Annotated in this window: 40 protein-coding genes and 1 pseudogene (1 of these 41 only partly in view); 14 read left to right on the top strand and 27 right to left on the bottom strand. The window is 54.5% G+C overall.

Annotated features, from left to right (window positions below):
* Positions 1 to 98: 98 nt before the first annotated feature.
* The 4 genes and pseudogenes from MWU64_RS12980 to MWU64_RS12965 all read right to left on the bottom strand — a co-directional run.
* Positions 99 to 2,936, bottom strand: a pseudogene (locus MWU64_RS12980) (DEAD/DEAH box helicase family protein); the annotation flags it as partial.
* A gap of 208 nt (positions 2,937 to 3,144) precedes the next feature.
* Positions 3,145 to 4,056, bottom strand: coding sequence for an ROK family protein (locus MWU64_RS12975; protein WP_247064814.1), 912 nt, complete (start codon positions 4,054 to 4,056; stop codon positions 3,145 to 3,147).
* 70 nt (positions 4,057 to 4,126) lie between these two features.
* Entirely contained in the window at positions 4,127 to 6,316 is a 2,190-nt protein-coding gene (locus MWU64_RS12970; protein ID WP_247064813.1) for an EAL domain-containing protein, read from the bottom strand.
* Between the two features lie 155 nt (positions 6,317 to 6,471).
* Positions 6,472 to 7,170, bottom strand: a complete 699-nt coding sequence (locus tag MWU64_RS12965; RefSeq protein WP_247064812.1) for a pirin family protein — start codon at positions 7,168 to 7,170, stop codon at positions 6,472 to 6,474.
* A 238-nt stretch (positions 7,171 to 7,408) separates the two neighbouring features.
* On the opposite strand from MWU64_RS12965, the gene MWU64_RS12960 reads away from it, so the two are divergent.
* The 5 genes from MWU64_RS12960 to MWU64_RS12940 all read left to right on the top strand — a co-directional run bounded on the left by MWU64_RS12960 (position 7,409) and on the right by MWU64_RS12940 (position 12,775).
* Positions 7,409 to 8,551 carry a cytochrome P450 gene (locus MWU64_RS12960; RefSeq protein WP_247064811.1) on the top strand — a complete coding sequence of 381 codons (1,143 nt, stop codon included), beginning with the start codon at positions 7,409 to 7,411 and terminating at the stop codon, positions 8,549 to 8,551.
* A 144-nt stretch (positions 8,552 to 8,695) separates the two neighbouring features.
* Entirely contained in the window at positions 8,696 to 9,739 is a 1,044-nt protein-coding gene (dusA, locus tag MWU64_RS12955; RefSeq protein WP_281496366.1) for a tRNA dihydrouridine(20/20a) synthase DusA, read from the top strand.
* Positions 9,740 to 9,856: 117 nt separating this feature from the next.
* Positions 9,857 to 10,822, top strand: coding sequence for a transaldolase (tal, locus tag MWU64_RS12950; protein ID WP_247064810.1), 966 nt, complete (start codon positions 9,857 to 9,859; stop codon positions 10,820 to 10,822).
* A gap of 55 nt (positions 10,823 to 10,877) precedes the next feature.
* Positions 10,878 to 12,005 (top strand): 3-deoxy-7-phosphoheptulonate synthase, encoded by a 1,128-nt coding sequence (locus MWU64_RS12945; protein WP_247064809.1) that lies wholly within the window; start codon positions 10,878 to 10,880, stop codon positions 12,003 to 12,005.
* Positions 12,002 to 12,775 carry a glycerophosphodiester phosphodiesterase gene (locus MWU64_RS12940; RefSeq protein ID WP_247064808.1) on the top strand — a complete coding sequence of 258 codons (774 nt, stop codon included), beginning with the start codon at positions 12,002 to 12,004 and terminating at the stop codon, positions 12,773 to 12,775. Before MWU64_RS12945 ends, MWU64_RS12940 begins: the two co-directional genes overlap by 4 nt.
* A gap of 25 nt (positions 12,776 to 12,800) precedes the next feature.
* On the opposite strand, the gene sthA is transcribed toward MWU64_RS12940, so the two are convergent.
* From sthA to MWU64_RS12890, 10 genes are all read right to left on the bottom strand, one after another.
* Positions 12,801 to 14,192: a Si-specific NAD(P)(+) transhydrogenase gene (sthA, locus tag MWU64_RS12935; protein ID WP_247064807.1), complete on the bottom strand. Its 1,392-nt coding sequence runs from the start codon at positions 14,190 to 14,192 to the stop codon at positions 12,801 to 12,803.
* Between the two features lie 71 nt (positions 14,193 to 14,263).
* Positions 14,264 to 14,503, bottom strand: coding sequence for a (Na+)-NQR maturation NqrM (nqrM, locus tag MWU64_RS12930; protein ID WP_247064806.1), 240 nt, complete (start codon positions 14,501 to 14,503; stop codon positions 14,264 to 14,266).
* A 12-nt stretch (positions 14,504 to 14,515) separates the two neighbouring features.
* Positions 14,516 to 15,529 (bottom strand): FAD:protein FMN transferase, encoded by a 1,014-nt coding sequence (locus MWU64_RS12925; protein ID WP_247064805.1) that lies wholly within the window; start codon positions 15,527 to 15,529, stop codon positions 14,516 to 14,518.
* A 45-nt stretch (positions 15,530 to 15,574) separates the two neighbouring features.
* On the bottom strand, positions 15,575 to 16,801 hold the full coding sequence (gene nqrF, locus MWU64_RS12920; protein ID WP_247064804.1) for an NADH:ubiquinone reductase (Na(+)-transporting) subunit F: 1,227 nt from the start codon (positions 16,799 to 16,801) through the stop codon (positions 15,575 to 15,577).
* 37 nt (positions 16,802 to 16,838) lie between these two features.
* Entirely contained in the window at positions 16,839 to 17,447 is a 609-nt protein-coding gene (gene nqrE / locus MWU64_RS12915) for an NADH:ubiquinone reductase (Na(+)-transporting) subunit E (protein WP_114333392.1), read from the bottom strand.
* Entirely contained in the window at positions 17,447 to 18,112 is a 666-nt protein-coding gene (locus MWU64_RS12910; RefSeq protein WP_247064803.1) for an NADH:ubiquinone reductase (Na(+)-transporting) subunit D, read from the bottom strand. Before MWU64_RS12910 ends, nqrE begins: the two co-directional genes overlap by 1 nt.
* A gap of 2 nt (positions 18,113 to 18,114) precedes the next feature.
* The gene (locus tag MWU64_RS12905) at positions 18,115 to 18,918 is read right to left on the bottom strand and encodes a Na(+)-translocating NADH-quinone reductase subunit C (RefSeq protein WP_247064802.1); all 804 of its coding nucleotides are present in this window, start codon (positions 18,916 to 18,918) and stop codon (positions 18,115 to 18,117) included.
* On the bottom strand, positions 18,911 to 20,119 hold the full coding sequence (locus MWU64_RS12900) for an NADH:ubiquinone reductase (Na(+)-transporting) subunit B (RefSeq protein WP_247064801.1): 1,209 nt from the start codon (positions 20,117 to 20,119) through the stop codon (positions 18,911 to 18,913). Before MWU64_RS12900 ends, MWU64_RS12905 begins: the two co-directional genes overlap by 8 nt.
* A gap of 4 nt (positions 20,120 to 20,123) precedes the next feature.
* Positions 20,124 to 21,470, bottom strand: coding sequence for a Na(+)-translocating NADH-quinone reductase subunit A (locus tag MWU64_RS12895; RefSeq protein ID WP_247064800.1), 1,347 nt, complete (start codon positions 21,468 to 21,470; stop codon positions 20,124 to 20,126).
* Between the two features lie 227 nt (positions 21,471 to 21,697).
* Positions 21,698 to 23,167, bottom strand: coding sequence for a glyceraldehyde-3-phosphate dehydrogenase (locus tag MWU64_RS12890; RefSeq protein ID WP_247064799.1), 1,470 nt, complete (start codon positions 23,165 to 23,167; stop codon positions 21,698 to 21,700).
* Positions 23,168 to 23,352: 185 nt separating this feature from the next.
* On the opposite strand from MWU64_RS12890, the gene mfd reads away from it, so the two are divergent.
* Together mfd and MWU64_RS12880 are read left to right on the top strand one after the other, a co-directional pair.
* Positions 23,353 to 26,886, top strand: coding sequence for a transcription-repair coupling factor (mfd, locus tag MWU64_RS12885; RefSeq protein WP_247064798.1), 3,534 nt, complete (start codon positions 23,353 to 23,355; stop codon positions 26,884 to 26,886).
* 29 nt (positions 26,887 to 26,915) lie between these two features.
* Positions 26,916 to 27,665: a CsiV family protein gene (locus tag MWU64_RS12880; RefSeq protein ID WP_247064797.1), complete on the top strand. Its 750-nt coding sequence runs from the start codon at positions 26,916 to 26,918 to the stop codon at positions 27,663 to 27,665.
* On the opposite strand, the gene MWU64_RS12875 is transcribed toward MWU64_RS12880, so the two are convergent.
* From MWU64_RS12875 to MWU64_RS12855, 5 genes are read right to left on the bottom strand one after another with little or no spacing between them, the layout of a single operon-like run.
* Positions 27,652 to 28,437, bottom strand: a complete 786-nt coding sequence (locus tag MWU64_RS12875; protein WP_247064817.1) for an S-methyl-5'-thioinosine phosphorylase — start codon at positions 28,435 to 28,437, stop codon at positions 27,652 to 27,654. The genes MWU64_RS12880 and MWU64_RS12875 overlap by 14 nt on opposite strands.
* Positions 28,421 to 29,668 (bottom strand): mechanosensitive ion channel family protein, encoded by a 1,248-nt coding sequence (locus tag MWU64_RS12870; RefSeq protein ID WP_247064796.1) that lies wholly within the window; start codon positions 29,666 to 29,668, stop codon positions 28,421 to 28,423. The genes MWU64_RS12875 and MWU64_RS12870 overlap by 17 nt, the downstream gene beginning before the upstream one ends.
* Positions 29,669 to 29,691: 23 nt before the next feature.
* Complete coding sequence (locus MWU64_RS12865) at positions 29,692 to 30,192, bottom strand: L,D-transpeptidase (protein ID WP_247064795.1); 501 nt, start codon at positions 30,190 to 30,192, stop codon at positions 29,692 to 29,694.
* A 55-nt stretch (positions 30,193 to 30,247) separates the two neighbouring features.
* Positions 30,248 to 30,925 carry a TetR/AcrR family transcriptional regulator gene (locus MWU64_RS12860; protein ID WP_247064794.1) on the bottom strand — a complete coding sequence of 226 codons (678 nt, stop codon included), beginning with the start codon at positions 30,923 to 30,925 and terminating at the stop codon, positions 30,248 to 30,250.
* Between the two features lie 60 nt (positions 30,926 to 30,985).
* Positions 30,986 to 31,849: a hypothetical protein gene (locus MWU64_RS12855; protein WP_247064793.1), complete on the bottom strand. Its 864-nt coding sequence runs from the start codon at positions 31,847 to 31,849 to the stop codon at positions 30,986 to 30,988.
* Positions 31,850 to 31,996: 147 nt separating this feature from the next.
* On the opposite strand from MWU64_RS12855, the gene MWU64_RS12850 reads away from it, so the two are divergent.
* On the top strand, positions 31,997 to 32,617 hold the full coding sequence (locus MWU64_RS12850; RefSeq protein ID WP_247064792.1) for a riboflavin synthase subunit alpha: 621 nt from the start codon (positions 31,997 to 31,999) through the stop codon (positions 32,615 to 32,617).
* Between the two features lie 9 nt (positions 32,618 to 32,626).
* Here MWU64_RS12850 and MWU64_RS12845 read toward each other — a convergent pair whose 3' ends face one another.
* The 3 genes from MWU64_RS12845 to MWU64_RS12835 all read right to left on the bottom strand — a co-directional run bounded on the left by MWU64_RS12845 (position 32,627) and on the right by MWU64_RS12835 (position 39,984).
* Positions 32,627 to 33,760 carry a methyltransferase gene (locus tag MWU64_RS12845; protein WP_247064791.1) on the bottom strand — a complete coding sequence of 378 codons (1,134 nt, stop codon included), beginning with the start codon at positions 33,758 to 33,760 and terminating at the stop codon, positions 32,627 to 32,629.
* Positions 33,761 to 33,950: 190 nt separating this feature from the next.
* Complete coding sequence (locus tag MWU64_RS12840) at positions 33,951 to 35,006, bottom strand: class I SAM-dependent methyltransferase (protein WP_247064790.1); 1,056 nt, start codon at positions 35,004 to 35,006, stop codon at positions 33,951 to 33,953.
* A 112-nt stretch (positions 35,007 to 35,118) separates the two neighbouring features.
* A complete protein-coding gene (locus MWU64_RS12835) occupies positions 35,119 to 39,984 on the bottom strand; it encodes an NAD-glutamate dehydrogenase (RefSeq protein ID WP_247064789.1) in 4,866 nt (1,621 codons plus the stop codon).
* A 166-nt stretch (positions 39,985 to 40,150) separates the two neighbouring features.
* Between MWU64_RS12835 and MWU64_RS12830 the strand changes: the two genes are divergently transcribed.
* The 6 genes from MWU64_RS12830 to MWU64_RS12805 are packed head-to-tail and all read left to right on the top strand — an operon-like array spanning position 40,151 to position 47,103.
* Positions 40,151 to 41,113: a MoxR family ATPase gene (locus MWU64_RS12830; protein ID WP_247064788.1), complete on the top strand. Its 963-nt coding sequence runs from the start codon at positions 40,151 to 40,153 to the stop codon at positions 41,111 to 41,113.
* 40 nt (positions 41,114 to 41,153) lie between these two features.
* Complete coding sequence (locus tag MWU64_RS12825; protein ID WP_247064787.1) at positions 41,154 to 42,086, top strand: DUF58 domain-containing protein; 933 nt, start codon at positions 41,154 to 41,156, stop codon at positions 42,084 to 42,086.
* Positions 42,086 to 42,553 carry a DUF4381 domain-containing protein gene (locus MWU64_RS12820; RefSeq protein WP_247064786.1) on the top strand — a complete coding sequence of 156 codons (468 nt, stop codon included), beginning with the start codon at positions 42,086 to 42,088 and terminating at the stop codon, positions 42,551 to 42,553. Before MWU64_RS12825 ends, MWU64_RS12820 begins: the two co-directional genes overlap by 1 nt.
* The gene (locus MWU64_RS12815) at positions 42,550 to 43,569 is read left to right on the top strand and encodes a VWA domain-containing protein (RefSeq protein ID WP_247064785.1); all 1,020 of its coding nucleotides are present in this window, start codon (positions 42,550 to 42,552) and stop codon (positions 43,567 to 43,569) included. The genes MWU64_RS12820 and MWU64_RS12815 overlap by 4 nt, the downstream gene beginning before the upstream one ends.
* A complete protein-coding gene (locus tag MWU64_RS12810) occupies positions 43,562 to 45,376 on the top strand; it encodes a VWA domain-containing protein (RefSeq protein WP_247064784.1) in 1,815 nt (604 codons plus the stop codon). The genes MWU64_RS12815 and MWU64_RS12810 overlap by 8 nt, the downstream gene beginning before the upstream one ends.
* Complete coding sequence (locus tag MWU64_RS12805; protein ID WP_247064783.1) at positions 45,370 to 47,103, top strand: BatD family protein; 1,734 nt, start codon at positions 45,370 to 45,372, stop codon at positions 47,101 to 47,103. Before MWU64_RS12810 ends, MWU64_RS12805 begins: the two co-directional genes overlap by 7 nt.
* Before the next feature lie 20 nt (positions 47,104 to 47,123).
* Here the strand turns inward: MWU64_RS12805 and ccmI are convergent, their stop codons facing one another.
* The 5 genes in view from ccmI to ccmE are tightly spaced (at most 45 nt apart) and all read right to left on the bottom strand, a layout consistent with a single transcriptional unit that may run on beyond the window.
* On the bottom strand, positions 47,124 to 48,398 hold the full coding sequence (ccmI, locus tag MWU64_RS12800) for a c-type cytochrome biogenesis protein CcmI (RefSeq protein ID WP_247064782.1): 1,275 nt from the start codon (positions 48,396 to 48,398) through the stop codon (positions 47,124 to 47,126).
* A gap of 45 nt (positions 48,399 to 48,443) precedes the next feature.
* Entirely contained in the window at positions 48,444 to 48,920 is a 477-nt protein-coding gene (locus MWU64_RS12795) for a cytochrome c-type biogenesis protein (RefSeq protein WP_247064781.1), read from the bottom strand.
* Entirely contained in the window at positions 48,920 to 49,456 is a 537-nt protein-coding gene (locus MWU64_RS12790) for a DsbE family thiol:disulfide interchange protein (protein ID WP_247064780.1), read from the bottom strand. Before MWU64_RS12790 ends, MWU64_RS12795 begins: the two co-directional genes overlap by 1 nt.
* Positions 49,453 to 51,453 (bottom strand): heme lyase CcmF/NrfE family subunit, encoded by a 2,001-nt coding sequence (locus tag MWU64_RS12785; RefSeq protein ID WP_247064779.1) that lies wholly within the window; start codon positions 51,451 to 51,453, stop codon positions 49,453 to 49,455. Before MWU64_RS12785 ends, MWU64_RS12790 begins: the two co-directional genes overlap by 4 nt.
* A gap of 33 nt (positions 51,454 to 51,486) precedes the next feature.
* On the bottom strand, positions 51,487 to 51,894 hold the 3' portion of the coding sequence (gene ccmE / locus MWU64_RS12780) for a cytochrome c maturation protein CcmE (RefSeq protein ID WP_247064778.1). It continues 72 nt past the right edge of the window; 408 of the gene's 480 nt are visible here — the last part of the coding sequence; its start codon lies off the right edge, out of view; the stop codon is at positions 51,487 to 51,489.

The following is a 51,894-nucleotide window of genomic DNA, read 5'->3' as shown; positions in this document are numbered from 1 at the left end:
CCAATATGGGGCTCGGAGGAATTACTCCTCAACAGAAGTTGGCCATGATGGCCTGAGGTCTACTTTTGAACCCCCTTAAAAATGGGGGGATTACCGCGATACATCGTGGTTGGCGAAAACTGTTTTTCGTTTTTATCCAAAGTAACGAAAAGCAGTATATAACCGTGCTCTTTCACGACATACACTCCCTCCTGAGAGTTGACCTGACGATTGAAGCTAGTCGCTCCAAACCCAACCAGAATCTGCTCTCGAGAATAACGCGCATGCAATCTGAGCGGTATTTCCTGCAACTCGGGCATCAACGGCTGTTCATGCTTGGTTTGCGCCAACTTCCAATCCAGCACTTCAGACAATTCCTTAGCTAACCCCATCTTACCGAGCTCCCTCAGGCTTTGCGTCAGCGACTCAAACTTCAGAGCTGGCCCAGACCTTTGCCAGAAATCATAGTGGCACATCAGCGCACGGCGCTGCTCGTTGTTTTCAAACTGAAAATCTGTGTTGCAGAGTTTCTTAAGAAACAATAAGTATTGGTGGTCGTCGCCTGTCAGAACCCGATTGTAGATACCTTTTTTCATTAGCTTGCAGGCGTCGTCATCGACTACTTCCTCTTCGGTGGCTTTGCTTACGAGCTCTAACCAACTGCCGCGTCTATATAGCTCGCTCAAATCGATATGAGGGTGATGGTTTATGAAATTGCCAAGCGTCAGCGGCTGCGTTGAATGCTGAGGGAACTGGCGAATCATAGACACAAGCCGTTGCAGCGTCAGAGTTGCTTGCCGTATGTTTCGCAGTACCATTTCCTGCGTTTTCTTGGACAACTCAATCCTGCAACCCAATGGTGCATGAGGAAATCCCTGCTTTAATTCTTCCGTGATCGAACGCTCAGATTTACCTACCAGTGCCCGGAATTTATTAGCAAAATCGTACTCTGGGCGGGAGTTACCCACGAAATCCAATACCGTGCAGCAATCCTTTCCCTCTGAAAGGCGAAGCCCGCGACCAAGCTGCTGCAAGAAAATGGTCAAACTCTCTGTTGGGCGCAGAAACAGCAAAGTATCTACTTCCGGAATGTCGACGCCTTCGTTGAATATATCGACAACGCACAACACATTGATTTGCCCGGACCGAATATCCTGCTGCTTTTGATAACGTTCAGCGCTGTTGTCACTGGTCAACACATCCGCCTTGATGCCATGTAGCAGAAATTGCTTGACCATATAGCTTGCATGGTCACGACTCACGCAGAAGGCCAAAGCTTTCATATCACCCAAATCCGTGACGATATCCTGCAAACTCCTCAAGATCTTCAGCATGCGGCTTTGGTTATGCGTGTACAGGTTTGTTAGCTGTGCGACGTCATACCGACCGCGACTCCATGGAATGCTGCGAAGGTCGGTATCGTCATCGATTCCAAAGTATTGAAACGGGCAAAGGTGACGACGGTTAATTGCTTCCGGTAAGCGAAGCTCGGCCGCAATGACGCCACCAAAATCACCGAGGATGTCTCCATCATCATGTCGTTCTGGTGTCGCGGTCAGCCCCAAAAGTATTGATGGAGAGAAACGTTCAAGCACAGTCCGGTAGCTTGAAGCAGCAATGTGGTGCACCTCATCAATCACGATGTAGTCATAAAAGTCTGGAGTTAATTGGAGCTGTCCGAGTTGATTGTTTAAAGTCTGAATGGACGCAAACAATTGTCGGAAGTGATCAGGCTCCTGTCCACCAACCCAGAGCTCACCAAAAGCACTATTCCGTAGCACGCCCCGGTATGCTTCACGAGCCTGCTTTAGAATTTCAGCCCTATGAGCTACAAACAAAAACTTGGCGTTCGGCTTTGCTTTTAAGAACCGCTGAAAATCGAATGCAGAAATCAGCGTCTTACCAGTGCCCGTAGCAGCCACGACTAGGTTTCGAAAACGCCCGTGCACGTTCCGTTCAACCGACAACTGCTCCAATATTTCTTTTTGATGAGGAAACGGCGTTATCTCGAAATAATGTAGGTTATTGGATTCATACGATCCTTGCTGCTGTTTTAAAGCTCGCTTCAATTTCTCAGCACTTTCAGCCTGACCATCAAATTGCTCAAACTCGTCCGATGCCCAATAGGTTTCGAAGGTACTGAGTGACTTAGTGATGATGTGTGGGATTTCTTGGGAAGTTATCTTTAAATTCCACTCAAGCCCATTGGTCAGTGCAGAACGAGAAAGGTTTGAAGACCCGATGTACCCCGTATGAAACCCTGAATCTCGCAGAAACAAATAGCTTTTCGCATGAAGTCTTTCACGCTCGGTGTTGTAGCTTAGTTTCACTTCCGTATTGGGCAAACTGGCCAGGTACTCAACGGCTTTCGCGTCTGTTGCGCCCATATAGGACGTGGTGATGATCTTAAGCTCCCGCCCACTGGCTGTGAACGCTTCCAGTTCTTTCCTAAAAATACGAATCCCAGCCCATTTAATGAATGACACCAACCAATAAATTCTGTCGGCAGAAAGAATCTCTCGCTTCAACTCCGACTCAAGTGATAGCCCTGCATTGCTGCCTGAGAAGAGCTCGCTTTGGGTAAGGCCTGTGAGCGGAAATATGTCTTCAACATACTGCTTGAGATTGGCCGCGACAGGATTTTCGAGTTGATAAAGCGCGGTCAGAATCTTCCCTTGGCTATCTAATAAGTTGTCTTCGAGGAAACCATTATCTTGTATTCGGTTTTTCAACCAGATTATCAACTGGTTGGATAGCTCAATCTGTTTGCCTAACCGATCTTCTCCTGCTGGAATTGACTCAACAGCAAATTCTAGAATCCCAGTAAGAAAGCGTGACAACCACACCGACGCTTCAGCACTATTTAGTTGGCGTTCACCGACATAGAAGCTATCTCGATCCAAACGACTTTCAATGAGCTGCGTAATTAGCTGCTCGTAGATTCCTGATTGCTGCATAGCCTCAAACCCGCGCAAAGGTGGTAAAGCCCGATCTTTTACCTATGAGTTGGACGACATGAGATGAGTTAGATGGAAACCTAGTACGAGGGTGGGTCCCGACATCCATTGTCGTTAACTTTTCATGATAAAGCTGTTTAGTGAAACATTAGCCTTCTATGTATAGGAATCCAAGTCTTTCGCTACAATACGATAAGTGTTAACCAGGTTAGCCGCTCCCCAACCAAGCCGCCCCACGCACCCCACTAGAATCCCCATGCACTGCCCGCACAACGGGCGTATTGCATTCGCCACCAAACACGTAGCTCGGCAGCCTTTTCGGCAGCTCTTGGTAGATTTGCTCGGCATTACTCATGCCGCCGCCCAGCACAATGATGTCGGGGTCTAGCACGTTAATAACCGCCGCGAGGCCACGAGCCAGGTGGTCAAGGTAACGGTTGAGGGTTTCAGTTGCGGCTTTGTCGCCGCTGCGGGCATTCTCGGTGACGTTTTTCGCCGGGAGGGTCTGGCCGTGCAGGAATTGGTGGGTCAGAGATAACCCGGTGCCAGACAGGAAGGTTTCGTTGCAGCCATGGCGGCCACAAAAACAGGGGCGCTGTTCCAGCTCGAATTGTGGGGTCCAGGCTAAGGGGTTGTGGCCCCACTCACCCGCTACTCCGTTAGGGCCGGTGAGTATTCTGCCGTTCACGCTGACACCGGCACCGCAGCCGGTGCCCAGTATGGCAGCGAATATCACATTGTGATGTTTGCCGGCTCCGTCTGTGGTTTCAGACAGTGCCAGGCAATTGGCATCGTTGGTGAGGGTTACCGGGCGTTGCAGCATTGCGCACAAATCTTCTTGCATCGGTCGGCCGTTAAGCCATACCGAGTTTCCGTTTTTTACGGTGCCGGTCACACCGGAAATACTGCCCGGTATGCCCACACCCACCGGTAAACCACGCACACCGGCTACCGACTCGGCTTTCAGCACCAGAGATTGAATCGTTTCCAGTGTGGCACGGTAATCTCCGGCGGGCGTGGCTACCCGCGTTCTGAAATGCTCGTTGCTTTGCCGGTCCATCAGAATGACTTCGGTTTTGGTACCGCCCAGGTCAATTCCGACCAACCAATCGCTGCGCATGCAATGTTCCTTTGAAAGCCCGCCCCTACAAAGCCGCGAGATGGCCTGCTGCCTCACGACTGTTCGGCTTTTAACCCTCTGTGACTGGCAGTTCAGTGGGCAACTTAAGAAGTTCGTTCAAAGGCACCGGCCGGGAGAAATAAAAGCCCTGCAGTATGTCGCAACGACGTTGCACAAGATCGTTGCGCTGCGCCGAGGTTTCAATCCCTTCAGCAACCACTTCCAACCCCAAGTGGTGGGCCATGGTAATAATGCCTTCTACAATTGCGGCATTTTCCCGACCGGTATCGATATCACGCACAAAGCTTCGGTCTATCTTTACTCTATTGATGGGCAACTGTCGTAAATAGCTTAGGCTCGAAAAGCCGGTTCCGAAATCGTCTATAGCCACTCTAACGCCAAGGTTTCGGATATTCTGAAGCAGCTCTATCGCCTTCTCAGAGCCCGCCATCATCAACCCTTCGGTGACTTCCAGTTCCAGTTTCTCGGGGCTTAGCCCACTTTCGTCGAGCGCTTGCTTTATTTCATCAAAAAACCCGTTGCGCCGGAAATGCACCGGCGAGATGTTGACCGCGACGGAGAGCGGTTCTTCACGGCCAGCGTTGATACTTTCCAGGTCCTGGCACGCTTTCCACAACACCCAACGGTCCAGATCAATAATCTGCCCAGTACGCTCGGCTAAAGGAATAAAATCACCGGGCGGCACCATACCCCGTTCAGGGTGCCTCCATCGCACAAGCGCTTCCAACGATGTCATTTTTCCGGTAGCGGCATCCACCAGCGGCTGGTAATACAGCACCAACTGGTCATGCTCTACCGCCTCAAGTAACTCACGCCTCAGTTCGATGTGTTCGCGTACTGTGGAATCAACATCACCAACGTACCATTCCCAGGTATTGCGTCCTTGGGCCTTGGCTTCGCGCACCGCTAAATGGGCATGCTGGATAAGTTCACCGGCGTTTTTGGAGGCAGCCCGGCCAAGCGCCACGCCGATGCTGGCGCTGACATGCAACACATGTTCATCAATAACAAAAGGCCGGGCCAGCAGGCTCAACAGGCCCTCCACCAAGGGCAGCGCTTGCTCTACGCGGTTTCGTTCCGTCAACAACACGCCAAATTCATCACCGGCAAACCGGGCAAGAAAATCTCCGGGATTTAACCCATCTACCAGCCTGTTTGCCACTGCCTGCAATAGTTCATCCCCAACAGAATGACCCAATCCGTCATTGATGGAAGCAAAGCCATCAAGATTGATTAACAAAACCGCAACATGGCCTTTGGCCAGAGGCAAATCTTCAGTCAGTCTCGCTTCGAAACCGGCTCGATTAGACAAACCGGTGAGCATGTCATGAGTGCGCTGGAAGTGTAATTTCAGCTCACTTTCCCTTTGTCTGGTTATGTCTTTTGCGATCCCATACACACCAACAACTTCGTCGTCGACGATAATTGGAAGGCTGGTCACGTCAATCAGATACTCTTCTCCGCTGATGTTGTAAGCGACCACTTCGTAATTCTGCGGAATGCCTTTTCGTGCCTGCTCGAAAGCTTGCTGCGCCGCATCGTGATGTTCAGCTTTTAAGTATTCCCGAAAGTGCGAACCCAAAATGTGTTCTTCTGCCAACCCGGCGATATTTTCCGAGCCTTGGTTGGCGGCAACGAAACAACCGTTCAAGTCTAATTCGAAGACTGCGTCCGGGTGGTAGTTGAACAAAGACTGATAACGCTGAGACTGAATACGCAAAGCCCGCTGATCTTGCTGCCGCGCCAAAGCGAACGCCAACAGCCCTGCAGCCCTCATGATCATCACCAGCTGTTCATTTGTGGGAATACCGGGGGTGGGATGATACGTCGAAAACGTGCCTAAAAGCGTCTCGTTGGTCATGGTAACGGGGATAGACCAACACGCTCTCAAGTTCTCTTTAAGAGCAGTGTCCCGATAGTCGGCCCAATTCGGGTCGTCGTCGATATCACGGGTGATCACAACTTTTTGTGTGGAGGCCGCTCGCCCGCATGTCGCTACTTGCGGACCAATCTTCACACGCTGCATGGCTTGGCGATAAGCGTCGGAAAGCCCGTCCCCTGCGACCAAGCTCAGCGTTTCATCGGCCGGGTCGTACAGCATAAAGGTAACAATAGCGCTTGGCATTTCCCGCGCTACCATTTTTGTCACCTCCGCCAATATAGCCATAAAAGGCTCATGACTGGCGATCATGTCTTGAATTTTTTGCTGATCCGCCAACTCGACCAGGATGCGATCCATTCGTATGCCTTAAAAGAGAATCATGATTACTTGAAGCTAATGTTGATCTTAGAAGATTAGCAGCCAAATAGCAGCCTACCCAAGATCGCGAAAAGTCTAAGCACATCATAGTTCAAACGTTTCAAAACTTAAGACACTGCGTGGACTCTCCTTGCTTACGCCACATCCACCAGCACAATTTCACTGTCTTCGCTGGCGCTGACCGTCAATACCTCTTCGTCGCGGACCGCGACACCATCACCGGCATTGGCCACAACGCCGTTTATCTTGATCTGCCCAGTGGCAGGCACAAGATAGACCTTTCGGCCGGAAGCGATCCGGTATTCCGTGCTCTGGCCGGCTTCCAGCGTTGCCGCAACCATACGCGCATCGGTGCGAATCGGTAGAGCGTCTGTATCTTCCGGCAATCCGCTGGCGAGCGTGACGAAGGAGCCGCTTCGATCACCCTTCGGAAACGGTTTCGCGCCCCACGCGGGTGGCAATCCGGTTTCGTTCGGCATGATCCAGATCTGGAAGATCTGAGTGGTTTCGTCTTCTTCGTTCATCTCGCTGTGCGCTATACCCGTGCCGGCGCTCATCACCTGCACATCACCTGCTTCGGTGCGGCCACGATTGCCCAAACTGTCCTGATGCATAATCGCACCCTTTCGCACATAGGTGATGATTTCCATGTCGCGGTGCGGATGGCGCGGGAAGCCGGAATGCGGCGCGATGGTGTCATCATTCCATACGCGCAGATTTCCCCAGTGCATACGGTTCGGGTCGTAGTACTCAGCAAATGAAAAATGGTGACGAGTATCGAGCCAACCGTGGTGTGCGCCACCCAATTCTTTATAAGGTCTGAGTTCAATCATTGCAGGACCTCCTCTCATTCGATTCAACTGCGCTGTTCGATGAAACCACTATAGTTAAGGGATCTGCGCAATGAAAACGGAACTTTTTGACCGTACGGTTCAATTAAGTTGAACAAATGACGAGAGGTCTGCGCAGTCGCCAGTTGAAACCTCGCTCAGCCTTGCGTTTGCGCAATTTAGAGTTGATCAATTCCCGCTATGCTCATCGGATCACCTCTTTGCTGAATAAGGAGCCAACATGCCAGACCATATGCCGGATGACTTGTCCGCAGCGGGGCGAGATCTGCGAGCCTACACCGACCAGTTGCGCCCGAAACATCCTGTCGTGCGGAATACAAACGGGGAGTGGGTACTGCTAAGACATGCCGATATCTTGGCCGCTGCCCTTGACCACAAGCGTTTCTCCAGCCAGGTCTCCCGCTTCCTTCAAATCCCTAATGGTCTCGACGGACAGGAGCACACCCTCTACCGAACGATTGTAGAACGCTACCTAAGCCCGGAAGCGGTGGAACCCTATCTGCCCACCTTCCAAAAGGTGGCGAACGAGTTAGCGGCAAACTTGCCGCGAGGTGAAGTGGTGGATGCCGTTAACGACATAGGCGCTGTCTTTGCTGTTCGAGCCCAGTGCGCCTGGCTGGGATGGCCCGCAAAGCTAGAACCTGACCTACTTGCCTGGATGCAGGACAATCATGCAGCTACCCGATCTGGCAATCATCGTCGAATGGCAGTCGTTGCCGAACAGTTTGATGACATTATTCGCTCGGTTATACAGCCACGGCGGGCTTCCGGAGATGCAGTACCAGACGATTTAACAACAAAACTATACCGGCAAACAGTGAATGGTCGCCTCCTGACCGAAGCAGAACTGGTGTCCATTCTGCGCAACTGGACTGGTGGCGATTTAGGCTCCATCGCCTTATGTGTTGGTGTAATCACTGCCCACCTTGCGACACATCCCGAGCTGGTAATGCGAATACGCGACGGTTCTGACGCCGAAACTGAAGCGATCATCAACGAAATTCTGCGCTTGGATAATCCTTTCGTTTCCAACCGCCGAATCACAACCTGCCCGGTGAAAATTGGAGACCAGACGATCCCCGAAGGCGAAAAAGTTAAATTGAACTGGACCTCCGCCAATCGAGATGAAGCGGTGTTCGATAACAACTCCTTTAACCCCGATGCTCACGCAACCAGCAACTTGCTTTACGGCGCAGGCAAACACGCGTGTCCCGGACAGCTGCTGGCCACTTGTGAATTGCGGATCGCTTTGCAAACGATCCTCGCAACAGTGCAGCAGATCAGGTTTGCGCCGGGCGAAATCCCGGAACGAGAGGTAGCCCCTGTCGGCGGATATCGCCGTGTGCCTATCGTGCTAAGCTGATTCGCGCTGCGCAAAGTACGTAATTTAATATCGGGTCGTCAACGCTTAGAGTCGCTTTCCTGATAGAATTCTCACCTGTGGGCAAGGGAGAAGCGCGCAATACCAGAATCCGAAAATGATGAAATAGAGCAACCCATGAGCAGAATGGCGACATCAGAGAGCACCAACCACTTGATCGAAGAATGCGCGAAAAGCCAAGCGCAGCCATCCCGGCGCTTTTCCATTGCACCAATGATGGACTGGACCACACCCCACTTCCGTTATCTGGCGCGTATTCTCAGTCGCCGCGTACTTTTGTATACCGAAATGGTGACCACGGGCGCGTTGATTCATGGCGATACTCAGCGTTTTCTTCGCCACGATCCGGCGGAATACCCGCTGGCGCTGCAACTGGGTGGCAGCAACCCGGACGAGTTGGCGAAATGCGCAACGCTTGCTGAAGAATATGGCTTCAGTGAAGTTAACCTGAACGTGGGCTGCCCCAGCGATCGAGTGCAGAACAACATGATCGGCGCGTGCCTGATGGGGCACCCGGATAAGGTCGCCGAAGGTGTGGCGGCGATGAAAGCAGCTACCAACCTACCTGTGACCGTTAAACACCGGATTGGCATTAACGGCCGGGAATCCTGGGAAGAGCTGTGCGAGTTCATTGAAGAAGTGTCTGCCGCTGGCTGTAACACGTTCATTGCTCACGCCCGCATTGCCATTCTCGAAGGGCTCAGCCCGAAAGAGAACCGCGACATTCCGCCACTGAAGTACGATTGGGTGTACCGCTTAAAGCAGACCTATCCGGAACTGGAAATCATCATTAACGGTGGCATCAAAACCATCGACGAATGCCACGAGCATCTGCGCCAGACCGATGGTGTCATGCTGGGCCGGGAGGCGTACCACAATCCTTGGCTGCTGACCCAAGTAGACCCTGAGTTTTTCGGCGAAGAAGCGCCAGTGGCCAGCCGCCACGAAGCCCTTCGCGCGATGTTCCCGTTCATCCAGAAAGAGCTGGACCGTGGCGTTTACCTTACTCACATTACCCGCCACATCATGGGTCTGTTTCTGGGCATGCCAGGCGGCCGGCAATTCCGGCGTCACTTAAGTGAAAACGCCAACAGGCCCGGCTCGGGGCTGGAAGTGGTTGAACAGGCGCTTGCGAAAGTGCGAGAGCCAGAACCGGTTTTGGAAAACTAACGGCCACAGCCTTTAGTTGTCTTGTTCCTGTTGTAAGCTGCCGTTATTGTAGAGGTTAAGAAGGCGTTCCGGAGCTGAACGCCTCGATAACAACTATCAATCTGGACGACAACACGAATGACCAACAAGTTAGAGCAATTAAAAGCCATGACAACGGTGGTTGCCGACACCGGTGACCTGGATGCCATTGCCCAGTGGCGGCCGCAAGACGCAACCACCAATCCGTCCCTACTTCTGAAAGCAGCAGCTTCGGATGCATACCGCCCTATGCTGGACAACGCCATTATGATGGCCAACCGCCAAGGCGGCTCTTCTGCCGAACAGCTCACTCTAGCCACCGACATGCTGGCCGTACTGGCTGGAAAGGAAATTCTGGAGCTTATACCCGGTGTTGTCTCTACGGAAGTAGATGCCCGCCTGTCGTTCGACACCGCGGCGACACTCAGGCGTGCACGCCGAATCATCGAGCTTTACGATCAGCAAGGAGTCGATACCAGCCGGGTTCTGATCAAGATTGCCTCAACTTGGGAAGGTATACTCGCCGCTGAGCAGCTTGAAAAAGAAGGCATTCGCTGCAATCTGACACTGCTGTTCTCGTTCGTTCAGGCGGTGGCCTGCGCCCAAGCCGGCGCGCACCTTATCTCCCCCTTTGTCGGGCGAATTCTGGACTGGCATTTAGCCAATTCCGGCCGCGATAGCTACCCGGCGGCGGAAGACCCCGGCGTACAATCCGTTACCCGAATCTACAATTACTACAAGGCCCACGGCTTCAACACCGTGGTCATGGGGGCAAGTTTCCGAAACACCGGAGAGATTGAAATGCTGGCCGGTTGCGACCGTCTGACCATCAGCCCTGCCCTGCTGCAAGAGCTTCAGGATGACAACGGGCAGCTAAACCAAAAACTCAACGCCGAGGCCGCTACCAGTAACGAAGTGATCGGTCATGTTGACGAAAAACTGTTCCGGTGGGAGTCAAACGAAGACGCCATGGCTACCGAAAAACTGGCCGATGGTATTCGCCGGTTCTCAGCCGACCAGATTGAACTGGAGAATCAGGTACGCCAGCAGGCCAGTGCAGCCTAAGTTGCATTTTTCGCCCGCAGCCCAAGTAATCGCTTGTTAATCCGAGGATTTCGTCATGTTAGCCATTCTTCATCCGAATACTGAACTGGATAGCGAAGCTTACCGCCAGACCATGCACTACCTGGAAAACCTGCCCGGTGTGAGTCTGCGGGTTCACGAGGTTCAAGGTGCCAGTCAGCGGCTGACCGAAATCTATCTGTTGGGCGACACTAAACCGCTGGACAAAGACGAAATTGAGGCGTTACCGGCGGTCGAGCGCGCCATCCGGATTTCCGAGGACTACCGTATTCTGGGGCGTCATAAAGACGATAATCGCCAAAGCGGGTTCAGGTACAACGGTGTCGATTTTAACCAGAACAACCTGAACGTTTTTGCCGGTTTGTGTGCGGTCGATGTGCCCGAGCATGTCGAAATCATGATGAAGGCGTTGGAGGAAAACGGCCAAGTGTGCACCCGCATGGGCGCATACAAGCCACGCACCAATCCCTATTCGTTTCAGGGACACGGCCAAGGCTGCTTACCTTGGGTGTTTGAAAAGGCCGGCAAGCACGGTATCAAGGTAGTGGCGATGGAGATTACCCACGAAAGCCACATCGAAGAGATTGATACCTGTCTGGAAAAACTGGGCCGCCCCACCGGGGTTATGCTGCAAGTCGGCACCCGCAACACCCAGAACTTTGAGCTGTTGAAAGCCATTGGCCGCCAGAGCACCTACCCGGTGTTACTGAAACGAGGCTTCGGCATCACGCTCAATGAATCGCTAAACGCCGCCGAGTATTTGGCCAGTGAAGGCAACGCCAACGTGATTTTCTGCCTGCGCGGCATGAAAACCGAAGCTGGCCAGCCGCATCGGAATATGGTCGATTTTGCCCACGTACCGGCAGTCAAACGGCTGACCCGCATGCCTGTTTGCGTGGACCCTTCCCATTCCGTTGGCACCCGGCAGCAATCACCGGACGGCATTCTCGATGTTATGCACGCCACCGCACAAGGCGTCATCGCGGGCGCAAACATGGTGCTGGTAGACTTCCACCCGAAACCTGAAAAAGCCTTGGTAGATGGCCCTCAGGCACTATTAATGAACGAACTGCCCGCCTACCTGGAAGACATTCAGCTATGCCACGATACCTGGAAGAAGCGCCAGGCTATTTACAAACGATTAAAGGATAACGCTACAGAATGATCATTTATGGTCACCGCGGGGCTAAAGGTGAAGCTCCTGAAAACACCCTTCCCGGGTTTCTGCATGCTTACCGGCAAGGTGTCCGGCACTTTGAACTCGACCTGGCATTATCAAAAGACGGTATACCGGTACTGGTACACGATTTGACGGTTGATCGAACCACCAGCCAGAAAGGCGGCATCAGCAAATATACCGCACAAGAACTGAGTGAAATGGATGCCCGGCGCAACACCAGTTCGTGGCCTCGGCCTACCGGTATCCCAGCGCTCGAAACCTTGCTGGATCAGCTGCCGGATCTGGAACACCTTCAGCTTGAGGTCAAAAAAGACAACCGGGATCGGCTCAACATTCTGTGCAACCGGCTGACCGAAATCATTCAGCGGCGGAACCTTTACCAGACCGCCGCGATTACCTCTACAGATCCTTGGTTTTTGCGGGAAATACGCCGTCGAGATCAGAACATTCGCTTAGGGCTGGTGGCTGAACGCAAATTTCCCAAGCCACTAAAAACCGCCAGTTCGCTGGGTTGTGAATTCTTTTGTGTGAATTGGCGCATTCTCAGCAAAGGAATGGTTGATATGGCTCACAAACGCAACATGCACGTCTCGGCGTGGACGGTAAACCGTATCCACGACATGCTCAGGCTCGAAGAAATGGGGGTGGACAGCATCATCACAGACTTTCCGACCAGCACGCGAATGTACTTCGACAATCGCGCTAAATCATTAGTGACGCTGCCTGTTCAAGAAACCGGGCAGCCAGAATTGTAACTGGCCGCCATGGAGTCGGCCTGAATCAGAAAATCCGGTTCAGGCCGTTCAGAGCAGCTACCCGATAGGCTTCCGCCATGGTGGGATAATTAAACGTGGTGTTAATGAAATAGTTCAGGGAATTGGCCTCCCCTTCCTGATTCATAATCGCCTGGCCGATGTGGACGATCTCTGCCGCTTGGTCACCGAAGCAGTGAATACCCAGAATCTCCCGGGTTTCTCTGTGGAACAACAGCTTCAACATACCCACGGCTTCGCCGGTAATCTGCGCCCGGGCCAAATCTTTGAAAAATGCCTGACCTACATCGTAAGGCACTTTCGCTTCCGTAAGCTCCCGCTCTGTTTTCCCGACTGAGCTGATCTCGGGAATGGTATAAATGCCAGTAGGCACATCATCCACAAAGCGGAAGTATTCGTCCTGAACCACATCGGAAGACGCTGAACGGCCCTGATCGTAGGCTGCACTGGCCAGGCTCGGCCAACCGATCACATCGCCCACAGCGTAGATGTGCTCTACTTCTGTACGGTAATGCTCATCCACCGCCAACTGGCCCCGGCCATTCGGCTCAAGGCCGACTTTGTCGAGCCCCAGGTTATCGGTGTTGCCACTGCGGCCGTTACACCACAAGAAGGCATCGGCCCGGATTTTCTTGCCCGACTGCAGTGTGAGCACAACGCCGTGATCATCCCCTTTGACGGTTTCGTACTGTTCGTTGTGACGAACCAGCACACCGTTATTTCTCAGGTGATAACTAAGCGCGTCTGAAATCTCGTCATCCAGGAACGACAGCAGGCGACTGCCGGGGTTGATCAGATCCACCTTTACGCCCAATCCCGCAAAGATCGACGCGTATTCAGAACCAATCACGCCAGCGCCATAGATAATCAGCGTCCGCGGCGTATGGGACAGGTTCAGAATGGAATCCGAGTTGTAGATCCGGTGGTGGCGAAAATCGACATCGGGCGGCAGGTACGGGCGCGACCCCGTGGCAACGATCGCCTGCTTGAAGTGGATGGTCTCAACGGATTTGTGACCGCGAATTTCCAGACGGTTCTTGTCCAGAAACGCCGCACGGCCGTTCAGCAGATCAACCCGGTTACGGGAGTAAAACTGCGTACGCAGTTTAACCTGCTTGCCAATGACCTTCTGGGCGCTTTGCAAAACCCGCGGAAAGGAGAACCAGCGGGGCTCCCCGATGTCCCGGAACATCTGGTTCGTGTTGAAGGTGATAATCTGCTTAACAGAATGACGCAATGCCTTGGAAGGAATGGTGCCCCAGTGGGTACAATTACCCCCTACGGTGGCCTTATCCTCAATGATCGCAACTCGCTTATTGTGCTTGGCCGCATTCATTGCCGCCCCTTCACCAGCGGGGCCGGCACCAATAACAACAACGTCGTAATGATGTTCTGCCATGCGCGCAGTATCTCCTTATCTACGTCTCGTGAGCGTAGCTTTAATTATTGAGTGTGTGTGATCAGTTGCCGCTACTTTTCGACTTTACTGGCGTCGTAGGCCAAATCTTCTGCGCTTACCGGCGCCGCATCCGCACGGCTCTCTTCGCATTTCTGGGTGTTTCCGCCACAAATGTCGCAAGACGAACTGATACCCAGTGCGCCAATGCCGCCACAAGTACCACTGATGGGCTTACGCCCGAAAATAACGCCAACAGACATGCCCACCATCAGCAAAACCACAATTGCCAAAACTAACAAAAAGGTACTCATACCCCGCCCCCTTTACTGGACAACGTAAGACGAAAAAGCCGGTGTGCTGTGCACTTCAAAGCCCGCCTCTCCTCTTACAATAAAATACGCCGGAATGTTTTCCCGCGTCGCCAGACTCATCGCCCGCTCAAACCCCATAACAGTAAACGCTGTCGCCAAGGCATCGGCTGTCATGCAGTCTTCCGAGATGACGGTCACCGATGCTAACCGATGATCAATCGGCTTACCGGTATCTGGATCAATTGTATGTGAATATCGCCGCCCGTCCGATTCGTAATAGTTACGATAGTCACCGGAAGTCGCCATGGATTTCCGGTCCAGCGCCACGATTACGTTGACTTGCCGGGCTTGCTCTGACGGGGTTTCCACCGCTAGCCGCCAAACGTCGTCATTCGGCTTTCTGCCTCGGGTGCGCACCTCCCCGCCTATCTCAACAAGGTAGGCTTGAACCCCTTGACTGTCGAGATACCGGGCCACCACATCCACGCCATAGCCTTTGGCAATACCCGACAGATCGATGTACTGGGGCTGCTTGGCACGAATCGCCGATGCGTCTGGATCAAGCTCAAGAAACTCCCAGCCGGTCACGCTCAGCGCACTCTCCAACTCCTGATCGGAGGGGGCATGTTCTGGCCTGGCATTCGGGCCGAACCCCCAAAGGTTCACCACCGGGCCGATGGTGGCATCGAAAGCCCCATCTGTCTGTGCGGATATTTCCTGAGCACGCTGGATAACTTCGAATAGCGGGGCGGATAGCGCTGTCCAGTCCGACTGATTCGGCTTTTGGTTAAACCTGGAAAGCTCGGAGTCCTGCTTCCAGGTAGACATCGCCTTATCCACCTGCTCCAACTCGGCCTGTATGCCCTGCGCCAGCGCTTTGAGCCTGGCATTGTCTTCCGGCAATACAACGTTGATGTGATAGGTTGTCCCGAAGATTCCGCCAGAAATCTCCCAGACTTTTTCTTCTTCCTGAAACGAGCAACCCGCCAGGGCGGCCGCAGCCAGCGTCATAATGACGCTGGCCATAACCACCCTGACGGGTCCAAACATGCGGGATGTCATTTGTGCTAATTAACCTCCAAAGTCATCCAGCATGATGTTTTCGTCTTCAACACCAAGGTCTTTCAACATCTTGATGACAGACGCGTTCATGATTGGGGGCCCACACATGTAGAACTCACAATCTTCAGGCGCCGGATGGTCCTTCAGATAGTTATCGTACAACACGTTATGGATAAAGCCGGTGGGGCCTTCCCAATTATCGGTGGGCAGTGCATCAGACAACGCCACGTGCCACTCGAAGTTTTCGTTTTCTTCCGCCAGGCCATCGAAATCTTCAACGTAGAACATTTCGCGGACACTACGGGCACCGTACCAGAAGCTGATCTTACGCTTAGACTTCAGGCGCTTGAGCTGGTCGAAGATGTGGGAGCGCATAGGCGCCATACCCGCACCACCACCAACAAACACCATTTCAGCATCTGTCTTCTTGGCGAAGAACTCACCGAACGGCCCCATAACGGTAACCTTGTCACCCGGCTTCAGGTTGAACACATAGCTCGACATGATGCCTGGTGGGTGGTCGCTGCCCGGAGGCGGTGTGGCGATACGGATGTTGAACTTCAGAAGGCCCTTTTCTTCCGGGTAGTTCGCCATGGAATAGGCCCGGATGGTTTCTTCTTTGTTGATCGCCTTGTAACGCCAGATGTCGTGCTTGTCCCAGTCTTCGTGGAACTCTTCTTCGATATCGAAATCCTTGAAGTCGATTTCGTACGGAGGGCACTCCAACTGCACGTAACCACCAGCGCGGAAGTCAACTTCCTCGCCTTCTGGCAGCTTCAATACCAGTTCTTTGATGAACGTAGCCACGTTGTGGTTGGAAATGACTTCGCATTCCCACTTCTTAACACCAAAGAATTCTTCCGGCACTTCAATCTTCATGTCCTGTTTCACAGGAACCTGACACGACAGACGCCAGCCTTCTTTCTCTTCGCGGTTGGTGAAGTGAGTCTTTTCAGTCGGTAGCATCGCACCGCCGCCGTCCAGAACTTTACACTTACACTGGGCGCAAGTACCGCCGCCGCCACAGGCAGACGACAGGAAAATGCCGCTGTTTGCCAAAGTGCCAAGAAGCTTTCCGCCGGCTTCCGTTTTCACGGTATGGTCCGGGTCGTCATTGATTTCGATGGTCACATCACCGGTGCTTACCAGTTTGGATCTTGCCGCGAGAATGACCGCGACAAGCGCCAGAACGATAACGGTGAACATGACCACGCCGAGTATTATTTCTGTATACATGGTCTCGCCTTTTCGTTAAACCGAATCACCGGGTGAATTACAGGGAAATCCCTGAAAAGGACATGAAGCCAAGGGACATCAAACCAACAGTAATGAAGGTAATCCCCAAGCCACGCAGGCCTTCCGGAACATCGCTGTACTTGAGCTTCTCGCGGATACCAGCCAGGGCAACGATTGCCAACGCCCAACCAACACCAGCACCAAAGCCGTAAACCACACTTTCACTGAAGGTGTAATCACGCTCTACCATGAACAGTGCCGCACCCATGATGGCGCAGTTCACCGTGATCAGTGGCAGGAACACGCCCAGAGCGGAGTAAAGCGCCGGAATGTATTTGTCCAGAATCATTTCCATGATCTGAACAATGGCAGCAATAACACCGATGTAAGTGATCAAGCCCAGGAAGCTCAGATCCACCTCAGGAAGACCGGCCCAAGCCAGCGCGCCTTCACGCAGAATGTTGTTGTAAATAAGGTTGTTAACCGGAACGGTCAACGTCAATACAACAATTACGGCGATACCCAAACCGGTCGCAGCTTCAACTTTCTTGGAGATGGCCAGGAACGTACACATACCCAAGAAGAACGCGAGTGCCATGTTCTCAATGAAAATTGCCTTGAGAAGCAGGCTGATATAATGCTCCATCAGAAGGCCTCCTTATGGGTGTGGCGGGACATCTTGTAGTCCGGCTCTTCCACCTGCTCAGGCATCCAGGTACGCAGTCCCCAGATCGCCAAACCGATGATGAAGAACGCACTCGGTGGCAACAGCAACAAGCCGTTAGTGATGTACCAGCCGCCTTCGTTCACCGGAGTCAGCAAGGTAAAGCCGAACAAAGAGCCAGCGCCCAGCAGTTCCCGGAAGAAGGCAACGAACAACAGCATGACGGAGTAGCCAAGACCGTTACCGATACCGTCCAGGAAGCTCAACCAAGGGCCATTCTTCATGGCGAAACCTTCGGCGCGGCCCATAACGATACAGTTGGTAATGATCAGACCAACGAAAACCGACAACTGCTTACTGATTTCGTAGGCATAGGCTTTCAGGATCTGGTCTACCACGATTACCAGCGAGGCAATGATGGTCATCTGTACGATGATCCGGATGCTTCCCGGAATCTGGGTACGAACCAGCGATACCGCCAGGTTTGAAAACGCGGTAACCGCGATCACCGACAAGCACATAACGATGGTTACGCTCATGCTCGTGGTTACCGCGAGCGCTGAACAAATACCAAGGATCTGCAGCCCGATCGGGTTGTTACTGAATATCGGCTCGAAAAGAACCTGTTTGGCGTTTACTTCAGCCATGATCAGACCTCCCCTTCACGAAGTTTCTTGAGGAACGGCGCGTAGCCACGGTCGCCCATCCAGTAGTTGACCAGCTGTTCGACACCGCGGCTGGTCAGTGTGGCGCCAGAAAGAGCATCAATCTTGTGCTCTTTATTCTTCGCATCCGCACCAACACCGCCCTTGACCAGTTGAATCTGAGGTTCGGTTGGGTCGTCGCCGTAAAGCTCCTTACCTACCCACTGCTGCTTCCAGCGAGGGTTATCGACTTCACCACCAAGACCTGGGGTTTCCGCATGAGCGTAGAAACCAAGCCCTTCGATGGTATTCAAATCTCCCTCAAGAGACACGAAGCCGTACAGAGTAGACCACAGGCCGTAACCGTGTACCGGCAGTACCACACGAACCAGATCTCCGTTTTCGCTCAGGGTGTATACCTTGGCGATGTTCGGACGGCGCTTAATACCGGCCTTGTCTTCGGATGACGGAATGTTGGTACTGAGTTTCGGGTCAGATGCTGCTTTATACATGTCGTACTTCATGGGGTCTTCTACATCAACAGCAGAAGGCTCTACGAAGTCGCCAGTTTCAAGATCAACCAGACGCACGTCGAACAGTTCAAAGGTTTCTTCGATCTGGTCGGCACTTGCGCCAGTTTCCAGCATGCCCGCTGCAGCCAGAATGTTGGACTTGATGTCCAGGTTCTGGTTTTTGATCTGAGCCGGACGAAGCGATACCGCTGCGGTGGAAACCACCACGGAGAACACAATACTCAGCACCAGCGCAACGATAAGGGTTCTGGAGACAGTTTCTTTAGCTTTAGCCACGAGCAAGCCTCCGTTTGATGTTAGCTTGAACCACGTAATGATCCATCAGCGGTGCAAACAGGTTAGCAAACAGAATCGCCAACATGATGCCTTCCGGGAACGCCGGGTTAATCACGCGGATCAGAACGGTCATTACGCCCACCAGGATACCGAAGCACCAGCGGCCGGTGTTGGTCATAGATGCAGAAACGGGGTCTGTCGCCATGAACATCATGCCGAACGCAAAACCACCCATCACCAGGTGCCAGTGCGGCGGAACAGCAAACATGTTGTTGGTTTCAGAACCGATCAGGTTCAGCAGCAGGGACATGGCGATCATACCGATCAGCACACCGCCAACAATGCGGTAGCTCGCGATGCGCATCGCGACCAGTGCCAAACCACCGATCAAAACAGCAATTGTGGAGGTTTCACCCATGGAACCTTGAATGGTACCAATGAACGCATTCATCCAGCCAATTTGCTGATTCAGTACTTCCATACCTTCGCTGGCCGCTACACTTAGAGCGGTTGCGCCACTGAATCCGTCAACAGCGGTCCATACCGTGTCGCCGGAAATCTGAGCCGGGTATGCGAAATACAGGAAAGCACGACCAGTCAGTGCCGGGTTCAGGAAGTTTTTGCCGGTACCGCCAAACACTTCTTTACCAATCACAACACCGAAGGTGATACCCAGAGCCACCTGCCACAATGGGATAGAGGGTGGGCAAATCAATGCGAACAGAATGGAGGTTACGAAGAAGCCTTCGTTTACTTCGTGACGACGCACGGTGGCAAACAACACTTCCCAGAAACCGCCCACAATGAAGGTCACCGCGTATACCGGGATGAAGTAAGCCATGCCGTATACGAAGTTGTCCCATAGGCCAGCCCCTGCGCCAGTAACAGCGAGAGCCTGGATAAATGCGGTACGCAGCCCACCGTCACCCACCAGGGCATCCGGGTTAGCGGCCAGGAAGTTATTGGCCTGATAGCCAATATTCCACATACCGAAGAACATCGCCGGGAACGCGCACAACCACACGGTGATCATGATGCGCTTGAGATCAACGCCGTCACGAACGTGGGAAGTGGTCTTGGTTACCGATCCGGGCGTGTAGAAAATCGTATCAGCGGCTTCGTAAAGCGCATACCAGCGCTCCCACTTGCCACCTTTTTCAAAGTGATGCTCGATACCATCGAGATACTGTCTGATAGACATCGTGTTAGCCCTCGATCTCGATTCGGGTCAGGTTCTCGCGGAGAATCGGACCGTATTCATATTTACCCGGGCACACAAAGGTGCACAGCGAGAGATCTTCTTCGTCCAGCTCCAGAGCGCCCAGTTTCTGAGCCACCTCGGTATCACCAACAATCAGCGCACGCAGCAGCTGGGTTGGCAGAATATCCAGTGGCATAATCTGCTCATAAGCACCGACAGGTACCATCGCTCGCTCACTACCATTGGTGGTGGTCGTGAAATCGAATCGTTTGCCACCCATTAGCTTGGACAAGTAAATGTTCAGTACAGAGAACTTGTTAGCACCCGGGGTCAACCAACCCATGAAGTGGCGCTTATAGCCTTCTTCCAGAACAGACACCTGATTGGCGAACCGGCCCAGATAGGCACAAGGGCCATCACCACGACGGCCGCCGAAGACAGAACCGGAAATCGCACGGATCTCGCAATCGGTTGCTACTTCACCATCTAACAGCTCAGGCAAGCTGGCACCCAAACGGGTACGAACCAAACGAGGCTTCAGAGCTTTCGGGCCACCAATCGCGACAATGCGCTCAACCGGCACTTCACCGGTTTCGAACAACTTGGCGATATCAATAACGTCTTGGTAGTTGATAGACCAGACGGTCTTGTTCGCGGAAACCGGATCCAGATGATGGATGTGGGTTCCTACGTTGCCGGCAGGATGCACACCATCAAACTGATGCACTTCGATGTTATCGGCTTTGGGCACAGACACGTTGGTGCCCGGCTTGCCAGTAACAAACACCTTGCCATTAGTGAGGCGAGAGATAATGGTCAGACCTTTTTCGAAAGCCTGGCTGTTCTCACCAATGATCACCGCAGGGTCCGCCGCTAGCGGATTGGTGTCCATCACTGACACAAAAATGGAGTTCGGAGCAGAATCGATAGCCGGAACCTTGCTGTAAGGGCGGGTGCGGAACGCTGTCCACAAGCCGGATTCAACGAGGTTATCGACTACTTGCTGGCGTTCCAGGCCGGCGAGATCCGAGTCGTTGTAGCGGGCATAAGTTTCAGCCTCGTCACCATCGATTTCGATGACAACAGACTGAAATACTCGACGCTCACCGCGATTAACTTCTTTCACCACACCGGCTGCCGGTGAAGTGTAACGAACGCCTTCGGTCTTCTTATCCGTGAACAGCAGCGTACCGCGCTTAACACGGTCCCCTTCTTTCACAGCCATGGTCGGCTTCATGCCGTGATAGTCAAAGCCAATAAGCGCCACGTGGCGAATCGGCTTGCCATCGGTAATGGTCTGTTCGGGAGCGCCGCTGATGGGAAGATCCAGGCCTTTTTTGATCTTGATCATTAGCCTCATCCAGTCATCAGAAACTATTCTGTGGATTCTTAAACGTCCAACTCCTGCGCAACGTACCGTGGAGCAAGACACACCCAAAATCGCGCCAATTATAGAGATTAAGGAAACCTATTTCCACCGGTAACCCAAATGCTTTTGGTGCCAAGAAACACGAAAAAGCCCCGGCAACTCTCGTTGCCGGGGCTTTTCATTCCAACCCCCTGGGGCGAACTACGACCTTAGTCGCGTGCGCGTTTCGGGAAGATCGGGTAATCAACGCCAGCCATCTGGTTAACACAGCGGATAACCTGAGCGCTGTAGCCGAATTCGTTGTCGTACCATACGTACAGAATCAGGCGCTTACCGTTCGCGATGGTGGCCTGAGCATCGACCACGCCCGCGTGACGGGAGCCAACGAAGTCCGTTGAAACCACTTCCGGCGAGTTCACAAAATCGATCTGCTTTTGCAGCTCAGAGTGCAGAGCCATCTCACGCAGGTATTCGTTCACCTTCTCCACATCAACGTCAGTCTTGAGGTTCAGGTTCAGAATCGCCATGGAAACGTTCGGTGTCGGCACACGGATCGCGTTGCCGCTCAGCTTGCCCTTCAACTCAGGCAGAGCCTTGGCAACAGCCTTTGCGGCACCGGTTTCGGTGATAACCATGTTCAGCGCCGCACTACGGCCGCGACGGCTACCTTTGTGGTAGTTGTCGATCAGGTTCTGGTCGTTGGTGTAAGAGTGGACGGTTTCAACGTGACCGTCTTCGATGCCGAACTCATCGTTGATCGCCTTCAGTACTGGAGTGATGGCGTTAGTAGTACACGATGCCGCGGACAGGATCTTGTCGTCTTCGGTGATCCAATCGTTGTTGATACCGTAAACGATGTTCTTGATATCACCTTTGCCCGGCGCAGTCAGGATAACCCGGCTAACACCCTTGGACTTCAGGTGCAGACCAAGACCCGCTTCATCACGCCAGATACCGGTGTTGTCTACAACGATGGCGTTATCAATACCGTACTCGGTGTAATCCACCTGGTCCGGACCGCCCGAGTAGATCACTTTGATGAAGTTGCCGTTTGCGACCAGAGCAGAATTTTCTTCATCAACGGTTATAGAACCGTTGAATGGCCCGTGCACAGAGTCACGACGCAGCAAGCTGGCACGTTTCTCGAGATCGTTCTCGGCTCCACCCTGGCGCACAACGATAGCACGCAGACGCAGGTTGTTACCGCCACCGGCTTTTTCAATCAGAATACGAGCCAGAAGACGACCAATGCGACCGAAACCATAAAGAACCACATCTTTGGTATCGCCGTTTGCATCTTGCTCGGATTGCGCTTCGTACTGACCCACAATCGGACCAATTTCACGCTTCAGAAACTCAACCAGGTCACCGCTCTCTTCCTTGAACTTGACCGCAAGCTTGCCGATATCCACGTGACCACGACCCAGGTTCAGCTTATCCATCTCTTCCAGGATCGGCATGGTGTCGTGCACAGACAGCTCGCTGTCTTCCACCTGACGAACAAAACGGTGAGCCCGGAGGATGTCGATCACTGACTGATTGATGATCGAACGACCGTAAATAGACGTAACTACATTGTTTTTACGGTACAGGCGGCCGATCAGCGGAATCATGGCTTCCGCGGTGGACTCTCGTTCAGTCCAGTTGGACAGATGCTGGTTGATCTTGTCGTGACTCACGGTTGAAACCTCGTTTAGCACTGGGGAGTAATTTTGAGGCGCACATTATCCAACTTAACGAGCCTCACGGCAAATGGCTTTGTGCATCCCCTTTCCAGTCAGCGACCATGACAGTGCAATCCCTGAGCGATAGAATGATGCGCTTTCGGTTCCCAGACGCTTCAAATCAGGAGACGGCCAAACCCATGGCTCAAGGTTCAACCAACACCTTTGCGAACATCACGCTGATTGCACCCTCAGCACCAGCTCAGGCTGCCGATCACAGGAAATGGGGGCAGCTGCAGGGCTGCAGCCAGGCTCTCGCAATCTGTGAAAGTGCAAGAAGCCACAAAGGCTTGACCCTGGTCGTCACCAGAAGCACCGATGAAGCCATTCGACTGGAACAAGCGGTTCGGTTTTTCCTTAGCCTGCCGCCCGAAGAAGACGGTGCAACCATCTCTGAAGACGGCCTGGAGCTGTTATCGCTGCCTGACTGGGAGACTCTGCCCTACGACCTTTTCTCACCCCACCAGGACATCACCTCCCGGCGCATTCGCACCCTGCACCGCCTGCCTTCTACTGATCACGGCATTTTGATCGTTCCGGCACGAACCCTGATGCACCGGTTGCCACCGCCTAGCTACCTGCAAGGCAACACCTTACTGCTGAAAACCGGCCAGACACTGAACATCGACAACTGGCGCCTGCAGCTTGAAGCAGCTGGCTACCACCACGCCGAAAACGTGTACGAGCACGGCGAATACGCCGTTCGAGGCGCCATACTCGATATTTACCCGATGGGCTCCAACCTGCCCTACCGAATCGATTTATTCGACGACGAAATCGAAACTCTGAGAACCTTTGACCCGGAAACTCAGCGCTCAATCGACCGCATCGACCAAATCGAGCTGTTACCCGCTCACGAATTTCCGTGGCATAAAGAAGCACGCTCCGGATTTCGCAACCGGTGGTTTGAACACTTTCCCCACTCGGACAAAGACTCGCCGGTCTATCAGGATGTGAGTAACGGCATCACCCCACCCGGCATCGAATATTATTTGCCACTGTTTTTTGAACAAACGGCGACACTCTTTGATTACCTGCCAGCGTCCACTTTGGTATTCACCGAGGATGGGTTGAACGATGCCGTTCAGGCATTTGACAGCGAAACCCGCGCTCGCCATGAAGATCGCCGACACGATCGCCTGCGCCCGATTTTGCCGCCAGCAGAGCTCTTTCTGTTACAAGACGAAGTGTTTGGCCAGCTAAAACGCTACCCTCGGGTCACCTGCAGCCCCGAGCCTACATCCGGCGCTGGCACCGCTAATTGCGCTGCCGAGGCACTACCCGACATCGCGATGGACGGCCGCGCTGCCGACCCGGCCGGACGACTCAAACGCTTTCTTAATGATTTTCCTGGCCGTGTCCTCATTTGCGCCGAGTCTTCAGGTCGCCGCGAAGCACTGATCGAAAACCTAGAGAGCCAGAAACTTAAACTGAGCACAGTGACCAGCTGGCAGGACTTTCTTGCTCAAAGCGACACCACCCTGGCCATCACCATTGCGCCAATGGAACAAGGCATGGTGCTGCCGCAGCAGAATCTGGCCCTGATCACCGAGACTGCTCTGTTTGGCGATCGGGTGCTGCAGCGCCGTCGCCGTGAAAAGCCTACAGAAATGGACGATGCCGGTTATCGCGATCTGTCGGAGCTTCGAATCGGGTCACCGGTGGTGCACATCGACCACGGCGTAGGCCGCTATAAAGGGCTCGAAACCATCAGTGCCGGTGGCGAGTCCAATGAATTTCTGACCCTGGAATACGCCGGCGGCTCAAAATTGTACGTTCCGGTTTCTAGTCTGCATCTGATTTCGCGCTACGCCGGCACCGACGAAGAACACGCGCCCCTGCACAAACTTGGCACCGACCGCTGGAGCAACGCCAAGCAAAAGGCATTGGAGAAGATCCGCGACACGGCCGCTGAGCTGCTGGATGTGTACGCGCGCCGGGAAGCCCGAAAAGGTTTCCAGTTCGAAGATCCGAAAGAAGCCTACCGCGCCTTTGCCGCGGGCTTCCCGTTCGAAGAAACACCGGATCAGCAAGTTGCCATTCAAGCAGTCTTCGAAGACATGACCAGCGAGCAGCCAATGGACCGCCTGGTGTGCGGCGACGTGGGTTTTGGTAAAACCGAAGTGGCCATGCGCGCGGCGTTTCTGGCCACCTGGTCTGGCAAACAAGTGGCCGTTCTGGTGCCCACTACACTGCTGGCCCAACAGCACTATGAGTCGTTCCGGGACCGATTTTCAGACACGCCGGTCTCCATTGAGCTGCTAAGCCGTTTCAGGAGCAGCACCCAAACCAGTAAAGCCATGAGCGCGATCGAAGAAGGCAAGGCGGACATCGTGATTGGCACCCACAAACTGCTGCAGGGTGATGTGAAATTCAAGAATCTGGGCCTGGTTATCATTGATGAAGAACACCGGTTCGGCGTGCAGCAAAAGGAAAAGCTGAAGGCACTGCGTGCTGAGGTAGACATGCTTAACCTCACCGCCACGCCCATCCCGAGAACCCTGAACATGGCCATGGGCCACTTGCGTGATCTCTCCATTATCGCGACCCCGCCCGCGCGCCGCCTGTCGGTCAAAACGTTCGTTCGGCAACGGGACGAAGCCATGGTGAAAGAAGCCATTCTTCGTGAAATCCTCCGTGGTGGTCAGGTGTACTTCCTGCACAACGACGTTTCCACCATTGAGAAAACCGCCGAAGATCTGCGCCGACTCATCCCGGAAGCCCGAGTGGGCGTTGGCCACGGCCAAATGCGGGAGCGCCAGCTGGAACAGGTGATGTCCGATTTCTACCACAAGCGCTTTAACGTGCTGGTGTGCACCACCATTGTAGAAACCGGCATCGACGTACCCAGCGCCAATACCATCATTATTGAACGGGCAGATAAATTTGGCCTCGCTCAGCTGCACCAACTACGTGGCCGGGTTGGTCGTTCACACCACCAGGCCTATGCCTATCTGCTGACACCGCCCCCCAAAAGCATCTCCGCCGATGCCAAAAAACGATTGGATGCCATTTCGGAAGCCCAGGATCTTGGCGCGGGATTCATGCTGGCCACCCACGATCTGGAGATTCGTGGCGCCGGTGAACTATTGGGTGAGGAACAAAGCGGCCAGATCGAAAGCATCGGTTTCACGCTGTATATGCAGCTATTAGATGAAGCCGTGAAGGCCATTCGCGAAGGGCGCACACCTAATGCGGAGCTGCCCCTGAGCCATGGTACGGAAATGAACCTGCGTATTCCGGCGATTATTCCGGAAGACTACCTGCCAGATGTTCACAACCGTCTAATGCTGTACAAGCGCATCGCCAGCGTAAAAGATGAAATCGAATTAAAAGAACTTCAGGTTGAAATGATTGATCGCTTTGGATTATTACCGGAACCCGCCAAAAACCTGGTACGCCAAACCAAGCTTCGCCTGATGGCCGAGGCTTTAGGCATTGATAAAGTGGACGCTGGCAAGGAATGGGTACGCTTGGAGTTTGGCGCCAGCACACCGGTTGACCCGCTGACTCTGGTTAAAAAAGTGCAATCCGCACCCGATTCGTTCAGGCTGGAAGGCGCGAACAGCTTCCGCTTCCGGCTGAATGATGACTCAACCAATGGTAAACTCGATGCCATCGCTGCCATGCTCACCGAGCTTGGCCCTCAAGACACAAGCGCCAAAGCTTCTTGAGACGACCCAATCTAGCCGGAGTGAGACACTTGCAAGTCACCAAACGCTTTTCCAATTCCTTTTTGACAGGAGCTGTACTGGCTCTTGGGTTCACGTTGTTGCCGGTGACGGGCGCTCAGGCTCAGGAAGATCGGAAAGACTTCTATCGAGCGGAAATTGTAATCCTTCAACGATTGGTTGATCCCGCCTCTATTGAAGAGCAGATGGCGGGCAAACAAATTGAGCCGACACGCACTGTGGCAAAATCACTTTGGGTAGAGGATGCCAGCGGGCGCCGCACCTCAGACCTGAAACTCGCAGCTCGAAATGAGCTGCACCTTGGCCGGGCGGCCAGCCGCCTTGAAAACAGTGGCAACTACCGCATCTTGGCCACAGCGGGCTGGTATGAGAGTTTTCCGCCCAACTACGACGGTTCACCCATGAAGGTTGCGGTGGGTGACTGGCTGAACGGTGCCCAGCAGAGGGCTGTGGAAGGGCATATTGAAATTGATCGAAAGCGCTATCTGCACGTGAGCGTTAACCTGAACCACTGGCAAGATGGCACGGCTCCGCAAGTCATCGAACCAAAGCGTGAAACAAACGAAACCGAACAATCACCTGCCCCGGAAGAGGCTGGCTCCGTTGCCGACATGGCGGAAAACGTTCAGCCCGCGATGTCAGAACCTGTGCCTGCGGAACTGGTGACCTGGATTAAAGAAACGCGCCGGATGCGCAGTGAGGAAATCCACTTCATCGATTCCCCCACTGTTGGCGTGCTGGTGTTTTTCAGGAAACTGTAGACAAAGGCTCCAGCTCACCCAACTTGGCCATTGAGTGCTCCAGAATACGCTTAACCCCAGTCATGCCCTGCTCGATGGCCGCTTCGATCTCATCCATTGTGATGATGTGATCTGTCTTACCCGCTGCCCAATTCACCACCAGGCCCAAACATACGTAACGCATGCCTAACTCGGCCGCTAAAGCGGCCTCTGGCATGCCTGTCATTCCCACCAGATCACAGCCATCTTGCTCGAGACGGCGGATTTCAGCGGCAGTTTCAAGCCGTGGGCCTTGGGTCGCGCCATAAACGCCAAAATCGGAAAACTCGACCTCAAGCGCTGTAGCTGACTCAATCAACAGAGCCCTGCCCTCGTGATCGTACGGATGGGTAAAGTCAATATGGGTTACCTGCTCAAGCCCGTCCTCATAAAAGGTGCTGGCGCGCCCCCAGGTGTAATCAATTAGCTGATGGGGAATCACTACATGAGCCGGCCCCATCGCCGGGTGAATTCCGCCGACGGCATTCACACCCACCACGGTCCGGACACCGGCATCGTAGAGCGCCTGCAAATTAGCCCGGTAATTCACCCTATGGGGTGGTATTCGATGCGGGTTGCCGTGGCGAGCCAGAAACACCACGGGTTGCTCACCCAGAACACCTTTAACCAACACATCGGAGGGATCGCCCCAGCGATTACTGTCCGCCTCTTTGCCTAAAATCTGAAGCTCACTCAGTTGTGTGAGCCCCGTTCCACCTATAACTCCTACCGGACGATTAATCGCCATCAGCATCTCCCCCTTCAGCGGAATCGGCACCGTCGTCACGGGCCTGTGCCTCTCCCTGATTTTCACGGTAATCAGGGTTTTTGCGGGCGGCCTTGTCGCCACGCTTCTCGTCCTTTTCCTTCGCATCCGGATTGCTGACGGTTACCCCGTCTGGCAAATGCAATGTACGGGTCGGGAAGGCTACTTCTGCACCGTGACTTTCGATGATGTCACTGATCTGCAGCAGTACGTTTTCTTTGATGCCATGGAAACGCACCCAGTCCGTTGTTTTGGTGAAGGTGTAAATCATGATGTCGAGCGTGGAGTCGTTGAATGCCAGAAAGTTCACAATCAACGTTTGATTCGCGTCGATCTCATCGTGATTTTTCAGCATCTCACGTATGTCATCGACAATCTTTTTCATCGACTGGACATCCGCATAGCGAATACCAATAGTTTCGGAAATCCGGCGATTGGTCATACGCGACGGGTTCTCTACCGCAATCACGGTGAAGGTAGCGTTCGGAACATACAGCGGACGCTTGTCGAAGGTGCGAATGGTGGTTAACCGCCAGCCGATGTGCTCCACCGTGCCTTCGATGTTGCGGTCAGGCGAGCGGATCCAATCACCCACTTTAAAGGGGCGATCCAGATGGATAATAAAACCGCCGAAAAAGTTCGCCAACAAATCTTTTGCGGCAAAACCAACAGCAATACCACCCACACCACCAAAGGCCAGCACACCCGAAATACTAAAGCCCAGAGTCTGTAGTGCCGTCAACACAGCGGTAATGACGATGACCGCACGAAGCAGCTTACTAATGGCATTCACCGTGGTGAAATCCATCGGTTTGCGCATTTTGACGGGCGACACCAAGACGCTCTCAACCTGCTTCACCAGCCCGAACAGCGCCCAAACAACTACCCACATGAAACCGATCTTCAGTACCGTTTCATTGGCTGTAAATACTTCAGCGTCGGAGAAGTGATGGGCAATTTCCGCTGCCCAGTACACCCCTTGCAACCAGATAAACGCGACCAACGGGCGCCGACAGGCATGGAGAACAGCATCATCCCAAAGGTTTCGTGTGTGGCTGAATTTGTTCTCGAGGTACAGAACAACACGACTCACAATAAAGGCCACAATGGCTGTGGCGAGCACCACCGCAAAAATCAGGATGCCTGCCCGCCAACCTTCGGTAAGCATTCCGAACCGTTCAATCCACTCGTTCATTATGCGCAAGATATTTCCGATCATCCTATTCCTCGGGGTTGGTAAACCTATTCAATAGTTACGTGCATACCCGCTGGCGCACGCTCGAACAATTCTAGCAAATCCCTGTTTCTCATCCGTACGCAGCCATGGGACATTGGTATACTCATCGGTTCGGTGTCGGGTGTTCCATGAATGTATATGAAACGTCGGAAGGTATCGACACCCGGCCCGCGATTACGCTGCCATTCCCGGCCGCACAGCCAAAGTATGCGAGTCAGGATCCAGTCGCGATCGGGGTAACGCTCCGCAAGCTCTGGCGTGTAGATTTCACCGGTTGGCCGCCGCCCGCGAAAAACCGCGTTCAAGGGCTGGCCCTCGCCAATACGCACACGGATGTAGTGCTTGCCCCTAGGGGTGCAACCGCTGCCATCGCGCTCACCCGCGCCATTGAGCGCAGTCGACACCGGGTACTCCGCTAACAGGGAACCGCCAGTGGTCAGCAGTCTAAGCGACTGATCGGAGAGAGAAATGTGAATATGCGCCCGTTGGGGCGATGGAGTATTCAAAGCGTAAGCTCCCTCGGGCAAAAACCAGAGGGAAGCCTACCTGAGGGCGGGGAGCTCAGGCAACTGTAGTGCCTGAGAGCATAGGGGGCACCTGGAGTTTATCGGGCGCTTTCATGCCTTCGGCCAGGAACGGCACCAAACGCGCGGCAATTTCCTGAACCGAGGCCTGCACACCGAGTTTGTTGTCGAGAATGTCAATCAAGGCATCACTGCTGGACATGGTGAACGCGGTTGCACCCAACATGAACTGTATACGCCAGTACCGATCAACTGCAGACAACTCCGGCGTGGCTTCCTTCAGCAAGCTCATAAAACGACTGAACGGTTGCCCGTATTCCTGCTCCAGAAACTTGCGCAAATGCCCTTGCGACTGGGTATAGGCAAGGCCCAGCAAACGCATGAAGATGGAAATACCCTTTTCATTACGCTGAGGCATGCGTATCGCGCTTTCGGTCAATACCCATAGTGTCTGGTTCAGAGTCGGGGGCTGGCCCTGACACTTTTGTTCCAACTCATCGAACGCGACTTCCAGTGTTGATGAGAAAGGCGTCAGGAAACGCGCAAACACCGCGTGGATAAGCGCATTCTTTGAGCCAAAATGGTAATTGACCGCAGCCAGATTTACGTTAGCCTTACTGGTAATCATGCGCAGTGAGGTTTCTGCGAAACCACGCTCCGCGAACAGCTCTTCAGCTGCATCGAGAATCCGATCTACGGTATCTGACTGTGCCATTTTATTATCAGCGCCTCTAGCAAACGTCTGTTTGAAACATACGTTTGAGAACTGATAATGTCAAGTACGGGCCTCTGGGGCTGCCGCGACGTCTTGCCAGCCTTTATCGATAGCGGCCTGGTTGCCATCAAAAAACGCTTGCTGAATTTTGTTGTAGGCTCGCTCTGCTTCCAGCATGTAAATCAGATACAGCCGGAAATGCTCCCGCTTGGTGAGGTAACGCGGCAAAACCCGCTGCTCCGAAAGCCGGATCATGTCACTGAAGCGAGCGTGCCTCAAACTGGCGTTATAGCGGGCCATTCGCGCGCATTGCCACACCAACCCGTCGTTTCCCTCCAAATGTGCCACATGCTTGCGGGCATCGCTCAACAGTCGCTGGCGCTGCCATACCAAATCCAGATAGGAAGGCTTGTTGGTGTAGACGCGCCGAATAAACGGCACACCCAAAAGAAGTATGATGACGCAAACTCCAAAGCCCCCACCGGCAACCCACGCTGGCACAAAACCGGTTAATCCGCTGAGAAATACCGTCGCCGCCACCAAAGCCGACAACAACCAAAGGTCGCGACTGCGCCGCGCTTTCGCCAGCGAGTAGTTGTCAGGCCATTCCGGCATCGACAGCAAGTCGAAATCCATCAGCAGTACGCGGTCACATTGCCGCAGCATTAACCTGAGATTTCTCAGTTCGGTTTGAGCCTGGCGGTGCTCGGGGTCTTGCTGGCTTTGCTCCTCTTCAGAGTTGGGGCCGGTCTGATTCGTTTGCTCACCTTCGGCGCTAACCGCGCCCTCTGGCTGATCGGTATCGGCGATCTTCTCGAGTTCGTTGTTAGTGACATCGGCCGGATCGGCCGGCCTGCCTGCACGGAGCTGGGCGGGTGGCGAATCAGCCCCTCCGGTTAAAGTTGTTGTGGCATTTTCCGCCATAAGATTCCCACTTTTAAAAGCTTTGGATAATTTGGTTATCGACCAAAAGCGTCACAACTTGAGAGGCCGCCAACAGCCGCTACTTCTTGGCAACCGGCACCACCACCGGTATCCTTTCGGCATCCATCGCACGTCAGGAGACGGTTTATGTTTACCGGTATCGTTCAGGGCATTGCCAAAGTAGTCGAAATCCATACAGCACCAGGCCTGAACACCCTCGTTATCGAACTTCCTGAAGACAAGGTGCACGGGGTTACGATTGGAGCCTCTGTTGCCATTAACGGTACGTGCATGACGGTCACCCGGCAGGAGGGCCAGCAGCTTTATTTCGATGCTATGCAAGAAACCCTGCGGTTAACGACGCTGGGCCAGCTCAAAATAGGCGACACAGTGAACTTCGAACGGGCGGCGCGTATCGGCGATGAGATCGGCGGGCATTTGTTGAGCGGGCATGTGCATACAACCGTTCAACTAGCAGAGATTATTCGAACCGAAAACAACGTCACGCTGTGGTTTGAAGTGCCGGAAAACTGGATGAAGTACGTGTTTCCGAAAGGCTTTATTGCCATCAATGGTGCCAGTTTGACCGTTGGAGAAGTTGAAGCGAATCGTTTCAACGTGTATTTGATTCCTGAAACACTTCGCGCCACCACCTTCGGTACCATCGAACGAGGCCAAGCGGTAAACATTGAAGTAGACAGCCAGACTCAAACCATCGTTGATACACTCGCACGCCTCGGGTACGACCGCCCTACTTCGGCTGTTTGATTCTAGCCGCTATAACGACGCCTCAAACACAACAAAGCGCGGGCTTGCCGCCCGCTGCTGCACCGTTCGAAAGTAGCGTTTAAGAGTGCGGTGATAGCCCAAATGGCGATTGCCGACCATCAATACTCGCCCGTCTGCCGCCAGATGCTCGGCAGCCTCTTTGAACAACCTTAGTGCAATATGATCCCCTACTACGCCACCTTCATGAAACGGAGGATTCAGTAAGATCAACTGATAGAAACCACATTCCTTCGGCACCCCGTCACTGTGGTGCAGCTGTGCGCGTTCACGGTATCCGCAGCGTTCGAGGTTACGTTGCACACTGGCAACGGCCTGACTGGACACATCGCTGAACGTAAGCGAGATATCCTCCCGGCAAGCCAGCGCGGTGAGCCCAAGAACCCCGTTACCACTCGCCAGATCAAGCACACAGGCTTCGGCATTCAACGCTTTAACCGCCGGTTGCACCAGGGGCAGCAATTCACGGGTGCCAATATCCAGACGCTCTCGTGAAAACACCGCGGGCATGGCTTCTACCCGGGCCGGCAAATCGTCTCGCTCGTAACCCTTCCAGATGGATGGCCAACCATCCAGAGTTTCGTTGCCACGACCGCAGACAACAACCCGGGCTTTTTTTCTCGCGGGAAGCACCGATTCTGTAACCACAGCTCCCGCAAAAACGTCCACGCTGCGCTCGGGCAGATGTTTAATCATGCCCCCGGCCAACAAACAGCCGTTTTCCGAAAGTTGCGTGTTTACCCAGCGCAGCAACCAGGCCAAATACTCGGCGTGTCTGGAAATCCGCATCACAACCAGATCAAACGTACCGTCCGGGGGGTTAAGCCAACTGTGGGGCTTCTGCGGGTTGGGCAAAGATTTGTTCAGGCCAGCGTTGACCTTTAGCGCAGCCTCTAAACTTGCGCTGTCAGCGACCGAAACCGGCGCGAACTCGCCAAGGCCTATCGTCAACGCGCCGAAGGTGTCGTCTATTACAAGCACTCGTTGTTCCGAGGTTGCGCGCTTCAGCGCTTCATCTAACAGCAGCTCGTCGGCGGCATCCCACGCCCTTAACGACGACGCCTCACGGCCGGGTCGTCGCAGGACCAAACTCTTGCCAGCAATTTCGAGTACTTCACTTGTCATTTCAGGCATCCGATCGCCAATTTCTGATAAATAACGCTTTTAGGCTGTTTACTCTAGAAATAAGCCCTAAATTAGCCCTGTTCACGCCGAAAACCCCTTTCGGTCAGGGTATCGGCGCACGCCGATTGACCGAATGTTTTCTGCACATGCTTTTTTTACCCCTCCCCAGGGGTTTTTTTATACCTGAAATTCAGCGTGGCACCCGCTGAAACGCGCGATATACGGTGAATCGCTTGTCTTGAGCCAGTGTTTGCACCGGGCCGATAAACTGCTGCAGCAATGCTTCGTAGGGTAAGAAGCTGTTGGCCACTAATCTTAGCTCGCCACCGGGCACCAGGTGCTTAGCAACCTGGCGAATAAACTGTTCGGTCATCGATGTATCGGTTTTCACGCCGGAGTGAAACGGCGGATTTGTCACAACCGCCTGCCAGCGGCCCTTCAGCCCAGCTAAACCGTCTTCTGCATATATTTCACCCTGTGCACCTGCCCCTTCATAGGTTGCTCTGGCACAGGCTACCGCTTGCGCTTGCACGTCTACCCCATCGACGACGCCGGGTTCCTCACCCGATGTACGGCGGTATGCCTGAATCCAGCTGCCAATCACGCCAGCACCGCAGGCAAAATCCAGCACCCGTTCGCCGGACAATGGCTTTTCTGCGAGATTCTCCAGCAACAGCCGGGTTCCACCGTCCAACTCGCCCTCACTGAATACGCCCGGTAAACCGGCCACCGACAGCTCAACGCCAGCACAGCTCACCGGGGTCCATTGCAGATAGTCTTTCAGAGCAAAGGCGTCTTTGGGCTGACTGTTGGTTCCACTCCACACTTGGCAGTGCCGGGCACTGTCGATTTTCATGCCATCGGGCACCGCCTGAAGAAACTGCTTGGCGCCGCCCGCAATGCCTTCTTTTTTCTCACCGATCATCACCAGGTTTGCTCCAGGACAACCCAGAAACTGTGCCATGGCCAAACGCAAGTTAAGTTCTGCGCGCGCCTTGGGCAAAAACACGATCACCGTATCAAACGAATTGGATTGCAAACCTTCGGTGTCGTATCCGAAGCACTGCTGCCAATCGGTGTACGGCGCTAAGGTTTTAAAGACGCCCGCATGCTCCGTCATAACCAAGCCAGCAGCAGGGCACTGCGGCAACAGAGCGGAATCAGATAGGCCCAAAACGGCCACACGACTCGTCAACAGGTGATCATTGCGGAGGAGAACTTCGTGGGTGTTCGGTAGTGAAGACATGGCAAGACGGCCTGCAGGTGATGCTGAAAAGCCCGTATGCTAACCGGAAAAAAGCCCTGAGTCTGCCTTCACAGCATCCTCAGGGCTATCACCACGCTATTTACGCTTGATTTTACTCGCCAGGCTGCTGGTGCAGCGTGCTTTGAGCCAGGTCCAACAGCTCGCGCAGTGCCACCGAGAACATCGCGTACTCGGGCTCCCGAACGCCCTTCAGCTCCGCCAGCATGCTGTTCCAGCGCTCAATCATGTGCTGATTTTTATCCTCCCACGCTTGCGCGCACTCCGGCACTTTCTCGGCTTTGCCCGCCAACTGCAGGACACCGGTGGTCAGAGCACGCTGCTGCCAATCGAGATCTTCCCGGAAACTTTCCCGCGCCAGGGCTTGCCAGTGGGAGTTCGGAGTCAATGCCGCAATCGCCTCAGCAAACCAGTTCAGATCGAGCCGGTCGCCCAGATCGTAATACAGGTTTGCCACAGCCTTGAGCGGCATTTTTGTCGTCTCTTTGGCTTCGATGATACCCAGCGACGAGTATAGATAACCGGTGCCGGAAAGCACCGATGCCAGGTCTTTCGGAAGACCGGCCGCCACCAACTTGTCGTTGCGTTTTTGCCAATCCACCTTCGCTTGTTCACCCAGATATTCCGGCAGATTCGACGTAATCGCCCAGACACTGTCAGCAAACCGCTCCATGTGGCTCTGTATGTTGAGCTCTGCACGGCGGTTGCGGAGCAGCCACCGCACCGACCGGCGCATCAGGCGCATCAGATCCTGCATCAGCTCCAACTGAAGCTCGGCCGACACGTGATAGTCCAGTGCTTCGATCCGGTCCCACCAGTTGTCAATGCGGAACACGTCCCGGACAATAATCCAGGCCAGCGCGATGGTTGCCGAATCAGCACCTGTTGATTGCTGCAGGCGTTCCACAAAGGTAATCCCCATGTGGTTTACCATGTCGTTCGCAATCTGTGTGGCGATGATTTCCCGCCGCAACTGGTGCTCGCCCAACTCCTTTTTGAACTTGCTGGTAAGCTCCTTCGGGAAGACCTTGTACATTTCCCCTTCAAGCAGCGGATTGTCCGGCAAACTGCTGTCGATCAGGGTTTGCTTAAGATCCCCTTTCACGTATGAAATCAGCACTGACAACTCGGGCCGGGTCAGGCCTTTCGAGACCAGTTTGCGCTCAGACAGCGCCTCGTCGTCCGGCAGGAACTCCAGACTGCGGTTTAGTTTGTCTTCGCTTTCGAAGGAGTTCATCAAACGACGGTATTCTTCAAGCCGGATGAAAGTATCTTCGTTGGCAATGCTGATGGCCTGTGTCTGGCGATAGTTGTTTTTCAACACCAGCGCAGACACGTCGTCGGTCATGTCTTCCAGCATTTTATTGCGCTGTTTTTGGGTCAGATCGCCCATAGCCACGGCGCGATTGAGCAGGATCTTCATGTTGACCTCGTGGTCGGAACAATCCACACCACCAGAGTTGTCGATGAAGTCTGTGTTCAAGCGACCGCCTTTGAGGGCGTAATCAATCCGGCCAAGCTGGGTGAAGCCGAGGTTGCCCCCCTCACCAACCACTTTACAGCGCAGCTCGCCGCCATTAATCCGTACCCCGTCGTTGGCTTTGTCGCCGACATCTGCATGACTCTCTGACGCGCCTTTCACGTAGGTGCCTATACCACCTACCCACAACAAATCCACTTCGGCTTTCAGAATATGGCCGATCAGCATGTTCGGCGGAACGCTGTCGGCCTTGATGCCGAGTAATTTCTTGACTTCAGGGGTCAACACAATAGATTTTGCCGTACGGCTAAACACACCGCCGCCCTTGGAGATCAACTTCGGGTCAAAATCTGTCCAAGCCGAGCGCGGCATTTCAAACAGCCGCTTGCGCTCTTTGTACGTTTTGGCCGCGTCCGGGTTCGGATCGATGAAAATGTGGATGTGGTTGAACGCCGCAACCAATCGGGTTTTCTCGGAGCACAACAAACCATTGCCGAAGACGTCGCCTCCCATGTCGCCGATACCGATGGCGGTGAATTCGTCTTCCGCCGGGTTGATACCCATTTCACGGAAGTGACGTTCTACCGACACCCAGGCTCCGCGGGCAGTAATGCCCATCTTCTTGTGGTCATAACCGTTACTGCCACCAGACGCGAAGGCATCTCCCATCCAGAAGCCGTACTCCGCTGCCAAACCGTTTGCAATGTCGGAGAAGGTCGCGGTTCCTTTATCCGCGGCCACCACCAGGTAGTGATCGTCTTCATCATGCCGCACAACTTGCTCCGGCGGCTGAATTCCGGCATCCACCAGATTATCGGTAATATCCAGCAGGCCCCGGATGAACGTCTTATAAGCTTCCTTCCCTTCCGCCTGGAAGGCTTCACGGTCGGACGGCGACGGCAGCTGTTTGGCCACGAAGCCACCTTTGGCACCAACCGGCACGATGACCGCATTCTTGACCTGCTGGGCTTTCACTAGCCCCAGCACTTCGGTGCGGTAGTCTTCGTAACGGTCCGACCAGCGCAATCCACCCCGGGCAACTTTGCCGCCTCGCAAGTGCACACCCTCGACGCGCGGCGAATAAACAAAGATCTCGAACATCGGCAGCGGAAGTGGGACATCCGGAATACGAGTCGGATCAAACTTCACACTGATGTAGGGCTTCGGCTTACCTTCTCCGTCTGGCTGAAAGTAGTTGGTTCTCAAGGTTGCCTGCATTAACTCGAGATAGAGCCGGAGTACCCGGTCTTCACTCAGGTTGTCAACGTTGTCCAGGCCTGCGTGAAATTCAATCTCCAGCTTTTGCTGCGCCGCCTCGCATTTTGCAGCGCTCTTGTAACGATCCGGGTTGAACCGAACGTCAAAGAATTCCAGCAAAAGGTTGGTCAGGTTGACGTGATTCACCAAGGTGTTGGAGATAAACGTCTGACTGTTCGAGAAACGAATCTGGCGCATGTACCGCGCGTAAGTCCGCAGCAAGGCAATTTCTCGCCAGCCCATGTATGAGGTCAACATCATGCGGTTGAACGCATCGTTTTCGGCCTCACCATGCCAGACCCGCCGGAAAAGCTCTTCGAAAATCGGGCGGATTCGATGAATGTCCAGTGCCTCACCAGTGTACGCCTGCAAGGTGAAATCATGAATCCACACCGTCTGGCCTGAACGTTCTGTCACCTCAAACGGGTGTTCACCGATAACCCGGAAACCCAGATTGTCAAAAATGGGCATCACATCGGATAACGGCAAAGGCTCGTCCGGGTAGAAAAGTTTGAAATGCAGATTGCTTTCAGATTCTTCCAGCGCTCGGTAAAAGCTCATCGACAGATCTTTATCGCGAACGGCCGCAGCAATGTGCTCCAGATCCACCGCAGCACGTCTGGGCGAGAACATGGCGACATAGCTGGCTGGAAAACCGCTCGCCCACAAACGGTACAATTCGTTGCCGGACTCTTCTCCGTAGGCCTCGGTCAGTGCCACGTCTAGCCCGTCACGCCACGACTGGGCAAGATCAATGACCTGATCGCGAATGTCAGCCAACGGCAGATCGCGGTTTTCGACCTGGGGTACCCGAATCGTGAACTGTACCCGTGCAAGCGGAGACTCGGAGAAATGCGTCACGAACTCAATATCGTGGGCGTCCAGCCGGTCCATCAAGACCTGCTCCACCTTTACGCGCAATTCGGTGTTGTAGATGTCCCGGGGGAAGAACGCCAGACAGGTAACAAACTGGCCATAAACATCTTCACGCATGAACAGCTCGATACGCCGGCGTTCCTGTATATACAGAATGCTTTTCGCCACTTTCAGCAGCTCATCCGTTTCAATCTGAAACAATTCATCGCGCGGGTACAGGGTCAGAATCTGCACCAGCTCTTTGCCTGCATAATCGCTGGGGATAAAGCCCGAGCCGTCCATGACTGCGTCAAACTTGCGGCGCAGCAACGGAATTTCATCGGGGCGCTCGTTGTATACACGAGAAGTGTACAAGCCAAGGAAACGGCGTTCGCCTATTACTTCGCCTTTGCTGTTGAACTTCTTCACCGCGATATAGTCCGGGTAAGCCGGGCGGTGCACACGGGAGCGCTGGGCCGACTTTGCAAATATGAAGATGTCGTCGGCTCGAGTCATGGCGTGGCGGGTACGCTGCGGCAGTTCGTTCAGCCGCACTTTTTCCGGGCGCTCGTTGTTAACGCGGAAAATCCCCAGCTCGGAATTGGCGACACGCTGCACCACCATGCCCTTTTTATCTTTTACGAAATCGTATTCGTCGTAGCCCAAAAAGGTGAAGTGGTCGTCCGAGAGCCAGCTCATGAATGCCTTGGCTTCTTGCTTGTCGTCAGCACTCACCCCGGCGGTTGTGCTGTCGAGCTCGTTGATGATGCCCGCAACCTTGTCTTGCACAATCGGGAAGTCTTCAACGGCGATGCGCACTTCGTGCAACACGCTTTGCAGGTTTTTCTCGAGACTACTGAGTTCCTTCGGCGAGGTGTGCCGGTCAATTTCCAGTACGATAAACGCCTCATAACCCGCAGAATCGGACTTTCTGGCGGCGTGGATCTTTTTGAGCTTGCCGGACTTCTCGCGTTCAACCTGAAAGACCGAATGCTGGATAGAATGGGTGCCGATTTCACGCTGATTGACGGCCATACGCAGCGAGTCAATCAGGAAAGGAATGTTCGGATGCAGGATAAAGATAACGGTATGGGTAGACTGCCAGCCATCACTCTCGAGGTCCGGGTTGAATACCGACACCGGTGTTTCATCGGCGGTTCGCTTCTGCAAAAACTGCCAGGCGGCCAGAACCGCGCCGTAGGTGTCGGAGAATCGTCGGCTTACCAGCTCTTCCAGAGGAATATGGGCATAATGCAACCGAGCGAACTCGGCAATCTTCTTCGCTTCGCTCTTCGCAATCTTTTGTGCAAAGGCTTCTGACAACTGATCAAAAAACTGCTCTTTGCTGGCGATTGTCAGCGCGTTCATATCCGACCTCAAATTATTTTGTGTGAAAGAAACGTAATCCGCTTATCGTCACATAAGCATAGTCAAACCCTTGATTTTTGCTGGCCCGCCCTCAAAACTTCGGCAACTACTTAGGCGCAATTTCGGAGGCGCCAACAGACCTTCAACACCAAGAGCAGTAAACCTCATGTCGTTACAGCAAACTTTCGGTGCCCTCAGAGCACAACTGGCAAAGCGCATCATCGGCCAGGACAAGCTGGTAGACCGTCTTTTGATTGCCCTTTTGGCCGATGGCCATCTTCTGGTGGAGGGTGCGCCCGGGCTGGCTAAAACCACCGCCGTTAAAGCCCTTGCCGACCACATCGAAGGCGATTTCCACCGAATTCAGTTCACCCCGGACCTGTTGCCGTCTGACGTAACCGGTAGCGAAATCTACCGGGCTGAAACCGGCCTGTTCGAATTCCAGCGTGGGCCCATATTCCACAATCTGGTGCTGGCAGACGAAATCAACCGTGCCCCTGCAAAAGTGCAATCGGCGCTGCTTGAAGCCATGGGTGAACGCCAGATCAGTGTGGGCATGCAAACCTTCCCGCTGCCGAAACTGTTTATGGTGATGGCCACCCAAAACCCGATCGAACAAGAAGGCACTTACCCTCTGCCCGAAGCCCAGCTCGATCGCTTCCTCATGCACGTGGTAATTGACTACCCAAGTGCCGACGCGGAAAGAGAGATTCTGCACCTGGCCCGCAGTGACTACCGTCAGGGAATTCCGAACGTAGACATTCGTCTAACAGAAGATCAGGTGATGGAGGCACGCCAGGAAATCTCCGATATTTATATGGCCGAACCGGTAGAACAGTATTTGCTAGCGTTAATACTTGCGACTCGGGATGCTGCTGCACTCGACACGGAACTGGCGCGCTGGACGGCCTTTGGTGCCAGTCCACGCGGTACCATCGCACTGGACCGCTGCGCCCGGGCGCTGGCCTGGTTGGACGGCCGGGACTACGTGACACCCGATGACATCCGAACCATGGCCTTTGACGTGCTTCGTCACCGGATTCTTCTGACCTTCGAGGCGGAAGCCGAGGGCATGACAGCCGATGCCGTGCTGCAAAGGCTGATTGACCGGGTTCCCGTAACTGCCTGACGTGTTTGCAAAACCCGCTTCGGCGACAAGAGAAAGACTCATGGGCAACACAGCTGTCACCCACGCCACTTTACAGGATCTGGTTCGTTTACAAGCCGACGCCAGGGCGTTGAAACTGCCCTCGGCACGGCAGGTACGTGGCCGTCAGGCTGGCATGAGGCAATCGCGCCAGCGCGGCCGGGGCATGACCTTCGCGGAAGTTCGTCAATACCAGCCCGGAGACGATATTCGCAGTATTGACTGGCGCGTAACGGCTCGGCGCCAATCGCCCCACACCAAACTGTTCGAGGAGGAACGCGAGCGCCCGGTTCTGCTTATTGCGGATTTGGGGCCCACCCTGTTCTTCGCCAGCACCGGCGCATACAAACAAGCCCGATGCGCTCAGACCACCGCACTGCTAGCTTGGCTTGCGCTGATGGCGGGCGATCAAGTGGGGGGGCTGGTTTTCAATCATCAGGAGCTTGAAGTGTTACGGCCTGCCCGGCGTAAAAAATCGTTGTTACGGCTATTGGACACAGTGGCCAGGCAGCAACATCAACCCGGCGTTCCGCCGACCCCGTCGCTTCCTGAAGGCCCTGAGTTGAACAAGGCGTTGTCCGAAGCTCGTCGAGTTGCTCACACCGGCAGCCGTATTTTCATCGTCAGTGACTTCATGAACATTTCCAACGAAACCACCACCTTGTTAGGAGCGCTGGCAAGGCATAACAGCGTGAGCGCCCTGAGAATCATGGACCCGCTTGAAAAAGAACTGCCACGCAGCGGACAATTTGCGGTTGCCGGCCCCGAAGGACCGGTCTGGTTTGATGCCGCCAATCCGAGCTTCCAGAAAGCCTGGCAGGCCAAAATTTCCAGCCACGAAAAGCAGTTGGCCGACTGCTTCCGGACATCCGGCGTGCACGCATCCACCATTATGACGCCGGACGATCCGGCCGAAGCTCTGAGATTCCAGCTCGGGCCGGGAGGAAAGATCTGATGAATCCCGAAGATCCACTGGCCCAGCTCAAAGACATCCATCTGCCAGAAACCGGTGGCTGGTGGCCGCCAGCACCGGGCTGGTGGGTGCTTGCCGCGTTGTGTCTGATCGCATTAATCGCGTTGGTGTGGGCCTGGCAACGTCACCGTGCGCGCACCGCATGGAAACGCCAGGCCAAAGCGGAGCTGGCAACGCTGAGCCAGCAGATGTGCAACGACCCAGCATGGTACGGTGATTTGAACCGGCTACTCAAACGCGTTGCGCGCCAGACTCACCAAAACCGTTACCCGGAATCCATGACCGGAGATGAATGGGCAGCCTTCCTGTTGGAAACCCTTCCCAAAGACCGGATTGCATCGCGCCCGACCGCTGAAGCGCTGGTCGCCGCGGCCTGGCAACCCAAACCCGCTATTGCTCCTCGTAATGCGTTGGCATTTGCCTCCCTTTGGCTGGAGGCCCAGCTATGATCAGCCTGGCATACCCTTGGGCTTTGTTACTTGTTGTGCTGCCGCTGTTGCTGATCTTGCGAAAGCAAAAAAGCGAGCCGGTGGATGCACCGGTAATTCCTGTCGGCCATTGGCTTGCCAATATGCCGGGAGTCAGCACGCAGGGCAGAACCAATCCCTGGTGGCGAAAGCTGCTCATTCTGGCGGCCTGGCTTTGCCTGGTGGTCGCTCTCGCCCGACCTCAACATGTAGGAGAGCAGGTGCAAATGCCCATCACCGGGCGGGATCTGATGCTGGTGGTCGATATTTCACCGAGCATGGAAGAACAAGACATGGTGTTGCGCGGTCGCAGCATCAATCGCCTTCAAGCGGTAAAGCGAGTGCTTAACGACTTTATCGATCAACGTGAAGGCGACCGGCTGGGCTTGATTCTTTTCGGCACCGAACCCTACGTACAGGCCCCTCTCACGTTTGACCGAGAAACCGTTCGTACGCTATTGCTTGAATCAGGCCTGGGTATGGCTGGTCGCGCTACGGCCATCGGCGATGCAGTGGGTCTTGCCGTAAAACGGCTACGCGACCGCCCGCAAGACCAGCGCGTTGCCATCATGCTCACCGACGGGGCCAACACCGCCGGCGAAATCAGCCCGGACAAAGCCATTGATATCGCCGCAGCCGCGGGCGTAAGGCTCTACACCATCGGCATTGGTGCAGAATCCGTGATTCAACGGGGCTTACTGGGCACACGCCGGGTAAACCCGTCCCGCGATCTGGACGAAGAGCTGCTTAACCGAATGGCCGAGCAAACCGGGGGCCGGTACTTCCGCGCCCGCAGCCTGCCGGAGCTCGAAATGATTTACGACAGCATCAACCGACTGGAGCCTATTGAACAGGAAGGCCAGTTCTTCCGCCCGGTGACCGAGCTCTACGTTTGGCCCGCTGGTTTTGCGATCCTGATCTGGCTGCTGTTAATCGTTTCCCGCGTCGCCAATTCCCGCTCTCGCTCTATGCCTGAAACGGAGGCTTACAGTGGCTGATTTTCACTTTTTACGGCCCCTTTGGCTTTGTTTACTGTTTGCGATTCCATTGCTCTACCTACTCAAAAGCCGCCTGGGACAAGGCGATGCCGGTTGGGCGCGTTACATTTCCCCGGCACTGCTCAAACCATTGATTCGCCGGCGTGGCAACGCTTCTGATCGTGCCACCGCGTCTCCGTTCTGGCCCTTAAGCCTGGCCCTTATCGTTCTGGCCATTGCGCTGGCTGGCCCCAGCTGGCGACAAGCGCCAACGCCGCTGAAGCAACCGCAAGACAGTCTGGTAATTGCGCTGGATTTATCGTTATCTATGCTGGCCACGGATACCGAGCCAGACAGACTGACCCTCGCAAAGCGTAAAATTCGGGACATTCTAGAGGAGCGTCAAGGCGGCCTCACGGCGCTGCTGGTGTTTGCGGGTGATGCTCATGTGGTGACCCCTCTGACCGAAGACCACCGCACCATTGAAGCCATGCTCAGCGTGCTCGAACCTACGATCATGCCGGCACAGGGCAACCGCGCTGACCTTGCCATCAAGGAAGCCATCAATCTGCTGAACAATGGTGCGCCCGGGCGTGGCCGGATTCTTCTGATCGCCGACGATGTATCCGAAAACTATCGAAACAGCGTGAGTGAACAACTCGGCGCGACACCCTACGCGCTCAGCACTTTAACCGTCGGCACAGAAGAAGGCGGCCCCATTCCCCTGCCCCGTCACGGTTTCATTCGCGACGGCAACAACATCGTGATGACCAAAGCCAACCCCGATGCACTCGCGAACCTGGCCCAGCAATCGGGTGGAGAGAGTCACGAGATGACACTGGATAACACCGACCTCCAAGCATTGAAAGTCGAACCCGAAACGGCCGATGAATGGCTGGATAGCGAGGATGGCCTCACCATCAATCGCTGGCAGGACGATGGTTATTGGCTGCTATGGCTGGCACTGCCGTTGTTGCTGATGGGCTGGCGCCGAGGGGCGTTTGCCGTTCTCGCGCTCACCATGCTGCCAATCACCATGGCTCCAAGGCCCGCGATGGCATTGGACTGGGGCAGCCTTTGGCAAAGAGACGACCAGCGTGGCCCGGAGCTGATCGAGCAAAACCCGAACAAAGCCGCCGAGCTATTGGAACTGCCCGATTGGCGGGGCTCGGCTCTGTACCGTGCCGGCAAGTATGACGCGGCCACTGACGCCTTTTCCAAATCCGCTGACATAACCGGTCACTACAATCGCGGCAATGCCCTGGCCCGGGCAGGCAAGCTGGAAGAAGCACTGGAAGCCTACGAGCAAGTGCTGGAAGAACGTCCTGAACACGCCGACGCCCGGTTCAACTATGATCTAGTCAAGCAGCTTCTTGAGCAACAACAGAGCCAGGATCAAAACGGCGAAGAGAATCAGCAACAAAACCAGAATTCGCAGCAGAACAATTCCGACAACGAGAGCGGCGACTCTCAAGAAGGCGATGAATCACAGTCCAATGATGGCGACGAAAGCCAGAACGGTGAGCAACAAGACCAGGACAACCAGCAATCTCCTGAAAGCCAAAATCAGAACGGTCAGCAGCCACAAGAGCAGCAAGAGCAGTCGGAAGCCGAGCAAGACGCCAACGCCCAGCCACCGGAACAAAATCCCGAGCAGACACCCGGCGCCGAAGCGCCTGTGCCGGTGAATGAACAGCCCCTGAGCCAAGGGCAAGAACAGATGCTACGGCGAGTGCCTGACAACCCGGGGGGCTTACTGCAACGTAAATTCCTGCAACAGTATCAACAACGCCAGACCCAACGCGACGAGGGCGATACACCATGGTAAAGAACCTTCTGTCTTCCCTCTTTTACTTGCTGCTCCTGATTGCCGGCCCGCTCTCGGCCAACGAACTGACGGCCGAGCCCGATCGGGATCAGCTTTACGAGGGCGAAGTTCTGACCTTGACAGTAAAAGGCTCGATGAACATCGAGCTCAATCTCAGCAACCTGTTCAACTTTGATCTGTCGCAGCTACCTTCACCCGACATTGAGCAAGTGGAACCGGATTTCGAAATCCTCGCACGCAATCAGCGTTACAGCGTGCAAACGGTCAATGGCGACATGGTGGGCGAGATCACCTGGACCTACCAACTTGCGCCGACACGCACCGGGACCCTGACCATCCCGGCGCTTAAATTCAAAGACGCCAGCTCCAAACCTGTCACCATTGAAGTCATCTCAGGCACGCCTCCGGACCAACCCGCTGCAAACCGTGACAGTTTTGTCGAGTTGTCCGCAGACAAGGCCGAAGTCTACGTACAGGAACAGCTGGTCTTGACCGTACAACTGTATTTCTCCGGCAACCTGATACGGGGCGAACTTTCTGACCCGCAACACCCCGATGCAATTATTGAAAGCTTGGGCAAACAGCGGGAATTCACCACTCAGCGCGGCGGGAAACGGTACCGTGTGGTGGAGCGGCGTTACGCCATATTCCCGCAGACACCCGAAGAACTGGAACTACCCCCTATCCGCTTTGAAGGCCAAGTGAGAGAGGCCAACGGCGCGCTTCGTTTCCTGAGAGACAGCCAGCAGCTCTACCCGGTGCAAGTAAAGCCAGTACCCGCGAGCTACCCTGCGGACAAGCCTTGGCTGCCAGCTGACAATCTCGCTTTGGCCGAGAACGGCCTACCGGATACCGAAACACTAACAGCCGGCAGCAACCTGACCCGAAACCTTGTCATGCAGGCCGCCGGCCTGCCCTCCGAGGCACTTCCACCACTCACGGTAGACTATCCCGGTGCCCTCCGGCACTATCCGGAACAACCCCGAAGAAGCACAGAACCGACTCCAGACGGGCTTGAATCCACTCTGCAGCTCGAGGCGGCGCTAGTTCCGGTACATTCAGGCGAGATCACCATCCCGGAAGTGAGAGTGCCTTGGTGGAATACCCAAACTGATCAATTGGAAGAAGCCGTTTTGCCCGCTCGCAGTTACCAAATTGAAGGCGGAAGCATTGCGGCCGAGCCGGTAATCAGCGAACCTTCACAGCCGGAGCCCACAACCGGCCAGGTATCCGAAACCAACCCGGATTCTGGTGCTGATAGCAGCTCGCCGTGGTTCTGGACTACCCTATTATTGGGCGCCCTGTGGCTAATCACCGTCGCCCTCTGGTGGTTCTTTCGCAAAAATACAGCCGGCTCACGGGCGAACGATACCGCCGTCACAAACGGCAACGAGAAAGACCGCTTTAACCAGCTCATTACCGCAATTCAAAACGGTGCACCTGAAACACCGGTGTTGTTAGTTCGCTGGGCTCGGGAACGATTCCCCGACACCAACTTTAACGACAGCTCCGAGGTCGTGCGCTATAGCAACAGCCAAAACCTTGGCGACGCACTGCGCGAGTTTCAGGCCAGCCTCTATGCGCAGAGAACGCAAGACACAGCGAAGGCCGATAAAACCGTGAGGAATAACTTGGCGAAAGCGGTAATCGAGCTAAGGCAAGGAGACGTTCGGAAGGAAAATCAAAACGGACTGGCTCCGCTTTACCCGGCCGGGCTGTCTAGCTAGCCGACCGGGTTCACGGATGATCAGTTGGTCAGCTGCTGGTTGATAATCAACTCCACCGGCTGACCAGCGGCATCTGGCGCAACAACCTCCGCCGTAACCTGCCCTTGCCAATCACCGGGTTGGGCGCTGATCGAGCCGCTACGGGTCAGGCGCGCCACCACGACGACTTCATCAACAGCCGAGATAGTCGCTTCCGGCGACATCGCATAGTTGTCGTCCAGACGCACATTAACCGGCAAGGCTCCCGCTGTTAAACGGGTCACTGCAACCGGCGCACCGCCCGTCGCCCCTGCCGGGCGGGCGAAAATAAACAGAGTGGTGTCGGCAGGTACCTGCTCTTTGAACGCTTCGTCGATAGACACCCGAAGATCCACACCCGCCGATGTCGCCGAGGCTTCCTCGGCGGCCTGAGAAGGCGGCGTTTCACCCAACCGGCCATAAGCTTCTGCGATACCACCACGAATCGATGCGATTTGCGGATGATTGGGTGCCGCTTCTGTAATAGTTTCCCAGTACTCGATCGCTTGGCGATAATTCTGCTGACTAAAAGCATGAATGCCGAGCAAGCCCAACGAATTCACTTCGGTTGCGTCCAGCGCCAAGGCATTGTCAATGGCCTGCTGAACCGCCGGCGTAAGTTGCCCTTCCGTTTTGAAAAATAACGCCTGCGCCGACAAGCCATAAGCCACCGCGCTTGAGGCTGGGTCGTCCGCAACCAGCCCGGCCAGGCGCTGATACGCCGTCGCAGCCTCGTCATAACGCTCTACCCGCATATAGGTCTGGGCGAGCATGGCCCAACCGTCGATATTCTCGGGATTCTCTTCCAGACGTTCCCGTAACTGGTCGGCGAGTTCCGACATACGAGCCACCTGATCCGCTCCGGAAGCATTCATCTCCTGCATGGTGAGATACTGCTCCACCTGGCCCATAGAGCCCCATTCCTGATAGGCAAAAAAAGCCCCTGCTGGCAGCAGCAATAACGCCAACAACGCCACCGCCATGGCGCTTCGGCGCCCCGGTATGCGTTTCTCGGGCTGGGCATTTTCTGGAACATCATCCAGCATCGAACCAGCCAATTCGTCTTTCAACTGCTCGTAGCTTTGCTGATCCAGAATGCCTGCTTCGTGTTCGACTTCCAGTTCCCTGAGGCGCGATTTGTAGGCCAACAGGTTTTGATTTCTAAGATCTGATTCAATTCTTGATTTGGGCCGATGAAAAAGCACCGGATACAACACGAATGCCATAGCGAACAGAATCAATACCGCTGAGGCAATCCAAAAGGTCTCTTGAGTCATGGTGAAATCATCATCACAGTTAGAAATGTGTTGCGTGGATCAGCTTCAGGCTTGCTGATCCTTGTCTGCCAGCATCTTTTTTACGCGGGCCAGTTCTTCTGGGCTCAGTGCCGACTCTTCCTTTTCGCGTTTGCGGGATCGGATGGCAACGCCAGCAACGATAGCCACGCCTACAACCACCGCGATGGCCGGGAAGGCCCACAACAGGATGGTTCGTTTGTCCACAGGCGGTTTGTATTGCACAAACTCACCGAAACGCCCCACCAAATCGCCCACGATTTCATCGTTAGTGGCGCCATTTTTCATCAATCGATAGACCTGATCTCGCATATCTTTCGAGATTGGTGCGTTGGAATCAGCGATGTTCTGGTTCTGGCATTTAGGGCAACGTAATTCCGCAATCAGATTCTGGTAGCGCTGCTCTTCTGCCCGGGTGTCAAAGTCGTACACCTCACTCACTTCGGCCTGTGCACCGAAGGCACACAGGATCAATAGCACTAACGCACCGTGAATATTACGCATTAGCTATTCCCCTTAGCCTTCTGAATAACCGGCTGTAGGACTTCTTCCCACACTTGCTTGTTCACCACGCCCACGTGGCGGTACTGAACAATGCCATTGGCATCAATGACAAAGGTTTCTGGCGCGCCGTATACGCCGAGATCAAAACCCAATGAACCTTTGGGGTCGAAGATAATTTCATCGTAGGGATTGCCCAAACGTCCGAGAAAGCTGAAAGCCGTTTCGCGCTGATCTTTGTAGTTGAGCCCGACAATGCGAACGCCTTTTTCCTTCGACAGCCACATCAGGTATTCGTGCTCGTCCCAGCAGGAAGGGCACCACTCCGCCCACACATTCAGAAGAGCAACTTCGCCCTTTAATACAGACTCATCCAGCAATTGGGTCGGATCGTTCAGATTTTCCAGGCTGAAAGCCGGTACCGGCTTGCCAATGCGTGCCGACTCCAGCTTGGTAGGATCTTTGCCGATCCCCGCTGCCAGAAAAATACCGACACCGACCGCAATAACCAGCGGTAAAAACAACAACAACCGCTTCATGACGTTGCTCCTGCAGCCTGAGCACTACCGGTTTTGGCTGCCCGGTCAGCGACTTTTACCTGATTCTTTTCCCGAATACGGTAGCGTTTATCGGCAATCGCCAGGAAGCCGCCAATCGCCATCACCAAAGCTCCTAACCAAAGCCAGCGAATCAGCGGTTTGTACTGCAGACGAATCGCCCAGGCGTCGTCGGAAATTCGCTCACCGATAGCGACGAAAATGTCCCGGAACAGGCCACCGTCAATGTCGGCCTCGGTCATTACGCTCATTCCTACCGGATAATTGCGCTTCTCCGGATGCAATTCGGTGATCTTTTTGCCATCCAGGAGCACATCGAAGCTGCCGTATTGCGCGGTAAAGTTAGCCCCGCGACGGTTACCAATGTCCGTGAACACGATTTCGTAATCGCCGACCATGGCTGAATCACCGGGTACCATGCGGACATCGCGCTCGATGCCATAGTTCGATACCACAGTTGCCCCAGCCATCACCATCGCGACGCCCAGATGACCCAGCACCATGCCCCAATAGCTTCGGGACTGACGCTTAAGCCCGTGCAACCGCCCTTGGCGAGACGCAGACTTGTCCCACAAATCCCAGAGCGTCGCCACTGCAACCCAAACCGCCGTGAACACACCGGCGAAAGCCCAAGGCTTGAAACCACCGTAGATCAGAATCACCGCCACACTGGCCGTTAAGCTCACAGCCAACGGCCAAAGAAGCTTACGTCCCAGCCAGCCACCGTCGGTTTTCTTCCAGCGGGAGAAAACACCCGCTCCCAGAAGCAAGCCGGTCGCGACCGCCAGCGGACTAAAAGTGGTGTTGAAGAAGGGTTCGCCTATGGACAGTTTGCCCATATCCAAATAGTCGAGAACCAGTGGATACAGCGTGCCGATAGCAACGAGTAGTGTTGCCGTCACCAGCAGTACGTTGTTCAGCAGCAAGAAAATTTCTCGTGACAACGAGCCGTAGCGTGAACGCACGTGCACCACCGGCGCGCGAAATGCGTACAGTGCCAAACTACCGATCACGGTTATGCCAAGGAGCATAAGCAGGAAGGTACCCCGCTCCGGGTCAGACGCAAAGGCGTGAACGGAGGTCAATACGCCGGAACGAACCAGGAAGGTGCCCAGAAGACTCAACGCGAAGGTTACGATGGCCAACAACACGGTCCAGCTTTTAAATACGCCCCGTTTTTCTGTCACCGCCAACGAGTGCATCAGCGCGGTGCCCGACAGCCATGGCAGCAGGGATGCGTTTTCGACCGGATCCCAGAACCACCAGCCGCCCCAGCCAAGTTCGTAATAGGCCCACCAACTTCCCAAGGCAATACCGATAGTCAGGAACGACCAGGCCACGGTTGTCCAAGGCCGGGACCAACGGGCCCAGGCGGCATCCAGACGGCCATTAATCAAGGCTGCCAAGGCGAACGCAAACGCAACAGAGAAGCCAACGTAACCCATGTAAAGCATCGGTGGGTGAACGATCAGACCAAAGTCCTGCAAGAGCGGGTTGAGATCCTGGCCATCAGCGGGAATGTTCGGTAACAGACGATCAAACGGGTTAGACGTCAGCATAATGAACAGGAAGAAACCCACACACACCATGCCCATCACAGACAGAACCTGTGACACCATGGTGGAAGGCAGCTTACGGCTGAATACCGCCACTGCGAGGGTCCAGCCCGTCAGCATCAGAATCCACAGCAACAGCGAGCCTTCATGGCCGCCCCAAACGGCACTGAACTTATAAAACCAGGGCAACATGCTATTGCTGTTGTTAGCCACATAGGCGACGGAAAAATCATCAACCATGAACGCATGAGTCAGTATGGCAAAGGCCAGCCCTGTAAACACAAACATGCCCGACGCCAAGGGTCGGGCGAAGGCCTGCAGGCTATCACGCCCGGTTAAGGCCCCTGCCAATGGCACAACAGAAAGAAGTAACGCCAGCAACAGCGCGAGTATCAGTGAAACTTGCCCGAGCTCCGGATACATCAGGACTCTCCAACATCAACAATAAATGGGGGCTTAGTAAGCCTGGGATTCGGCCGTTTTGTCGGCGTATGGCGGCTTGTGTTGTCCTTTCGATGACTTTTCCAGCGCATCGGCCACTTCCGGTGGCATGTAATTCTCATCGTGTTTCGCCAACACCTGATCCGCCACAAAAAGACCGTCGTTGTTCAGGCGCCCCATGGCGACCACACCCTGGCCTTCGGCAAAAAGATCCGGCAGGATGCCGACATACTCAACCGGTACTGAATCCGTGAAGTTTGTTACCCGGAAACGTACCGAAAGGCTTTCGGGGTCGCGTTTTACACTACCCTCTTCAACCATGCCTCCAGCCCGAATCCGCACATCGACCGGCGCATTACCGGCGGCAATTTCGGTGGGGTCATAGAACAGATTGATGTTCTGGCGCAACGCGTAGGTGGTCAG

The organism is Marinobacter sp. S0848L, from assembly GCF_023016065.1.
Taxonomy (GTDB): Bacteria; Pseudomonadota; Gammaproteobacteria; order Pseudomonadales; family Oleiphilaceae; genus Marinobacter.
The sequence above is the reverse complement of the archived record's forward strand: the minus strand, read 5'-3'. Positions and strand labels throughout refer to the sequence as shown.

Excerpts from the sequence above, each read along its gene's own strand:
- MWU64_RS12790 (WP_247064780.1), bottom strand. The coding sequence starts at position 49,456 with ATGAAGCGGTTGTTGTTGTTTTTACCGCTGGTTATTGCGGTCGGTGTC.
- MWU64_RS12925 (WP_247064805.1), bottom strand. The coding sequence starts at position 15,529 with ATGGCCAGCGTCATTATGACGCTGGCTGCGGCCGCCCTGGCGGGTTGC.
- MWU64_RS12975 (WP_247064814.1), bottom strand. The coding sequence starts at position 4,056 with ATGCGCAGCGATTGGTTGGTCGGAATTGACCTGGGCGGTACCAAAACC.
- MWU64_RS12940 (WP_247064808.1), top strand. The coding sequence starts at position 12,002 with ATGATCATTTATGGTCACCGCGGGGCTAAAGGTGAAGCTCCTGAAAAC.
- ccmI (WP_247064782.1), bottom strand. The coding sequence starts at position 48,398 with ATGACTCAAGAGACCTTTTGGATTGCCTCAGCGGTATTGATTCTGTTC.
- MWU64_RS12840 (WP_247064790.1), bottom strand. The coding sequence starts at position 35,006 with ATGTCTTCACTACCGAACACCCACGAAGTTCTCCTCCGCAATGATCAC.
- nqrM (WP_247064806.1), bottom strand. The coding sequence starts at position 14,503 with ATGAGTACCTTTTTGTTAGTTTTGGCAATTGTGGTTTTGCTGATGGTG.
- MWU64_RS12895 (WP_247064800.1), bottom strand. The coding sequence starts at position 21,470 with ATGATCAAGATCAAAAAAGGCCTGGATCTTCCCATCAGCGGCGCTCCC.
- MWU64_RS12970 (WP_247064813.1), bottom strand. The coding sequence starts at position 6,316 with ATGGATCGCATCCTGGTCGAGTTGGCGGATCAGCAAAAAATTCAAGAC.
- sthA (WP_247064807.1), bottom strand. The coding sequence starts at position 14,192 with ATGGCAGAACATCATTACGACGTTGTTGTTATTGGTGCCGGCCCCGCT.
- MWU64_RS12805 (WP_247064783.1), top strand. The coding sequence starts at position 45,370 with ATGGTAAAGAACCTTCTGTCTTCCCTCTTTTACTTGCTGCTCCTGATT.
- MWU64_RS12910 (WP_247064803.1), bottom strand. The coding sequence starts at position 18,112 with ATGGCTGAAGTAAACGCCAAACAGGTTCTTTTCGAGCCGATATTCAGT.
- MWU64_RS12830 (WP_247064788.1), top strand. The coding sequence starts at position 40,151 with ATGTCGTTACAGCAAACTTTCGGTGCCCTCAGAGCACAACTGGCAAAG.
- MWU64_RS12960 (WP_247064811.1), top strand. The coding sequence starts at position 7,409 with ATGCCAGACCATATGCCGGATGACTTGTCCGCAGCGGGGCGAGATCTG.
- mfd (WP_247064798.1), top strand. The coding sequence starts at position 23,353 with ATGGCTCAAGGTTCAACCAACACCTTTGCGAACATCACGCTGATTGCA.
- MWU64_RS12835 (WP_247064789.1), bottom strand. The coding sequence starts at position 39,984 with ATGAACGCGCTGACAATCGCCAGCAAAGAGCAGTTTTTTGATCAGTTG.
- MWU64_RS12845 (WP_247064791.1), bottom strand. The coding sequence starts at position 33,760 with ATGACAAGTGAAGTACTCGAAATTGCTGGCAAGAGTTTGGTCCTGCGA.
- tal (WP_247064810.1), top strand. The coding sequence starts at position 9,857 with ATGACCAACAAGTTAGAGCAATTAAAAGCCATGACAACGGTGGTTGCC.
- MWU64_RS12815 (WP_247064785.1), top strand. The coding sequence starts at position 42,550 with ATGATCAGCCTGGCATACCCTTGGGCTTTGTTACTTGTTGTGCTGCCG.
- MWU64_RS12795 (WP_247064781.1), bottom strand. The coding sequence starts at position 48,920 with ATGCGTAATATTCACGGTGCGTTAGTGCTATTGATCCTGTGTGCCTTC.
- MWU64_RS12965 (WP_247064812.1), bottom strand. The coding sequence starts at position 7,170 with ATGATTGAACTCAGACCTTATAAAGAATTGGGTGGCGCACACCACGGT.
- nqrE (WP_114333392.1), bottom strand. The coding sequence starts at position 17,447 with ATGGAGCATTATATCAGCCTGCTTCTCAAGGCAATTTTCATTGAGAAC.
- MWU64_RS12850 (WP_247064792.1), top strand. The coding sequence starts at position 31,997 with ATGTTTACCGGTATCGTTCAGGGCATTGCCAAAGTAGTCGAAATCCAT.
- MWU64_RS12875 (WP_247064817.1), bottom strand. The coding sequence starts at position 28,437 with ATGCTGATGGCGATTAATCGTCCGGTAGGAGTTATAGGTGGAACGGGG.
- MWU64_RS12945 (WP_247064809.1), top strand. The coding sequence starts at position 10,878 with ATGTTAGCCATTCTTCATCCGAATACTGAACTGGATAGCGAAGCTTAC.
- nqrF (WP_247064804.1), bottom strand. The coding sequence starts at position 16,801 with ATGTATACAGAAATAATACTCGGCGTGGTCATGTTCACCGTTATCGTT.
- MWU64_RS12825 (WP_247064787.1), top strand. The coding sequence starts at position 41,154 with ATGGGCAACACAGCTGTCACCCACGCCACTTTACAGGATCTGGTTCGT.
- MWU64_RS12785 (WP_247064779.1), bottom strand. The coding sequence starts at position 51,453 with ATGTATCCGGAGCTCGGGCAAGTTTCACTGATACTCGCGCTGTTGCTG.
- MWU64_RS12860 (WP_247064794.1), bottom strand. The coding sequence starts at position 30,925 with ATGGCACAGTCAGATACCGTAGATCGGATTCTCGATGCAGCTGAAGAG.
- MWU64_RS12855 (WP_247064793.1), bottom strand. The coding sequence starts at position 31,849 with ATGGCGGAAAATGCCACAACAACTTTAACCGGAGGGGCTGATTCGCCA.
- MWU64_RS12870 (WP_247064796.1), bottom strand. The coding sequence starts at position 29,668 with ATGATCGGAAATATCTTGCGCATAATGAACGAGTGGATTGAACGGTTC.
- MWU64_RS12900 (WP_247064801.1), bottom strand. The coding sequence starts at position 20,119 with ATGTCTATCAGACAGTATCTCGATGGTATCGAGCATCACTTTGAAAAA.
- MWU64_RS12820 (WP_247064786.1), top strand. The coding sequence starts at position 42,086 with ATGAATCCCGAAGATCCACTGGCCCAGCTCAAAGACATCCATCTGCCA.
- dusA (WP_281496366.1), top strand. The coding sequence starts at position 8,696 with ATGGCGACATCAGAGAGCACCAACCACTTGATCGAAGAATGCGCGAAA.